The organism is Bacillus sp. KICET-1 (assembly GCF_027721405.1).
Lineage (GTDB): Bacteria > Bacillota > Bacilli > Bacillales > Bacillaceae > Bacillus > Bacillus velezensis.
Genome location: NZ_CP113515.1, coordinates 2,821,301 through 2,878,437, shown reverse-complemented (window position 1 = coordinate 2,878,437; position 57,137 = coordinate 2,821,301). Strand labels below are relative to the sequence as shown.

At 45.1% G+C, this 57,137-nt stretch carries 58 protein-coding genes, 1 other RNA gene, 1 riboswitch and 2 other annotated features (1 of these 62 cut by a window edge); of the genes, 20 read left to right on the top strand and 39 right to left on the bottom strand.

Features of this window, described 5'->3' with window-relative positions; genetic code table 11:
- The first annotated feature begins 182 nt into the window (after nt 1-182).
- Complete coding sequence (ggt, locus tag OVA33_RS14830) at nt 183-1,958, top strand: gamma-glutamyltransferase (protein ID WP_017417935.1); 1,776 nt, start codon at nt 183-185, stop codon at nt 1,956-1,958.
- On the opposite strand, the gene OVA33_RS14825 is transcribed toward ggt, so the two are convergent.
- The 4 genes from OVA33_RS14825 to OVA33_RS14810 form a co-directional block, all read right to left on the bottom strand.
- A complete protein-coding gene (locus OVA33_RS14825; RefSeq protein ID WP_017417936.1) occupies nt 1,888-3,180 on the bottom strand; it encodes an MFS transporter in 1,293 nt (430 codons plus the stop codon). The genes ggt and OVA33_RS14825 overlap by 71 nt on opposite strands.
- A gap of 143 nt (nt 3,181-3,323) precedes the next feature.
- Nucleotides 3,324-3,626: an ArsR/SmtB family transcription factor gene (locus OVA33_RS14820; protein ID WP_007407355.1), complete on the bottom strand. Its 303-nt coding sequence runs from the start codon at nt 3,624-3,626 to the stop codon at nt 3,324-3,326.
- A gap of 31 nt (nt 3,627-3,657) precedes the next feature.
- Nucleotides 3,658-5,592: a threonine--tRNA ligase gene (gene thrS, locus OVA33_RS14815; protein ID WP_025650406.1), complete on the bottom strand. Its 1,935-nt coding sequence runs from the start codon at nt 5,590-5,592 to the stop codon at nt 3,658-3,660.
- 52 nt (nt 5,593-5,644) lie between these two features.
- Nucleotides 5,645-5,870: a binding site (T-box leader), on the bottom strand.
- Between the two features lie 33 nt (nt 5,871-5,903).
- Nucleotides 5,904-6,128 (bottom strand) — a binding site (T-box leader).
- 107 nt (nt 6,129-6,235) lie between these two features.
- Nucleotides 6,236-7,102 (bottom strand): LysR family transcriptional regulator, encoded by an 867-nt coding sequence (locus OVA33_RS14810; RefSeq protein WP_014418081.1) that lies wholly within the window; start codon nt 7,100-7,102, stop codon nt 6,236-6,238.
- 118 nt (nt 7,103-7,220) lie between these two features.
- Here OVA33_RS14810 and OVA33_RS14805 point away from each other — a divergent pair, with 118 nt between their 5' ends.
- Nucleotides 7,221-8,201 (top strand): zinc-binding dehydrogenase, encoded by a 981-nt coding sequence (locus tag OVA33_RS14805; protein ID WP_017417938.1) that lies wholly within the window; start codon nt 7,221-7,223, stop codon nt 8,199-8,201.
- 27 nt (nt 8,202-8,228) lie between these two features.
- Here the strand turns inward: OVA33_RS14805 and OVA33_RS14800 are convergent, their stop codons facing one another.
- The 3 genes from OVA33_RS14800 to gltB all read right to left on the bottom strand — a co-directional run bounded on the left by OVA33_RS14800 (nt 8,229) and on the right by gltB (nt 15,114).
- Nucleotides 8,229-8,777, bottom strand: coding sequence for a hypothetical protein (locus tag OVA33_RS14800; RefSeq protein ID WP_017417939.1), 549 nt, complete (start codon nt 8,775-8,777; stop codon nt 8,229-8,231).
- Between the two features lie 279 nt (nt 8,778-9,056).
- Nucleotides 9,057-10,538, bottom strand: coding sequence for a glutamate synthase small subunit (gene gltD / locus OVA33_RS14795; protein ID WP_017417941.1), 1,482 nt, complete (start codon nt 10,536-10,538; stop codon nt 9,057-9,059).
- Between the two features lie 16 nt (nt 10,539-10,554).
- The gene (gltB, locus tag OVA33_RS14790) at nt 10,555-15,114 is read right to left on the bottom strand and encodes a glutamate synthase large subunit (RefSeq protein WP_063636657.1); all 4,560 of its coding nucleotides are present in this window, start codon (nt 15,112-15,114) and stop codon (nt 10,555-10,557) included.
- A 145-nt stretch (nt 15,115-15,259) separates the two neighbouring features.
- Between gltB and OVA33_RS14785 the strand changes: the two genes are divergently transcribed.
- Nucleotides 15,260-16,162, top strand: a complete 903-nt coding sequence (locus OVA33_RS14785; protein ID WP_014418086.1) for a glutamate biosynthesis transcriptional regulator GltC — start codon at nt 15,260-15,262, stop codon at nt 16,160-16,162.
- 60 nt (nt 16,163-16,222) lie between these two features.
- Here OVA33_RS14785 and proB read toward each other — a convergent pair whose 3' ends face one another.
- The 4 genes from proB to OVA33_RS14765 form a co-directional block, all read right to left on the bottom strand.
- Nucleotides 16,223-17,341, bottom strand: a complete 1,119-nt coding sequence (gene proB, locus OVA33_RS14780; protein WP_017417943.1) for a glutamate 5-kinase — start codon at nt 17,339-17,341, stop codon at nt 16,223-16,225.
- Nucleotides 17,342-17,365: 24 nt separating this feature from the next.
- Nucleotides 17,366-18,214, bottom strand: a complete 849-nt coding sequence (gene proC / locus OVA33_RS14775) for a pyrroline-5-carboxylate reductase (protein WP_063636658.1) — start codon at nt 18,212-18,214, stop codon at nt 17,366-17,368.
- A 185-nt stretch (nt 18,215-18,399) separates the two neighbouring features.
- Nucleotides 18,400-18,768 carry a replication termination protein gene (rtp, locus tag OVA33_RS14770; protein WP_003153833.1) on the bottom strand — a complete coding sequence of 123 codons (369 nt, stop codon included), beginning with the start codon at nt 18,766-18,768 and terminating at the stop codon, nt 18,400-18,402.
- A 288-nt stretch (nt 18,769-19,056) separates the two neighbouring features.
- Nucleotides 19,057-19,773 (bottom strand): 3-ketoacyl-ACP reductase, encoded by a 717-nt coding sequence (locus OVA33_RS14765; protein ID WP_007407344.1) that lies wholly within the window; start codon nt 19,771-19,773, stop codon nt 19,057-19,059.
- A 129-nt stretch (nt 19,774-19,902) separates the two neighbouring features.
- Here OVA33_RS14765 and OVA33_RS14760 point away from each other — a divergent pair, with 129 nt between their 5' ends.
- Together OVA33_RS14760 and OVA33_RS14755 are read left to right on the top strand one after the other, a co-directional pair.
- A complete protein-coding gene (locus OVA33_RS14760; protein WP_017417945.1) occupies nt 19,903-20,208 on the top strand; it encodes a hypothetical protein in 306 nt (101 codons plus the stop codon).
- Nucleotides 20,209-20,273: 65 nt separating this feature from the next.
- Nucleotides 20,274-21,035: a hypothetical protein gene (locus OVA33_RS14755; protein WP_017417946.1), complete on the top strand. Its 762-nt coding sequence runs from the start codon at nt 20,274-20,276 to the stop codon at nt 21,033-21,035.
- Nucleotides 21,036-21,065: 30 nt separating this feature from the next.
- Here the strand turns inward: OVA33_RS14755 and OVA33_RS14750 are convergent, their stop codons facing one another.
- The 3 genes from OVA33_RS14750 to OVA33_RS14740 are packed head-to-tail and all read right to left on the bottom strand — an operon-like array spanning nt 21,066 to nt 24,836.
- Nucleotides 21,066-22,313: an RbtT/DalT/CsbX family MFS transporter gene (locus tag OVA33_RS14750; protein WP_007407341.1), complete on the bottom strand. Its 1,248-nt coding sequence runs from the start codon at nt 22,311-22,313 to the stop codon at nt 21,066-21,068.
- A gap of 47 nt (nt 22,314-22,360) precedes the next feature.
- Entirely contained in the window at nt 22,361-23,827 is a 1,467-nt protein-coding gene (locus tag OVA33_RS14745; protein WP_017417947.1) for an FGGY-family carbohydrate kinase, read from the bottom strand.
- Nucleotides 23,820-24,836, bottom strand: a complete 1,017-nt coding sequence (locus OVA33_RS14740) for a 2-hydroxyacid dehydrogenase (protein ID WP_017417948.1) — start codon at nt 24,834-24,836, stop codon at nt 23,820-23,822. Before OVA33_RS14740 ends, OVA33_RS14745 begins: the two co-directional genes overlap by 8 nt.
- A gap of 121 nt (nt 24,837-24,957) precedes the next feature.
- Nucleotides 24,958-25,050, bottom strand: a riboswitch (SAM riboswitch).
- Nucleotides 25,051-25,196: 146 nt separating this feature from the next.
- Between OVA33_RS14740 and OVA33_RS14735 the strand changes: the two genes are divergently transcribed.
- Entirely contained in the window at nt 25,197-27,260 is a 2,064-nt protein-coding gene (locus tag OVA33_RS14735; RefSeq protein WP_017417949.1) for a molybdopterin oxidoreductase family protein, read from the top strand.
- Nucleotides 27,261-27,345: 85 nt separating this feature from the next.
- Nucleotides 27,346-27,630, top strand: coding sequence for a hypothetical protein (locus OVA33_RS14730; RefSeq protein WP_014418096.1), 285 nt, complete (start codon nt 27,346-27,348; stop codon nt 27,628-27,630).
- Between the two features lie 43 nt (nt 27,631-27,673).
- Here OVA33_RS14730 and OVA33_RS14725 read toward each other — a convergent pair whose 3' ends face one another.
- A complete protein-coding gene (locus tag OVA33_RS14725; RefSeq protein ID WP_026092256.1) occupies nt 27,674-27,898 on the bottom strand; it encodes a hypothetical protein in 225 nt (74 codons plus the stop codon).
- A 195-nt stretch (nt 27,899-28,093) separates the two neighbouring features.
- Here OVA33_RS14725 and OVA33_RS14720 point away from each other — a divergent pair, with 195 nt between their 5' ends.
- On the top strand, nt 28,094-28,672 hold the full coding sequence (locus tag OVA33_RS14720) for a MarR family winged helix-turn-helix transcriptional regulator (RefSeq protein ID WP_017417951.1): 579 nt from the start codon (nt 28,094-28,096) through the stop codon (nt 28,670-28,672).
- Nucleotides 28,665-28,946 carry a hypothetical protein gene (locus OVA33_RS14715; RefSeq protein ID WP_017417952.1) on the top strand — a complete coding sequence of 94 codons (282 nt, stop codon included), beginning with the start codon at nt 28,665-28,667 and terminating at the stop codon, nt 28,944-28,946. The genes OVA33_RS14720 and OVA33_RS14715 overlap by 8 nt, the downstream gene beginning before the upstream one ends.
- Before the next feature lie 39 nt (nt 28,947-28,985).
- On the opposite strand, the gene OVA33_RS14710 is transcribed toward OVA33_RS14715, so the two are convergent.
- The 6 genes from OVA33_RS14710 to OVA33_RS14685 form a co-directional block, all read right to left on the bottom strand.
- Nucleotides 28,986-29,444 carry an SMI1/KNR4 family protein gene (locus OVA33_RS14710; protein ID WP_014418100.1) on the bottom strand — a complete coding sequence of 153 codons (459 nt, stop codon included), beginning with the start codon at nt 29,442-29,444 and terminating at the stop codon, nt 28,986-28,988.
- 14 nt (nt 29,445-29,458) lie between these two features.
- On the bottom strand, nt 29,459-31,261 hold the full coding sequence (locus tag OVA33_RS14705; protein WP_063636659.1) for a T7SS effector LXG polymorphic toxin: 1,803 nt from the start codon (nt 31,259-31,261) through the stop codon (nt 29,459-29,461).
- Nucleotides 31,262-31,591: 330 nt separating this feature from the next.
- Nucleotides 31,592-31,924 carry a chaperone CsaA gene (gene csaA / locus OVA33_RS14700; protein ID WP_007611940.1) on the bottom strand — a complete coding sequence of 111 codons (333 nt, stop codon included), beginning with the start codon at nt 31,922-31,924 and terminating at the stop codon, nt 31,592-31,594.
- 68 nt (nt 31,925-31,992) lie between these two features.
- On the bottom strand, nt 31,993-32,703 hold the full coding sequence (locus tag OVA33_RS14695; RefSeq protein ID WP_017417954.1) for an AraC family transcriptional regulator: 711 nt from the start codon (nt 32,701-32,703) through the stop codon (nt 31,993-31,995).
- 52 nt (nt 32,704-32,755) lie between these two features.
- Nucleotides 32,756-33,322 (bottom strand): TetR/AcrR family transcriptional regulator, encoded by a 567-nt coding sequence (locus OVA33_RS14690; RefSeq protein ID WP_017417955.1) that lies wholly within the window; start codon nt 33,320-33,322, stop codon nt 32,756-32,758.
- The gene (locus tag OVA33_RS14685) at nt 33,322-34,041 is read right to left on the bottom strand and encodes an MBL fold metallo-hydrolase (protein WP_270777504.1); all 720 of its coding nucleotides are present in this window, start codon (nt 34,039-34,041) and stop codon (nt 33,322-33,324) included. Before OVA33_RS14685 ends, OVA33_RS14690 begins: the two co-directional genes overlap by 1 nt.
- 224 nt (nt 34,042-34,265) lie before the next feature.
- On the opposite strand from OVA33_RS14685, the gene OVA33_RS14680 reads away from it, so the two are divergent.
- Nucleotides 34,266-34,787 (top strand): CcdC protein domain-containing protein, encoded by a 522-nt coding sequence (locus tag OVA33_RS14680; protein ID WP_007407994.1) that lies wholly within the window; start codon nt 34,266-34,268, stop codon nt 34,785-34,787.
- 29 nt (nt 34,788-34,816) lie between these two features.
- Here the strand turns inward: OVA33_RS14680 and czrA are convergent, their stop codons facing one another.
- Complete coding sequence (czrA, locus tag OVA33_RS14675) at nt 34,817-35,149, bottom strand: Zn(II)-responsive metalloregulatory transcriptional repressor CzrA (RefSeq protein WP_007407993.1); 333 nt, start codon at nt 35,147-35,149, stop codon at nt 34,817-34,819.
- A gap of 191 nt (nt 35,150-35,340) precedes the next feature.
- Between czrA and OVA33_RS14670 the strand changes: the two genes are divergently transcribed.
- Nucleotides 35,341-36,006 (top strand): lysozyme family protein, encoded by a 666-nt coding sequence (locus OVA33_RS14670; RefSeq protein WP_017417956.1) that lies wholly within the window; start codon nt 35,341-35,343, stop codon nt 36,004-36,006.
- Between the two features lie 64 nt (nt 36,007-36,070).
- Here the strand turns inward: OVA33_RS14670 and OVA33_RS14665 are convergent, their stop codons facing one another.
- Both OVA33_RS14665 and OVA33_RS14660 read right to left on the bottom strand, forming a co-directional pair.
- Nucleotides 36,071-36,607: a DUF420 domain-containing protein gene (locus OVA33_RS14665; protein WP_007611945.1), complete on the bottom strand. Its 537-nt coding sequence runs from the start codon at nt 36,605-36,607 to the stop codon at nt 36,071-36,073.
- 144 nt (nt 36,608-36,751) lie between these two features.
- On the bottom strand, nt 36,752-37,534 hold the full coding sequence (locus tag OVA33_RS14660) for a VLRF1 family aeRF1-type release factor (protein ID WP_017417957.1): 783 nt from the start codon (nt 37,532-37,534) through the stop codon (nt 36,752-36,754).
- Nucleotides 37,535-37,722: 188 nt separating this feature from the next.
- Here OVA33_RS14660 and OVA33_RS14655 point away from each other — a divergent pair, with 188 nt between their 5' ends.
- On the top strand, nt 37,723-38,226 hold the full coding sequence (locus OVA33_RS14655) for an N-acetyltransferase (protein ID WP_014305189.1): 504 nt from the start codon (nt 37,723-37,725) through the stop codon (nt 38,224-38,226).
- A 65-nt stretch (nt 38,227-38,291) separates the two neighbouring features.
- The gene (locus tag OVA33_RS14650) at nt 38,292-39,269 is read left to right on the top strand and encodes a S66 family peptidase (protein WP_014418108.1); all 978 of its coding nucleotides are present in this window, start codon (nt 38,292-38,294) and stop codon (nt 39,267-39,269) included.
- A gap of 31 nt (nt 39,270-39,300) precedes the next feature.
- On the opposite strand, the gene OVA33_RS14645 is transcribed toward OVA33_RS14650, so the two are convergent.
- The 7 genes from OVA33_RS14645 to gerPC form a co-directional block, all read right to left on the bottom strand.
- Complete coding sequence (locus tag OVA33_RS14645) at nt 39,301-39,693, bottom strand: hypothetical protein (RefSeq protein WP_017417958.1); 393 nt, start codon at nt 39,691-39,693, stop codon at nt 39,301-39,303.
- A gap of 168 nt (nt 39,694-39,861) precedes the next feature.
- Entirely contained in the window at nt 39,862-40,731 is an 870-nt protein-coding gene (locus OVA33_RS14640; RefSeq protein ID WP_007407985.1) for a 3D domain-containing protein, read from the bottom strand.
- Nucleotides 40,732-40,966: 235 nt separating this feature from the next.
- On the bottom strand, nt 40,967-42,745 hold the full coding sequence (recQ, locus tag OVA33_RS14635; protein WP_017417959.1) for a DNA helicase RecQ: 1,779 nt from the start codon (nt 42,743-42,745) through the stop codon (nt 40,967-40,969).
- A gap of 107 nt (nt 42,746-42,852) precedes the next feature.
- Nucleotides 42,853-43,038, bottom strand: a non-coding RNA gene (gene ssrS / locus OVA33_RS14630) — 6S RNA.
- A 215-nt stretch (nt 43,039-43,253) separates the two neighbouring features.
- Complete coding sequence (locus OVA33_RS14625) at nt 43,254-43,880, bottom strand: FMN-dependent NADH-azoreductase (RefSeq protein WP_003153791.1); 627 nt, start codon at nt 43,878-43,880, stop codon at nt 43,254-43,256.
- A 144-nt stretch (nt 43,881-44,024) separates the two neighbouring features.
- Nucleotides 44,025-44,516: a TraR/DksA family transcriptional regulator gene (locus OVA33_RS14620; protein ID WP_003153790.1), complete on the bottom strand. Its 492-nt coding sequence runs from the start codon at nt 44,514-44,516 to the stop codon at nt 44,025-44,027.
- A gap of 82 nt (nt 44,517-44,598) precedes the next feature.
- On the bottom strand, nt 44,599-44,979 hold the full coding sequence (gerPC, locus tag OVA33_RS14615; RefSeq protein WP_014418112.1) for a spore germination protein GerPC: 381 nt from the start codon (nt 44,977-44,979) through the stop codon (nt 44,599-44,601).
- Nucleotides 44,980-45,071: 92 nt separating this feature from the next.
- On the opposite strand from gerPC, the gene OVA33_RS14610 reads away from it, so the two are divergent.
- Nucleotides 45,072-45,305, top strand: a complete 234-nt coding sequence (locus OVA33_RS14610; RefSeq protein ID WP_014418113.1) for a hypothetical protein — start codon at nt 45,072-45,074, stop codon at nt 45,303-45,305.
- Here OVA33_RS14610 and OVA33_RS14605 read toward each other — a convergent pair.
- Entirely contained in the window at nt 45,292-45,774 is a 483-nt protein-coding gene (locus tag OVA33_RS14605; RefSeq protein WP_003153787.1) for an Hsp20/alpha crystallin family protein, read from the bottom strand. The two genes, OVA33_RS14610 and OVA33_RS14605, sit on opposite strands and share 14 nt — an antisense overlap.
- 70 nt (nt 45,775-45,844) lie before the next feature.
- Between OVA33_RS14605 and OVA33_RS14600 the strand changes: the two genes are divergently transcribed.
- Together OVA33_RS14600 and OVA33_RS14595 are read left to right on the top strand one after the other, a co-directional pair.
- On the top strand, nt 45,845-46,117 hold the full coding sequence (locus tag OVA33_RS14600; RefSeq protein WP_014418114.1) for a hypothetical protein: 273 nt from the start codon (nt 45,845-45,847) through the stop codon (nt 46,115-46,117).
- A complete protein-coding gene (locus OVA33_RS14595; RefSeq protein WP_003153785.1) occupies nt 46,114-46,347 on the top strand; it encodes a hypothetical protein in 234 nt (77 codons plus the stop codon). The genes OVA33_RS14600 and OVA33_RS14595 overlap by 4 nt, the downstream gene beginning before the upstream one ends.
- Nucleotides 46,348-46,391: 44 nt before the next feature.
- Here the strand turns inward: OVA33_RS14595 and OVA33_RS14590 are convergent, their stop codons facing one another.
- From OVA33_RS14590 to OVA33_RS14580, 3 genes are all read right to left on the bottom strand, one after another.
- Entirely contained in the window at nt 46,392-46,736 is a 345-nt protein-coding gene (locus tag OVA33_RS14590) for a PH domain-containing protein (RefSeq protein ID WP_003153783.1), read from the bottom strand.
- Nucleotides 46,737-47,029: 293 nt separating this feature from the next.
- On the bottom strand, nt 47,030-47,170 hold the full coding sequence (locus OVA33_RS14585) for a DUF4025 domain-containing protein (RefSeq protein ID WP_003153781.1): 141 nt from the start codon (nt 47,168-47,170) through the stop codon (nt 47,030-47,032).
- 65 nt (nt 47,171-47,235) lie between these two features.
- A complete protein-coding gene (locus OVA33_RS14580; RefSeq protein ID WP_003153779.1) occupies nt 47,236-47,439 on the bottom strand; it encodes a DUF6501 family protein in 204 nt (67 codons plus the stop codon).
- Between the two features lie 182 nt (nt 47,440-47,621).
- Here OVA33_RS14580 and OVA33_RS14575 point away from each other — a divergent pair, with 182 nt between their 5' ends.
- The 3 genes from OVA33_RS14575 (at nt 47,622) to OVA33_RS14565 (ending at nt 51,931) form a co-directional block, all read left to right on the top strand.
- Nucleotides 47,622-49,109 carry an aldehyde dehydrogenase family protein gene (locus tag OVA33_RS14575; protein WP_063636660.1) on the top strand — a complete coding sequence of 496 codons (1,488 nt, stop codon included), beginning with the start codon at nt 47,622-47,624 and terminating at the stop codon, nt 49,107-49,109.
- A 96-nt stretch (nt 49,110-49,205) separates the two neighbouring features.
- Nucleotides 49,206-51,089, top strand: coding sequence for a terpene cyclase/mutase family protein (locus OVA33_RS14570; RefSeq protein ID WP_063636661.1), 1,884 nt, complete (start codon nt 49,206-49,208; stop codon nt 51,087-51,089).
- Nucleotides 51,086-51,931, top strand: a complete 846-nt coding sequence (locus OVA33_RS14565; RefSeq protein ID WP_007611962.1) for a superoxide dismutase — start codon at nt 51,086-51,088, stop codon at nt 51,929-51,931. The genes OVA33_RS14570 and OVA33_RS14565 overlap by 4 nt, the downstream gene beginning before the upstream one ends.
- Nucleotides 51,932-51,970: 39 nt before the next feature.
- Here the strand turns inward: OVA33_RS14565 and OVA33_RS14560 are convergent, their stop codons facing one another.
- Complete coding sequence (locus tag OVA33_RS14560) at nt 51,971-53,308, bottom strand: sodium-dependent transporter (RefSeq protein ID WP_007407975.1); 1,338 nt, start codon at nt 53,306-53,308, stop codon at nt 51,971-51,973.
- A gap of 203 nt (nt 53,309-53,511) precedes the next feature.
- Between OVA33_RS14560 and OVA33_RS14555 the strand changes: the two genes are divergently transcribed.
- The gene (locus OVA33_RS14555; protein WP_017417964.1) at nt 53,512-54,483 is read left to right on the top strand and encodes a bile acid:sodium symporter family transporter; all 972 of its coding nucleotides are present in this window, start codon (nt 53,512-53,514) and stop codon (nt 54,481-54,483) included.
- 30 nt (nt 54,484-54,513) lie between these two features.
- Here the strand turns inward: OVA33_RS14555 and OVA33_RS14550 are convergent, their stop codons facing one another.
- The 3 genes from OVA33_RS14550 to sucA all read right to left on the bottom strand — a co-directional run.
- On the bottom strand, nt 54,514-55,260 hold the full coding sequence (locus tag OVA33_RS14550) for an MBL fold metallo-hydrolase (protein WP_025649770.1): 747 nt from the start codon (nt 55,258-55,260) through the stop codon (nt 54,514-54,516).
- Between the two features lie 73 nt (nt 55,261-55,333).
- Nucleotides 55,334-56,581: a 2-oxoglutarate dehydrogenase complex dihydrolipoyllysine-residue succinyltransferase gene (gene odhB, locus OVA33_RS14545; RefSeq protein ID WP_014418119.1), complete on the bottom strand. Its 1,248-nt coding sequence runs from the start codon at nt 56,579-56,581 to the stop codon at nt 55,334-55,336.
- A gap of 15 nt (nt 56,582-56,596) precedes the next feature.
- Nucleotides 56,597-57,137 carry the final stretch of a 2-oxoglutarate dehydrogenase E1 component gene (gene sucA, locus OVA33_RS14540; RefSeq protein ID WP_017417966.1) on the bottom strand. Its footprint extends 2,294 nt past the window's final position, so the window shows 541 of its 2,835 coding nt (coding positions 2,295-2,835); the start codon falls outside the window, past its right edge; its stop codon occupies nt 56,597-56,599.

The window sequence follows — 57,137 nt, the reverse complement described above, 5'->3', positions numbered from 1 at the left end:
TTTGTCTTTATGCTTGTTTCACAGCTTTTTCAGTCCGGTTTCCCATTTAGCCTATTTGCGACTGATTACATTCACACAGAAACCCCAACTTTTTGCACACCGGACTATTCCGTTTGTCACTTGTGAAAACAGCACATTTTACTTACTCTATAATTGTAAGCGGAAAACAAAGGAGGCAGACTATGAAAAAGAAAAAGTTTATGAATCTCTGTTTTATCGTTCTGCTCAGTACTTTGCTCGCGGCCGGAAGCATCCCTTATCACGCTCAGGCTAAGAAACACCCGTTTTCCTATGACGACTACAAACAGGTAGATGTCGGCAAAGACGGCATGGTTGCCACCGCCCATCCTCTCGCTTCACAAATCGGTGCCGACGTGCTGAAAAAAGGCGGCAATGCAATTGACGCCGCGGTTGCCATTCAATTCGCATTAAACGTAACTGAACCTATGATGTCTGGAATCGGCGGCGGCGGATTTATGATGGTTTATGATGCGAAGACGAAAGACACCACCATTATCGACAGCAGGGAACGCGCACCGGCAGGCGCAACACCGGATATGTTCCTTGACGAAAACGGCAAAGCCATTCCTTTCTCCGAACGCGTTACGAAAGGGACTGCAGTCGGTGTTCCGGGAACATTAAAAGGACTTGAAAAAGCGCTAGACAAATGGGGCACACGCTCCATGAAACAACTCATCACCCCTTCCATTAAACTTGCCTCAAAAGGCTTTCCGATCGATTCGGTTTTAGCTGATGCCATCTCAGATTATAAAGACAAATTATCACACACTGCTGCAAAAGACGTGTTTCTTCCGGACGGAGAACCTCTGAAAGAAGGAGACACACTCATCCAAAAAGACTTAGCCAAAACATTTACAGCTATTAAGTACAAAGGCACAAAAGCATTCTATGACGGTGCATTCTCCAAAAAGCTTGCAGAAACAGTGCAGGAATTCGGCGGCTCAATGACAGAAAAAGACATTAAAAACTTCAATGTGACGATTGACGAACCGATCTGGGGAGATTACCAGGGCTATCATATCGCAACTGCTCCTCCTCCAAGCTCGGGCGGTGTTTTCCTGTTGCAAATGCTGAACCTCCTGGATGATTTTAAGCTTTCTCAATATGATATCCGTTCTTGGCAAAAATATCAGCTTCTCGCAGAAACGATGCATTTGGCTTATGCTGACCGCGCCGCATTTGCCGGGGACCCAGAATTCGTCAACGTCCCTCTCAAAGGTCTCTTGAATCCAGATTATATCAATGCCCGCAGACAGCTGATAGATATTGATAAAGTCAATAAAAAACCGAAAGCCGGCGATCCTTGGTCCTATCAGGAAGGTTCTGCAAACTATAAACAAGTGGAGCAGCCGACTGACAAACAGGAAGGTCAAACGACTCACTTCACGGTAACCGACCGCTTCGGCAATGTCGTATCTTATACGACAACAATTGAACAGCTGTTCGGTTCCGGCATTATGGTTCCCGGATACGGCGTTGTGCTGAATAATGAGTTAACAGACTTCGATGCGGTGCCTGGCGGCGCAAATGAAGTGCAGCCGAATAAACGTCCGCTCAGCAGCATGACTCCGACTATTTTATTCAAAAATAACGAACCAGTCCTGACTGTCGGCTCCCCCGGCGGAGCAACGATCATTTCTTCCGTCCTGCAAACGATCCTGAACAAAGTTGAGTACGGCATGGATCTGAAAGCGGCGGTCGAAGAGCCGAGAATTTACACAAACAGCATGACATCCTATCGATATGAAAAAGGAGTGCCGGAAGAAGCCCGCACAAAACTGAACGAAATGGGGCATAAATTCGGCAGCAGCCCGGTTGATATCGGTAATGTGCAAAGCATCCTGATCGACCGTGAAAACGGCACCTTCACCGGAGTTGCCGACTCAAGCCGAAACGGAGCCGCAATCGGCGTAAACTTGAAAAATTATAAAAAATAACAAGATAAAAAGCCTCGTTTCTCAAGCTGAGAAATGAGGCTTTTGTTTCTTCTGCACTGTATTCAGATGAGGGTTTTTCAGACGTTAATGATGCAAGCGAAAGCACGCCGCACATCGCGATGACAACACCCGCTGATCCGATCCATGTCACTGACGCAAGAGACAGATGAGTGACAACAATGCCCCCGATGCCCGCCCCGGCTGCCATAGCCAGCTGCATCACAGACTGGTTGAGGCCAAGTAATACACCCGATGATTCAGGCTCCATCGTTGCCAAATGATACTGCTGAGCAGGCCCAGATGACCAGGCGGCGAAGGACCAAAATATAAGCACTGCCGCCGCTCCGAAAGCAGAATATGTGACAAACGGCAATAACATGAGCATGATAGCATGAAGCGCCATTCCGCCGATTAATGTCATACGCGCCCCCCATTTGTCTGCGCTGAAACCGCCTGCTTTAGAACCGGCAAGACTTGCAACACCGAAAATAAGCAGCAATGTACTCAGTATTCCGCTGCCGATATGAGTGACGTTCAGTAAATACGGAGAAAGGTACGTATACGCAACCGAATAGCCTCCGAGCCAAAAAAACGTAATGGCCAGCCCGACAGCCACCTTTCGTTTCTTCAAAAGAGAAAATTGCTGAATGAGCGGCACCGGTTTATCTCCTTTTATCTCAGGCAGCGCGAAACGTATAATAAGCATGGCAATGATTCCGATTGCCGCAATTCCGGCGAAAACCACCTTCCAGCCGAAAGCTTCAGACACGGTTCTTCCGATCGGAACACCGATAATGAGCGCCGCCGTAAACCCCATAATGACGGTTGCGAGAGAACTTGCCTGTTTTCCCGGGGGAGCGATTTTTGCTGCGATCGTAAGCGCGGTGACCACCACAGTTCCTGCTCCAAGCGCCATGATCACCCGTGCTCCCGCAAATAAGCCGAATCCCTGCACAAGGAAAGAAATGATATTCCCGATAACAAACAGCCCCAGAGCATAGATCATGAGCTTCCTTCTGTCCAGTTTTGCTGTAAGGGCCATCATGACAGGCGTTCCGATTGCATAAACAAGTGAAAAAATCGTAATCAGCTGCCCTGCCGCTGCCACAGTAACTCCCAAGGAACCTGCAATTTTATCAAGCATCCCGGATATCACATATTCAGACGTCCCCACTAAAAAACTGATAATTGCCAAAATGTAAATCTTCCAGGTATTTTGCACCTGACACACTCCTTCATTGATGATTTATATAAAGATATATTGTGATATATCGATATAAAGAGTTGAACAAACAGAAACAAATCGCAATATGTCGATGTGTAGTCGGAAAAAGAAACTGAATCCCTCTTCTAAAGGATTCAGCCCTACATTTCGCGCTGAAAATAATCGGCCATCGCCTTTATCGCTTCTTCATCTCTTTTATAATAGGTGTATTTGCCAATCCGTTTTGTTTGGATAAGGCCCGCCCGCTGAAGAATGGAAAGATATTGAGACGCCGTTGACTGTGTCATCTGAAGCTTATCGGTGATCTGGCTGACACATACTCCGATCTCATTCATATCAATGCCATCATGCGGGGCGAAGTGACGGTCCGGCTCTTTCAGCCATTGTAAAATCTCAAGCCGTGACTCATTAGACAACGCTTTAAAAACATCAATAGGTTTCATACGCTTTATTATATCGTGATTTTACGATATGTCAATGTTGTTTTTCTTCAATCTCTATTTTTTGTTTTGCCTCTCTTATGATCCGGGACATAAAATCACTCACATTCTCTTCAAATGTGTCTTCCCGCCCGTATTGCCGTACATGTACAGATTGATGGCGGCACTCTTGATCCCCCACAACCGCAATATACGGTATTTTTTTCATTTGTGCTTCTCTGATTTTATAGCCGAGTTTTTCATCGCGCTGATCGAGCTCAGCCCGGATACCCGCTTTCTTCATTTGCAAGTGCACCTGTTCTGCGCAGTCCAGGTGTGCGGTGTTTGATACTGGGATGATTTTTGCCTGTACCGGTGCAAGCCATAAAGGGAACGCTCCCCCGAAATGTTCTGTAATGATTCCGAGAAATCTGTCGAGAGATCCGAATACCGCCCGGTGGATGACAACAGGACGGACTTTTTGGTTTTTTTCATCAATATATGTTAAATCAAATTTCTCCGGCATTTGAAAATCCAGTTGGACAGTGGCACATTGATGGCTCCGGTTCAGCGCATCTTTTATATGAATATCAATTTTCGGTCCGTAAAATGCGCCATCTCCCCGATTAAACCGAAAACGATATCCCTGTTCTTTTAATACTTTTTCTAATGCGCTCTCAGCCCTGTTCCACAAGCGTTCGCTTCCCATGTAATCTTCCGGTCTTGTTGACAGCTCAATATCATAGGAAAAACCAAATGCGGTGTACACCTCGTGAATCAGCTGCAGCGCCGAAGCGATTTCACTCTCGATCTGATCCTGCGTTACAAAAATGTGTGCGTCATCCTGGCAAAAAGATCTGACGCGGAGCAGGCCATTAAGCGCCCCGCTGAATTCGTGACGGTGCACCTGACCGAACTCAGCCATCCGAATCGGAAGATCACGATAAGAACGAAGCTTTTCTTTAAATATGAGCATGTGGCCGGGGCAGTTCATCGGCTTTAACGCAAAGCGCTGATGATCGGCTTCTGAGAAATACATATTCTCTTTATAATGATCCCAGTGGCCGGATTGCTCCCAAAGACGCTGGTTCATCATCATAGGGGTACGCACTTCCTGATAATGATAGGCATCCTGCTTTGAACGCAGAAATGATTCAAGCGTGTTTCGGATAAACTGACCGTTCGGCAGATAAAAAGGCATACCCGGCGCCTCTTCCGAAAACATAAAAAGTTGTAACTCCGCTCCCAATTTCCGATGATTTCTCATCTCCGCCTCTTTCAACAGCTGAAAATGTCTGTTCAGCTCCTTTTCTGAGGAAAATGCTTTCCCATAGATGCGCTGGAGCATTTTTTGGTTGCTGTCGCCGCGCCAATAAGCCCCTGATACATGAGTGAGCGAAAAAGCTTTTATCTGTCCGGCAGACGCCAAGTGCGGACCCCGGCATAAATCAATGAATTCGCTCTGGCGGTATATACTGATTGTATCAGTCTGCGGAATACCCGCTAAGAGCTCAAGCTTCAGCGGTTCATGAGCAAACAGCTGCTCTGCCTCTTCTCTGGGGATTTCTTCTCTGATAATTTCCGGATTTTCCGAAATGATTCGGTTCATCTCTTTTTCAATGACGGCCAGGTCTTTTTCAGTAATCGTTTCATCCATATCAAAGTCATAATAAAAGCCATTGTCAATAACGGGTCCGATCCCTAAACAAACCTTCGGATACAGACGTTTTACCGCTTGCGCCAATACGTGTGCTGCTGTGTGTCTCATCACTTCCAGTCCTGCTTCAGACTGAAAACTGCACAGTTCAATCGCCGCATCCTTATGAATGCTTCTTCTAAAGTCATATAACGATCCGTTTACCTTTCCGGCGGCAGACGCCTTTTTCAGACTCGGACTGATTGATTGAGCGATCTCTTCTAACGTAACGCCTTTCCGGTATTTTTTTTGTTTTCCATCAGGAAAAGTAATCACAATGTGTGGCTTCTTCACGGTCTGATCTCTCCTTTATTTTTAATAAAATAAAAAACACACTCATCCCAAAGAAAGGGACGAGTGTGTGTCAGACCCGCGGTTCCACCCAAATTCCCGCCACTTTAAGTGACGGCTCATTTTTGCCGTAACGCAGCTATACGGTATCGGCTGCTTTCGTTCACCGATACAGCTCAAAAGGCGGTAAGCTCATTCTTCGTGCCGGGAAGGTCTCAGCCGCGCCTCCCCTCTCTGTATGGCCGGTTAAAATGTCTCATGTCCTTTATCATTGCCATTTTTCTTATATAAACATAAAAACACACTCATCCCAAAAAAGGGACGAGTGTGTGTCAGACCCGCGGTTCCACCCAAATTCCCGCCACTTCAAGTGACGGCTCATTTTTGCCGTAACGCGGCTATACGGTATCGGCTGCTTTCGTTCACCGATACAGCTCAAAAGGCGGTAAGCTCATTCTTCGTGCCGGGAAGGTCTCAGCCGCGCCCTCCCTCTCTGTATGGCCGGTTAAAATGTCTCATGTCCTTATCATTGCAGATACTTTATCCGAAAAACTTTCTTTTATTATACATAAATTTTCCGAAAAAGAAAGTTTTTTTAAGAAAAACCAGAACGAAAAAAATTGGCGTACACAGCTGTCCTGTTTTCTCATCTTCCGTTCGGTAATGCTTTTAATCCATTCAGCAGTTCTTCAAACGCCGATGTCAAAAATAAATCACTCCGGTAGATGAATGATATATTCATATTCCGAAAATGTTCAGGGAGCTCATGAAGAAAAAGATTTTTCCTGTTTTGAAAATAACGGACGGCTGATGCAGGCAGAAAGGAAACCCCCATCCCCGCCTGCACCGCCCCAATAATGGCTTCCAACGTACCGAATTCAATGATTTTATATGCGGGCACTGCCTCTTCTTTCAGTATGTTTTTTATTTTGCGGCGGTGCGAACAGCCCGCGGCAAAATACAGAATCGGATCTCGCAACAAGTCTTGCAAACTGCCTTCCCGCTTATTTGAGACCAAGACCAATTCTTCTTGAAATACAGCGACTTGCTCAAGATCTTCGTATTCGACCGGTCCATAAACAAAAGCGCCGTCCAGCTCATAGTGTAAGACGCGCTGCACTAAGGTATGTGTATCACCGGTTGACAGAGACAGCTGTACTTTCGGGTAGCGGCTGCAATACTCTGTGAAAAATTGAGGGAGATGGACGGCTGCCGCCGTTTCAAGAGAACCGATTCGAAGCGGGCCGTTCGGATCGCCTGCCTCTTGCGCCGTTTTTTGCGCCTCATGCAGCAATTGAAGGATTCTGTCTGCGTCTTTCAATAAGTTTTCACCTGCGGGCGTCAGCGTCATCCCCCGATTTGTGCGGTAAAAAAGCTGTGTTTGTAATAGCCGTTCCAGCTGCTGAATCCGGTTTGTCACATTTGATTGAACATAATGCAGGCTTTCTGCCGCCTTTGAAATACTTCCTTTGCGGGCGACAGCCTGAAAAATCTTTAAGTCTCCGCTTTCCATGTAAGGACACCTTCTTGCTATGATTTTTATTGATAGCCGGCTATCAATTTTCATTTATTTACTGCAGCTGATACAGCCTGTAAAATCTTTCTCATCAATTATAAAGGAGAGAAGAATGATGAATGCCCTTATCATACACGAAAATGGCTTTGATTTCAGGCAGGCACCTGACAAACGGCCGGGAAACGGCGAAGTAAAAATAAAGCTGAAAACAGCCGGATTAAACCATCGCGATTTGTTTTTAATGAAAAACCACAAAACCGGAAACCATGAATTTACTCTCGGTTCAGACGGCGCGGGAATCGTAACCGAAATAGGACACGGCGTCCGGTCTCATTTACTGCATGCAGAAGTCATCATCAACCCGGTGCTGAATTGGAAGACTGTTGAGGACGTACCAGCCGTCCCTGATATTTTAGGTGGTCCGAGCGACGGAACATTTTCACCTTATGTCATCGTTCCTGAGGAAAATGCCGTTTTAAAACCCGAACACCTGACTTGGGAGGAAGCGGGCGTGCTGCCGTTATCAGCATTAACCGCTTATCGCGCCTTATTTACAAAAGGACAATTAAAAAAAGGCGAACACCTTATCCTTCCGGGCATCGGAAGCGGCGTGGCAACATATGCCTTATTAATGGCAAAAGCTATCGGAGCGACAGTCAGCGTCACTTCCCGCAGCGAAAACAAAAAACAAACCGCACTGTCATACGGTGCAGACCGGGCGATTGACAGCTACGGTGACTGGAATGAGGCGCTGAATGGCGAAAAAGCAGATATCATACTTGACGGTGTAGGCCCCGCCTTGTTTCAACACTATCTTGACATTATGAAACCGAATGGCCGGATCGTAACATTTGGCGCCAGTTCAGGCGATCAGCTCGGATTTCCTATTCGCTCGCTGTTTTTTCCGCAGATTCATATTCTCGGTACATCAATGGGAAGCAATAAGGAATTCGCGGATATGCTGGAATTGATAAACCGCTGCGGCATCCGTCCCATTATCGACCGTATGTATTCTCTCAGAGAAGCAGCTGCCGCTTTTAACAGAATGCGGGAAGGACGGCAGTTTGGCAATATCGGCTTTCGTTTGGATGTCTAAAAAAGAGGAGCGGACCCGTCCGTTTCCTTATGTGTTTATAAGCGTTTCCGCTCTGACATACTCTTGATAGGCTTCTTTCAAATAAACAAAAAAGTGTTTACCCCCGGCTTTTAAAACTTTTCGATGATAGAGCCACACGACGGGTAAAGTGCCCGTCAATAAAATAAAGCGGGAAAACACAGCACACGTATTGGTGATCTTTAAGCGGCGCCGGCCGAACTTGTGCAGTGCTTCCGCTTGAAATTCAATATGTTTTTCTTCATCAATTAAAATCTGCCCGCAAATTGATCGCAGACACACAGAGCCCGTCACGTTTTTTAAGGCGTCATAATAAACGGCGGCGATGATTTCCGCCGTCAGCAGCACCGTGATCGACTGCTCAAGGCTTGCAAATCGTCTCAGTCTGCGGAAGACTTGATCAACCCAATGCTTTTCCAGCTTTGGGATATTGTGCCGGTTCATGAATATTTCCAATTCACCCGCATGCCTTTGTTCATCCTGAATAAATAAAATCAGCGCTTCCAGATAACTTTTGTCAGCACAATCCTTTAAGAAACGTTTTGCAGCAGCTATCAAAAACAGACCTTCTGAACTTTCGCCGATTTGAAACTGCTGAACTGAAGAACAAATAACGCGGCGCTCAGTTTCAGAAAGCTGATCATATTTACAGTTAGTTCCTTGACTGCTGATTGATTTCTACGAAAATAATCTCTCCACTCTGTAAAACAAAATTCCATTTGTTATCCTCCATTCCCATCACGTTACCCTTATATGACCAATACAGGAAGAAGGAGGTTTCATTTCAATACGAAAAACCGGCTGATCCCAGCCGGTTTTATAAATAAACCCCTTTATTTACGGTAAAACAGTGCTCCCCATTAAATAACTGTCGACTTCGCGCGCTGCTTCCCGGCCTTCATTAATCGCCCATACAATCAGGCTTTGGCCCCTTCTCGCATCCCCTGCGGCGAAAACACCGTCAACATTCGTTTTATAATCCCCATATGCTGCCTGAATTTTATGATTTGCCGAATCGACACCGAACTGTTTCAATAATGGCTGTTCTGTCCCTTCAAAACCGATGGCGATGAACACCAGCTGAGCAGGCCATACTTTTTCTGTCCCGGGCAGTTCATGAAATTCATACTTTCCGAATTCGTTTCTGACTTTTTCCATTTGAATGGTGTGAATCTCTTGTAAGCGGCCCTGCTTATCGGCCACCATTTTTGTCGTCTGAATTGAATATTCTCTCGGGTCTTTGCCGAACTTTGCCTGCGCTTCTTCATAAGCGTATTCAAGGGTAAAGACGTGCGGCTGTTCAGGCCACATATTGTCGTTCGTGCGCGTCTGAGGAAGTTTAGGATGTTTCCCGAACTGGTGCACGCTGCGCGCTTTTTGGCGCAGCGCGGTTGCCACGCAGTCAGCTCCTGTGTCTCCTCCGCCGATCACGATGACGTCTTTCCCTTTAGCGTCTATAAATTGTTTGTCTTTGAAGTTGGAATCTAAATAGCTTTTCGTCGCCAGTGTTAAATAGTCCATCGCATAATGGACGCCTTTTGCTTCCCGGCCTTCAATCAGCAGATTGCGCTGCTTTTGGGCGCCTGTGCACAAAATGACGGCATCAAATTGATCTTTCAGCTCATCTGCCGTTATGTCAACGCCGATTTCGGTATTTGTCACAAAATCTATACCTTCCTGCGTCAAAAGCTTAATACGGCGTTCAACGACATTTTTCTCAAGCTTCATGCTCGGAATGCCGTACATCAGCAGGCCGCCGGCTCTGTCGGCACGCTCATAGACTGTTACGGAATGACCGGCTTGATTCAGCTGATCAGCGCTTGCCAGACCTGCCGGGCCTGAACCGACGACAGCGACTTTTTTACCTGTGCGTTTCGCGGGAATTCTCGGCTGAATCCATCCGTTCTCAAAACCTTTGTCAATGATCGTCCGCTCGATGTTTTTAATTGAAACAGCCGGATCTGAAATGGCCAGCGTACAAGATCCTTCACAAGGAGCGGGACAGACCCGCCCTGTGAATTCAGGAAAGTTATTCGTTTTCAGAAGGCGCTCCAAGGCTTCTTTCCAGCGCCCCCGATAGACGAGGTCATTCCACTCCGGTATCAGATTATAAATCGGGCAGCCGGAGGTAAAACCGTTGATATCAGCGCCGATTTGGCAAAACGGTGTGCCGCAATCCATACACCGCGCCCCCTGCCGCTTTGACGCTTCATCTGAAAATGGAGCCGAATACTCTTTCCAATCCTTTAAGCGAGTGAGAGGGTCCCGCTCAGCCGGTTTTTCTCGTTTTTCTTCCATGAATCCAGTTGGTTTCCCCATGTTCCTCTCCCCTTTCTTACTGTACTACCGCTTGTTTTTGATCTTTCGCAGGCGTTTGGAGGACCTTTGTATTGGCTTCAAAAGCATACATAATTGCGTCTTCTTCTGATAAACCCGCCGCTTTTTGTTCTTCGATGCTGAGGAGCATTTGTTTATAGTTTTTCGGAATGACTTTGATAAAGGTTTCTGCGGCTTTTTCCCAATTGTCCAGGAGATCTGCGGCTTTTTTGCTGTTTGTCAGCGCCGCGTGCCGTTTGACCATTTCTTGCACTTCTTTGATCTCAGCCTCATCCGTCAGCTTTTCAAATGAAATCATTTCCATGTTGCATTTGCGTTTAAATGCTTTGGCATCATCACTCAGGACGTATGCGATACCGCCTGACATTCCCGCCCCGAAGTTTTTGCCGACTTCGCCGAGGACGACAACCCGGCCGCCTGTCATGTATTCACAGCCGTGGTCTCCGATACCTTCTACAACGACATTGACTCCGCTGTTACGGACTGCAAAACGTTCACCGGCGCGCCCGTTAATGTACGCTTCCCCGCTTGTTGCTCCGTAAAATGCGACGTTCCCGATAATAACGTTATCGTGTGTTTCACAATTGAAGGCATCAGGCGCTTTCACGATGATTTTTCCGCCTGAAAGCCCTTTGCCTACGTAGTCATTTGAATCCCCGTTCAAATGAAGCGTCATCCCCTTAGGGACAAATGCTCCGAAACTCTGTCCGGCTGATCCGGTAAAATGAAGTCTGATCGTATCATCCGGCAGGCCTTCCGCTCCGTAGCGTTTAGAAATTTCACTTCCCGTCACGGTTCCGGCTACGCGATTTGTATTATTGATCTTGATTTCAGCTTCCGCTTCCTGACCGGCTTCAATTGCAGCCTGAACCGCCGGAAGAATAACCGTCATATCAAGCGACTCGTCGATTTTATGGTTTTGCGCCGTACGGAAAGTACGTACGCCTTCAGGCTGGTACAGCAGTGTGGATAAATCAAGCTGGCCCGCTTTCCAATGCGCTTTTGCACGTTCACTGACATGAAGAACGTCTGTCCGTCCGATCATTTCATCAAGCGTCTTAAAGCCTAACTCTGCCATATATTCACGCACTTCTTCTGCGACAAACAGCATGTAATTTACGATATGGTCAGGATCGCCCATGAATTTCTTGCGGAGCTCCGGATTTTGCGTCGCGACACCTACAGGACATGTATCTAAATGGCAGGCGCGCATCATGACACAGCCGAGAACGACAAGCGGCGCTGTAGCAAAGCCGAATTCCTCCGCACCGAGCAAGGCGGCCATCACGACATCTCGGCCTGTCATCAGCTTACCGTCCGTTTCCAATACCACGCGATCCCGTAAACCGTTCAGCATCAGCGTTTGGTGAGCTTCTGCAAGACCAAGCTCCCACGGAAGACCCGTATGTTTAATACTTGTTTTCGGCGACGCGCCCGTTCCGCCATCGTAGCCGCTGATGACGATGACATCCGCAGTGCCTTTTGCCACACCGGCAGCAATCGTGCCGACACCGGCTTTTGACACGAGCTTGACGCTGATTCGCGCGCTTCGATTTGCATTTTTCAAATCATGAATCAGCTGCGCCAAATCTTCAATTGAATAAATATCATGGTGAGGAGGCGGTGAGATCAGCCCTACACCTGGTGTAGAACCGCGGACATCCGCGACCCAAGGATATACCTTGTTGCCCGGAAGCTGACCGCCTTCTCCCGGCTTCGCCCCTTGCGCCATTTTGATCTGCAATTCATCCGCATTGACGAGATAATGGCTCTTTACACCGAAACGGCCGGAAGCGATCTGTTTAATCGCACTTCTTCTGTCGTCGCCATTTTCATCCGGAACGAAACGTTTCGGGTCCTCGCCGCCTTCTCCGCTGTTGCTTTTTCCGCCAAGCCTGTTCATCGCTATCGCTAAAGCCTCATGGGCTTCCTTGCTTAATGAACCGAATGACATCGCTCCTGTTTTAAAACGTTTCACGATGGACGCAGCTGATTCAACTTCCTCTAATTTTAAAGGCTTGCGGTCTTCTTTGAAGGCGAACAGATTGCGTAAAAATCCGATTCGTTCTTCATCCGCTGCATGAGAATACTGCTTAAACAGGCTGTAATCATTTTTGCGGCAGGCCCATTGCAGCGTATGGATGGTTTTCGGATTGAAAGCGTGGTGCTCTCCCCCGTTTCGCCATTGGAATTCACTTCCCGGATCAAGAGTTTGGCTGTAATCATCCTTGTACGCCGCTTGGTGGCGCTTCTTCGCTTCTTGCGCAATCGTCTCGATATCGATTCCGCCAAGCTGAGATGCAGTACCGGTAAAGTATTTGGCGATAACGTCTTCACCGATGCCGACCGCTTCAAAAATTTGGGCGCCCCTGTAACTTTGCACAGTTGAAATTCCCATTTTTGACATCACTTTCACGACGCCTTCTGTTACGCTCTTTCCGTATTTGCTGACAGCTTCTTCATACGGAATATCAAGCCGGCCTTCATCGATTTCCTGCTTATACGTAGCGTAAGTCAAATACGGATTGACAGCATCGGCACCATATCCGATGAGAGCCGCAAAGTGATGAACTTCACGCGCTTCCCCGGATTCAACGATAATGCTTGCTTTTGTTCGCAGACCTTGGCGGATCAAATGCTGATGCAGCGCACTGACGGCCAAAAGCGGCGGAATCGGCGTCAACTCTTTACTCATTGCCCTGTCAGATAAAATTAACAGAGATACGCCTTCCTTGATCGCTTTTTCCGCCTGCTGAAACAAATCCTTCAGGCCTTTTTCTAGGTCATCGGAAAACAGCGTGCGGATGTTCTGGCTCTTAATGTCAGGGTGCACAAGTGTTTTCAGCGCATAAAACTGTTCGTTTGATAATACAGGAGTATACAATTTTATGCGGCGTGCATTTCTTTCACTCGGATGCAGCAGATCGCCTTCAGCTCCGAGCCATGTCACCGTGGAGGTCACAAGCTGCTCGCGGATCGCGTCAATCGGCGGGTTTGTGACTTGCGCAAACAGCTGTTTAAAGTAATGAAACAGTGATTGGGCGCGATCGGATAAAACGGCGAGCGGCGAATCATTTCCCATAGAGCCGAGCGGGTCCTTGCCTTCTTTAATAACAGGAATTAAATACTTCTGAATATCTTCATACGTATAGCCAAACGCTTTTTGACGGACGAGAAGATCATCGAATTGTTCCTCTTCCCGGATTTCCGGGTCAGGATTCACTTGAACCAATTCTTCTTCAAGCCATTTTTGATAAGGGAATTCATTGGCAATTTCTGTTTTCACTTCTTCATCTGAAATAATCCGGCCTTCCTCTAAGTCAATGAGCAGCATTTTTCCGGGCTCCAGACGTTTTTTATGAAGAATGTTCTCCTGCTCCACTTCAATAACGCCGACCTCAGATGAGAAAATAATATGGTCATCTTTTGTCACATAGTAACGTGCCGGACGCAGGCCGTTACGGTCAAGGATGGCGCCGATTTGTTTTCCGTCCGTAAACGAAATGGCGGTCGGCCCGTCCCACGGCTCCATTAAAGAGCTGTGATATTCATAAAAAGCCCGTTTCGCTTTAGACATGTGAGTGTTTTCCGTCCATGGTTCCGGAATCAGCATCATTGCCGTATGTGCCGGTTTCCGCCCCGCCATCACGAAAAATTCAAACGCATTATCAAGAATGGATGAGTCACTTCCCTCAGCATTTAAAATCGGCAGTACTTTGTGAAGATCGTCTCCGAAGCTTTCTGAAACGAACTGCTGCTCCCTCGCTCTCATCCAATTGATGTTGCCCCGGAGCGTATTGATTTCTCCGTTATGAATCAGATAGCGGTTCGGATGGGCACGTTCCCAAGTAGGAAAGGTATTTGTGCTGAATCTTGAATGCACGAGTGAAAATGCAGATACGAAGGTTTCATCCTGCAAATCCAAATAAAAAGCGTCAACCTGCTCAGGCGTTAACAATCCTTTATAAACAATAGTCTGGCTTGACAAGCTTGCGAAGTAAAAATCAAGCTGTTCTTGAATGCCCCAATTTTCCGCCTGCTTCCGGATGATATACAGTTTACGTTCAAAAGCAAGGCTGTCTTTCAAATCATTTGCGGAGCCGATGAATACTTGACGCACATACGGACAAGTGCTTTGTGCCACTGTTCCGATTTTTCCGACATTTACAGGGACGGTTCTCCAGCCGAGAACGATCTGTCCTTCCTGCTCAATGAATGCATTCACCTGTTTTTCGATCTTTTTTCTTTCCTCTTCATTTTGCGAGAAAAAGACCATTCCTACCCCGTAACGGCCTTTTTCCGGCAGCTTCATTTCTCCGCACTCTTTCTTAAAAAAAGCATCAGGGATCTGAACCATCAGGCCGGCGCCGTCACCCGTATTCGGATCACTGCCCTGTCCTCCTCTGTGATCCAGCTGGCAAAGCATCTTCAGTCCTTTTTTGACAATGTCATGTGAAGGTTTCCCTTTTAAATGGGCGTACAAGCCGATTCCGCATGCATCGTGCTCAAATTCCGGACGGTAGAGACCTTGTGCTTTCGGCATTTGATTGTAAGTCATAATTCCTCTCCCCCGATCAGTTTCCGTTAATTATCGGTCATAAAATCTGACAACTTTAAATTAATTGTAAGTTTTCAAAACAATATAAACAATATATAATTTAGATCAAATACATCTCAAAATGAGATAGATGGGTGTGAACGCAATGGAATTACGCCAGCTTCGGTATTTTATGGAGGTAGCAGAACGGGAACATGTGTCAGAAGCGGCTGATCATCTGCATGTCGCACAATCCGCCATCAGCAGGCAGATTGCAAATCTTGAAGAAGAGCTGAAAGTCACTTTATTTGAACGGGAAGGCAGAAATATTAAATTAACGCCGATCGGCAAGCAATTTTTAGAACATGTTAAAACGGCGATGAAAGCAATTGATTACGCGAAGGAACAAATTGATGAATATCTTGATCCGAATCGCGGAACCGTCAAAATAGGATTTCCGACGAGCCTTGCAAGCCAGCTTTTGCCGACGGTGATTTCGGCATTTAAAGAGGAATACCCGAACGTTGAGTTTTTGCTCCGTCAGGGGTCTTATAAGTTTTTAATTGAAGCCGTAAGAAACAGGGATATAGATGCGGCGCTGCTCGGCCCCGTTCCGACGGAATTCCCCGACATAACAGGCCATATCTTATTCACGGAAAAGATTTACGCGCTTGTTCCGCTGCATCATCCGCTTGCCAAACAGAAAAATATTCATTTAATTGATCTGCGCGGCGACCAATTCGTTTTATTTCCTGAAGGGTTTATTCTCCGAAACATGGCGATTGACGCTTGCAGACAGGCCGGCTTTGCGCCGCTTGTATCGACGGAGGGCGAGGATTTAGATGCCATTAAAGGATTAGTCTCCGCGGGGATGGGAGTGACTTTATTACCTGAAAGCACCTTTGCAGAAACCACACCCCGGTTTACGGTCAAAATTCCGATTGAATTTCCTCAAGTGAAGCGCACCGTAGGCATTATTAAACCAAAAGGAAGGGAACTGGCTCCGTCTGCAAATGATTTCTATCATTTTGTCATTCAATTTTTCTCCAAACTTGAACAATATCAATAAAAAACAAACCCGAGCTTCAAAACGAAGCCTCGGGCTTTTTCATATTTTTATAGATCTTTCTCAGCCGATCGGAATGGATAGTTCAACGTGACAGACAAATGCTTCCGGATCAATGACTGATTGATCGGCCTGTTTATGCGGCGTTTCTTTAAATGTCTTCAGCTGGGCTGAGGAATAGTTGACGATGCCGAGTCCGAGCTCTTCTCCCTGCTGATCAAGCAGCCTGACAACCGCTCCGCAGCTGAATCTGCCCTTAATCTGCTCGATGTCCTGCGGTGACAGCTCCATATTTCCGTTCGCGACATCACGGCTGCTTTCTTTTTCCATCACAATTTCACCTTCTGGACCGGAATTAAACGCAAGCCATTGTTCTTTGTGGTTTAACGGCAGGGTTCCTTCCGCTTCAAAATAAGTTCCTTCAGCAGCCTCATCTACCGCTTGAAGCAGAATGTCCGGAATGTTAGCCTGCCCGAGAAAGCCTTTAATACCCGAGGCCATCACAATTTTAAAAGCATCCAGTTTCGAACGCATTCCGCCTGTTCCCATCTCACTCCCGGCATCTCCCGCGCTCGCTTCTATTTCCGGGGTAATGTCACTTACATGTCTGATTCTTTTCGCCTTCGGGTTGCTGCGCGGATTATCATCATATAAACCGTCAATGTCTGATAAAATCACAAGCATGTCGGCATCAATTAAACCTGCCACCTTCGCTGCGAGTGTATCGTTATCTCCGAATTTCAGCCGGTTGACTGTGACCGTGTCATTTTCATTAATAATCGGAATAATTCCCCGTTCCAAAAGGACGTTCATCGTATTGCGGACATTATGGTAGCGGCATTCATCGGAAAAATCGCTTCTTGTAATTAATATTTGTGATGCGACATAACCGTGCGCTAAAAACAGCTTTGAATAAGCCTCCATTAATAATCCCTGCCCGATGGAAGCGGAAGCCTGTTTTTCAGGGAGGCTTTCCGGTTTCTGAATAAATCCGAGCTTTCGATAACCTGCCGCCACTGCGCCGGAAGATACTAAAATCACTTCATAGCCGCTGTCTTTCAGCTGTGCGATTTGATCCACCAATGCTTCCAGCTTTCTTCTGCTGATTTCCCCGTGCAGGCTCGTCAGTGAGCTGCTGCCGATTTTCACCGCGACTCTTTTGATCTTCGTCCGAGACGTCACTGTATCACTCCTGTTTTTTAACGATTATAGTGCTGCCGTTTTTTCAATTGTTTTGCTGATCTCAATAGAACGTTCGGTCGCGTGTTTAATGGCTTTGGCAATGGCTTCTCCGCCGCCTTCTGACCTGAGCGCATCGAGGCCGGCTTCCGTCGTGCCGTTTGGAGAGGTGATGTTTTCCCGAAGCACATCCGGTTTTTCACCCGTTTCCATCAGCATTTTAGCGGCGCCCAATAACGTTTGCGCGCCGATTTTGCGGGACAGCCGTTTGTCTAAGCCGGCTTCTTCACCTGCTTTTTCAATAAACTCCATTAAATAATAAAAGTACGCCGGTCCGCTGCCTGCGATGCCGGTGAAAATGTCCATCTGATCTTCCTTGATCACGTATACTTCCCCGAGGCATTCCATAAGGGATAGAGCGGTTTTTGCCGAACCGTAAGAAACATGGTCTCCGAAAGCCGCAGCTGTTGCCGATTCGCCGATCATGCTGGATGTGTTCGGCATCACTCTTACAACCGGCTGACGGTCATGTAATGATTGTTGTATAAATGAGGTTGTTATGCCTGCCAGAACAGACAGGATGATTTGATGAGGTTGAATACGCCGTTTCAGCGTAGCAAGAGCGATTTCAGCATCCTTCGGTTTCATGGCTAAAATAAAGACATCAATGTCTTCGGTTTTCATGCTGTCAAAAGCAATGCCTTGAATTCCGTATTGATGTTCCAATTCAGCGAGTCGCTCTGTATTGCGGCGGTTTGTCACGCAGATGTTTTGATTGGGAATTTTTTTTGCGCGGACCATGCCTGATATCATTCCTTCAGCCATTGATCCTGCTCCGATAAAAGCAATTTTCTTTTGATCTAAGATCGGTAACATCTCCCTTGTTCGTATTTTGTTCGTATTTTTCACACGTTTTTTATGTTACCACTTCAGGAGTCGATGTCAAGTTTGAAGGTTTTATTGATGTGTATTGTTCCGAGCCTGTTATTATGTATAATGAATCACAGAACAAACCTTACAAATCTTTTGAGCCCGGGAGGCCGGGTGCGTTCCGGCCGGATTTAAAAATTATCTGAAATGGCTTTTTCTATCAGCTTTTTGCAGCGGTCAAGCTCTGTCTTCAGCTGTTTTTTGTAAAGCTTCGCAGCTTCATAGTCTTTAAATTGATAGAGAACGACTTCCTGGAGTTTGGCTCCCTCTTTTTTCACTTTTACTTGCTTTAAAATCCCGTCATCCAAAAGTTCGTGAAGTGAACGGTACACCTCGGTATGATTCGGCTTAAAACCGATGGGTTTAAATTCCGAACGCAGCACCTCGAGAAGCTTCAGTCCGTAAAGCCGTTCCTGCTCTGTCATTGTAATCATGTAAAGCTTTAAAAAAGCTCTTTGTTTCACTAAAAAACCGGTTGAACTTCTTTTTTCTTCTTTCAATATGTGCACACCCTTCCTTCTAACAAATTATTCCATGTACTAAATATTCTCTTTATATCCCGTTTTTCCTTTTTATCGTTCGGACAGTTTGATTTGTATTGATTTGTTTTTTGGAGAGCGGGGAAAAATAATATTAATGAACATTTGGTACATAGTTTATTTAGTTTAATTATAACTGATATCGGTTTCTTTTTCACTCTTTTTTATGCAAAAACGGATCTTTATGCCTATTTATTCGGGTTGCGGAAACAAAAAAAAGACCCGTCACGAAGACAGGTCCCCTTTTGTTTAAGGATTAGTAGACCACAAACCGGCAGTTTTGATGAAAATGCGCGGATGTAATTTCAATTGAGCAACCATATATTCTGCAAGATCCTCAGGCTGCATGACTTTTTCCGGATTGCCGTCTGTCAGATTTAATTCAATAGACATGTCGCTGGCAACCGTGCTCGGCGTCATTGCGCTGACACGGATATTGTGTTTTCTGACTTCCTGCATGAGAGATTCAGTCAGACCGAGAACGGCAAATTTAGAAGCGCTGTACGCACTTGTCGCCGCGGCGCCTCTTTGGCCCGCCGTAGAAGAAATATTAATGATATCTCCTGATTTTCTCTCAATCATTTCAGGAAGAACGGCGCGTGTCACGTGGTATACACCCATTACATTAACTTGAATGATGTCTTCCCACTCTTCAGGCGTAAGATCCAAAAATCCGCCGAATTTGCTGATTCCGGCATTGTTAATCAAGATGTCAATCTCACCGAGTTCTTCTTTAATAGAGGAGACGGCTTGCTCAACCTCTTTTTGGTTTTTTACATCGGCAGCAGCGAATGATGCCTTTACACCAAGGGCTTTCACTTCTTCCGCAACCTTTTCGACATTTGCTTCTGTGCGGCCGATTAAACCGATATTGACTCCTTCTTTGGCTAAAGCGATAGCGGCGGCGCGGCCGATTCCTCTGCCCGCACCCGTGATAAGAGCCGTTTTGTTTTGTAAGCTTTCCACGTCTTTCACCCTTTCTGAATGTCCTTATGTACGATTTCACATTATAAGCAGAAAAAAAACAATTAGCAAATAAAATGATTCAACACGATCCGTAAAGGGTATCAACTGAAAAAAAGGAGTGAAAAGAAGATGATCATCATTTTGTATATCAGTGCTGCCGTTGCGGCTGCCGCATTAATTTATGCAGCCGTATCCGCCGTGCATTTTAAAAGAAACACAGCGCCTGATATAAAGAAAATTAACGCCGCGACAGCGTCCATGCAGACGGCCGTTGATGAAATCAAAACAGAAACCGATCTGTTATCGCAAAAGCAGAAAGAGCTGAAGGAAGATTTTCTCACTAAAAAAACAGCCGTGCAAACGACGGCGGCCGAAGTTAAAGGAACGTCTCATGTCCTGAAGATGCTCTGGAACGCCGGTAAAAGTGATGTATGAGCCTGCATGTCATCCGACGTTTTTGACGACACTAAGAGAAACCGGCGGATTCAAGGAGGCATAACATGATTTGCGATCGTGAGCGGCTTGCGCGTTTTTTGCAGCAGCTTAAATCACCATCTTCTTCGGGAGGGTTTACAAAATCGGATTTGCTGACTCCGGCTTTCCATTTAGCCAAGGACGGAGATCTGGATTTGTATTATTCGCCTCATAATGAATATATTAACCCTCATGCAGTCGTTGCCATTTCCGGAATCACACCCGGTTTTTTTCAAATGCAGCTGGCTTACAAAAAAGCGGCACAGCTTTTAAAAGATGGCGAAACTCTTGAAACGATAGCGTATGAAACAAAAAAAGCGGCCGGACTTTCCGGTTCAATGAGACAGAACATCATCGAAATGCTTAATGAATGCAGTCTGCCGGCCGCGCTTCACGTTGAGGATTCATCCCGGTTATTTGATTCAAAACGGGAGCTTCTTCATACAACGTCCGTTATCAAACACCCTGTTTTTTATAAACAGAAAAACTATACGGGACATCGGCCGGCAATCAGCAGATCAGCTCTTCTCAGCCGTTACGCGCTGAGATGTTTTCCGGATGAAATAGAAATGATGGAAAAGGACATTCTGCTTATCCCTCTCGGAAAAGCAGCAGAATCAGCCTGCCGCATGCTGAAGAAGAACGGCAGAATGAGGCAGGCGGTCATTCTGGAAGGCTTCCCGCATCCGTCCGGAGCAAACGGACATCGTTTCAAACAATTTCACGAAAACAAACAATCGTTACGTGAACAAATTCAGCGCTTTGCCGGGTTTCTTCAGCAGCTGTAAAAAACGCCCCGAATTTTCGGGGCGCTGCTGTTAAGAAGCGTATTCAGGCAATGCTTTATTGTGTTTTGCCGTTTTCTCTTCAGGTATTTTGATTTGATTTGTCAAGATTGCACTTACGAAATAGAGCGCTGCGAAAATCCATACAACGCCTTGTGCGCCGACAAGTCCGATGAACGCCCAGGCAAGCGCGGGGCCGACAAATGCCGACAGGCCCGCAGCCAGATTTAACACAGACATGGCAGCACCTTTATCGCTGCCGGCCGCCGTCGGCACGATAGCCCCGATCGGAACGAACCCGGCGAGGAGCCCTCCCCATATAAAACCGACAATGCTGACGAAAAGCAAGTTCCCATGTGATACAACAGGAGCATAATATAATAAAAGAGTAAAAATGCCGCAGCCCACTCCCCCGAACCACATGACAGTCTTTTTCCAGCCGAAGGCATCGCCGACTGCGCCGAAGATTAAGTTAAAGACGATATTTCCGAGAAAGATCGTTCCCCAAATTTGAAGCCATACATTTGTAGAAATGCCGTGCTGCGCCATATGCATCGGGAGGAATACCGGAAATCCGTATGTTCCGATGCTGTTAATGATCCGAATGATCCCCCCAGAGAGCACGCGCGGATTTTCAGCAAGGATGGTGATTCCCTTCATTAATTCCTGCGCCTTTTCCCGCTTATCTGCCTTTTTCTTTTCAAAGCGGTCCCTATTTAAAATCAAAGCAAAAAACGCGCCGAGGCAGACCCAGAAAATTGAACTCCACAGCGTGTTCAAATAGCCGAAGGATTTGATGGCCCAGCTTGAATACCAGGCACCGAATACAAACATCCCGCAGCAATATGCAATCCAGAACCAGCCGACCGCCGTACTGAGCCTGTTTTTCGGCGACCGGTAAATCACCCATGTCAAAAATGAATAGGCAAACAGCGGATAACCCAGCCCTTTAATAAAATACGTGACATACATCACCGGCAAATTAAGATTTTCAAATCCGTATGCGATAAACGCGGCTGTTCCGATCACGTAAAACAACAGCCCCATAAACATCGTCCGCTTTGCGCCGAAGGCTTCGAGGCAGACCCCTGAAAACCAAGACGCCACAGCGAGAGAAATACCGTAAACCGTAAACAGGGATGCTGATTGCTGTACCGTCAAGCCGTTTTCAACTAAAAACGGGCTGAGCCAGCCTTGTTCAAGGCCGTCCCCCATCATAAACAGCACGACCCCTAAAAATCCCCAGGCGAGCTGTTTCGGAATTCCTATTTTATTAAGCATTTTTGTTCCTCCTCAGCAATCTTTCATGTTGTCATCTCATCCCCAAGTCAGGCTTTCACCGCCGGCTGAAAATGAGTAAATAATTTTTGCGTATGTTTCCATTCTTCATATAGGAAGAGATCCGTCTGATCCGCTTCCGGCTCAATTACCTTTGTGCGGCTCGAAAGCTCTGCTTTCACACCGAGAGCTTCGTTGCAAATCATTGCCGCTCCCATTGCGGATGCCTGGCTGAACCCCTCTCTCTTATAGATTTTCTTTTGGAGAAGGTTAGCAAGAAACTGCGTCAAAGCATCACTTTGGAAACCGCCGCCGCACACCTTCACATAATCTTGTGAAAAGGAAGCCACCTCTGTTAACGCCTCATAGTTCCATTTGATTGAAAAAGCGATTTCCAGCAGTGCGGCTTTGACAAAATGGGCTCTGCTTAAGTTTTGAGACAGCGGAGCGTCAAAAATAAATCCGCCTTTTGCCAGTGCGTTTTTCTCTGGCGATAAATAGGAGCCTAACGCAGAAATACAAGCATGATCATGTTTCGGCAGACTTGCGATTTCCCGTTCCATGACGCCGTAGGATTCATTCGGATAAAAAATGGATTTTAATTTTTGATAATTGAGTCCTGTTACACCCGGATTCGTTTCAAGGAGCCATTGACCTTCTTCTGTATGGCAATTCAGCCATGCATTCTTTAAACTTTCAGTTCCGGTCTCAGCTGTTATCTTTATAATCGGCGTCGTCGTGCCGGATACGATGACGATATCTCCCGGCTTTGCATCTGCACTTTTGATGGCAAGCTGTGTGTCTCCCCCGCCTGCAATCACAGGCACTCTTTCAGAAAGACCGAGAACCGCCGTTTTCTTAAACGTTAACATTCCGACAACCGTCCCAGATCGGACGAGTGAAGGAAGAATGGCAGAAGGCACACCGAAGATGTTGCATAATGTCTCTGACCACGCCTTTTTCCTTACGTCAAACAGCAGTGTTTCAGCAGCCTGTGACGGTTCATAGCTTAAAATACCGCTCAGCTCAAATGTCACCCAGTCACTGATGCTTGTGATGTACTTCACTTCTTTCCATAAAGACGGCTGTCTAGCTTTTAATCCGACAAGTTTCATGGCGGAAAATAAAGCGCTCGGAAGACGTCCGGTTTGCTGATGCACTTCTTCTTTTGCATCAATCCCGTCTTCCCATTCACGGCCTCTGTTATCAATGTTGGGCAGACCGAGAAATGCCTTTTTATCTTTATTGATCAGAACAATTCCCTGCCTCTGGCTTGTTGAGGTGATTCCGATTAATGTAATATGAGGGCTTTTGGCAATAACCTTCCTTGCCATAGCGCTGATTTGCGTCCATAACCCTTCCGGTGAGAAATATCGTCCGTCCGGATAAAGCGGATCCGTCACATATTCAATGTCTTCCCTTTCAAGCGCGGTCACTTCGCCGCCGGCAGTCACGACCGCGACTCGCGCATTCCCCGTCCCGATGTCAAATACAAGGTAGCCTTTTTGTTCAGCCATTACAGCCTCCTCCTTCCGTTTCAAGTTCTCTTTTGTTATAAAGTTCACGTATTGAACAGGTTTGATCTTGTTTCCATTTGAAAAGCGCTTCATTTAAAATCTTCACATGATGATCCTCCACTTCAAACGTTGCGCCCGCTAAATGGGGAGTCGCTAACACATTCGGCAAAGAGATCAATTCATAATCAGAAGATTCAGGCGGTTCGTGATAAAACACGTCAAGGATCGCTCCCTTAATCCGCCGTTCTTTCAGCACCCGCAGCAGCTCTTCCCTGTCTGTAACCGCCGCTCTTGACGTATTGACAAAAACAGCTTCCTGTTTCATCAATTGAAAGTGCCGGGCGCCGATAAGGCCGATGGTTTCTTCTGTGCGCGGCAAGTGAACGGAAACAATATCACTTTCAGAAAATACCCGTTCAATCGTCGTTTTTTCATACTCCCGGTTTTCATGACGGACAAATGGGTCATAGTAAAGCACCTCGCAGTCAAAAGCGGCCAATAGCCGGGCGATTCTCTGTCCGACAGCTCCGAAACCGATAAGGCCGACTGTTTTCCCCGTCAGCTCATTTCCTCTGAATTTGACGTAAGCCTGCAAATAATCACCATTCCACTTCCCGTCCTTCAGCCACTGATGGGAAGAATACGTATGACGCAAAAATGAAATCACATTTCCGATAAACATTTCAGCAACAGCCTGGGCATTGCGGGCCGGTGTAAAGAAAACGGGGATTTTTCTTTTAGTCGCCGCCGTAATATTCACATTAGACGGCATTCCTCTGCAGACACCGATAAAAGCGGAATCAGGCAATATGTCAATAACACGCTCAGACACCTCATCAAGTTCAGTAATAAGCCCCGACGCGTTTGTCTCTTGAATCATTCGGATCAATTCATCTTCCCGATAGGCCCGGCCGTGCTTCTTCCACGGCCGGTGCACAGTCCGGCCGAACAGCTCAGTCAGCTCCTTCAGCCCCTCGTCGTGATATGGTGCGGTAATTAAAACCGTCATGGTGCAAAACATCCTTTTCACATAAATTTTTTCATAAAAAAATCTCTTTCCCCAAAGAAGGAAAGAGATTCATATACCGTCTTTATGCGCTTGAAGCGCACAAATATGTATAGATCATTCTTTCCTATCTTTCAAGCATACGCTTGCTGGAATTGGCACAATAAATGTTGCCGAGGTTTCATAGGGCCAGTCCCTCCACCTCTCTGGATAGAAAATAAAATGATGAAATTGTCAGGCTTTTTAAAAGAATAAACTCATCATAGAAAAGTCTTTCCGTGATGTCAACACTTTTTTCTGAATTGACGTTCGATTTTGAAATGTTATAATGCTTACAATATAAACAAAGAGGAGAAATGGGCTATGAATTCTGCTGCAACACAGCCGAACGGGGTCTTTAAGTCGGTATGCTCACTAGACTGTCCCGATCAATGCGGCTTGCTTGTGACAAAAAAAGACGGAAAAATCGTTAACATTCAGGGAGACCCCGACCACCCGGTCACATCAGGGAATATTTGCAACAAAGTCAGACACATGGCTGAGCGTATTTATGATGAGAAGCGTGTAACCGTTCCGTTAAAACGGATCGGTAAAAAAGGTGAAGCCGCGTTTGCGCCTATTTCCTGGGAGGAAGCGATCAATACGATCAGTGCGCGCTGGAAAGAGCTTATTGCCGAAGAAGGAGCAGAAAGCATTCTTCCGTACAGCTTTTACGGCAATATGGGAAAACTGGCGGCAGAGGGAATGGACCGCCGTTTTTTCCATCGTCTCGGAGCGAGTCATCTCGAACGGACGATCTGCAGCAAAGCCGGATCTGAAGGCTATAACTATACAATGGGTGAAGGAGCGGGTACTGATCCGGAGGAGACCATACATGCAAAGCTCTTTATTTTTTGGGGGATCAATGCCGTCAGTACGAATATGCATCAAGTCATGATTGCTCAAAAAGCCCGGAAAAAAGGGGCTAAAATTGTCGTTATCGATGTACATAAGAACCAAACCGGCCGGCTTGCCGATTGGTTTATTCCCATTCGCCCCGGCACAGATGCCGCACTCGCCCTCGGTATCATGCATGTCTTATTCGACGAAAACCTTCACGATGAAGCATTTCTCACAGAATACACCGAAGGCAGTGACGAATTAAAAGCGCATGTTAAACACTATGATCCGGAAACAGTTTCTGCTATTACAGGCGTTAAGGCCGACGATATCAGACGTCTTGCGAGAATGTACGGGGAAACCTCCCCTTCCCTTATCAGGATCGGAAACGGCATTCAGCACCATGACAATGGCGGAATGATCGTCCGCACCGTCGCCTGCCTTCCGGCTGTTACAGGACAGTGGCTCAACACAGGAGGAGGCGCAATCAAGCACAACAGCGCGGTATTAAACTATAACAGACAAGCGCTCCAGCGGCCTGATCTGCTTTACGGCAGGAAGCCGCGATCATTTAATATGAACAGGCTCGGAAGCGTTCTTTTAGAAACAAAACCGCCCGTGCGCTCCCTGTTTATTTACGGCACGAATCCCGCAGTGGTTGCGCCGGAAGCGAATAAAGTCAGAAAAGGCCTGCTGCGGGAGGATTTATTTACAGTCGTTCACGATCTGTTTTTAACGGAAACCGCCAAATATGCGGATATCGTGCTCCCTGCTGCATCCGCATTTGAAAACACAGATTTTTACACGTCTTACTGGCATCATTTTATTCAGCTGCAAAAACCGGTGATCGAACCCTACGGAGACAGCAAATCGAATACAGAAGTGTTCCGTTTGCTTGCCGGAGCAATGGGATTTACCGAGCAGGAGCTTCAGGATTCCGATGAAGAGTTGATCAGACAGGCGCTGGACTTTCCCGACAATCCGTATATCGAGGATATTGATTACGAAGCGCTCTCACGCCATTCCTTCATGAAAGCCAAACGGAAAAAACCGCTTTTTCCGGGAAAGCTCAAGACACCGAGCGGAAGAATTGAATTATATTCGGAAAAGATGAAACAGGACGGTTATCCGGCGCTGCCGACACACATCCCTCTTGAGAGCGATGATGATTTTCCGCTTTTATTTGTCCCGGGACCGAATCATAATTTTTTAAATTCAACATTTTCGAATAATGAAAAACACGTAAAATTAGAAAAAGCGCCAAAGCTTTTTATTCATACAGAGGATGCTGTACGCCGGAACATAGAAGACGGGGAAACCGTTAGAGTTTGGAATCACCGCGGCGAGTGTGAATTAACAGCTTCGGTCGGCGAACAGGTGCTTCCCGGCGTTGCAGTCAGCCAAGGTCTTTGGGCCGATATGGATGATAAAAAACAGCTTGTCAACTCGCTCACGCCCGATCGGCTGGCGGATATGGGCGGAGGCGCTGTTTTCTTCTCCGGAAAGGTGCAGGTGGAAAAGCTCAGCAATCAAAACCGCCCGCAATAAACGCCGGGCGGTTTTGATGAAGGCTGAATCCTTTCAGCCGGCTTCACCGTATAAAAAGTGATAACGTTTATTGGAGGTTTGCTGTATGGATATCATTACCGGCATCGGAATCGCTTTAGCCGGATATTTCATCGGAGACGGATTGAAAAACTTTAAATCACCTGATCCTCATGAACACACTGACCACATTCTCATTAAAGAAAAAGATCTGCACTTCTATATTGGTTATTATTTAGGAGTTACGAAGGAAGAAGCAAAACAAATCGTGCCCGACACCTCTGACATTCCGCATATCACGAGAAACGGAAAGCGGTATGTGCAGAAGAATACATTAAGAGAATGGCTGACTTCTATGCTGGAAAAAGAATAACAGCTGCCATGAAAAGCGGGAAGAGTTTTTCTCTTCCCGTTCATCAAGATACGCCGCCCTGCCTCTCTTCAACCCCAAACATACGACAGATATCGTTCTTACTTAACGAAACATCCCCTTCTTTAGATTTCAAATAAAACCCTTTCTTATATAACCGTATGACTTCCTCATATGTAAGCTCATGACGAAGGAGCGCCATTAAACGCCCGTCTTTTTTATCCTGTTTATTGAACCATTCATACTGTTCTGACCAGTTCACTTTCTGCATGTCAAACACCTTCTCACTTTGGATTAATGCCCTTTTCGCATTTATTATACTTATTTCCCCTTTTGTAAACACTCCGACTGCCTGTGACATTTTTGCATCCGCACCCACTACTATTAGTCACCATGTTGACTTATTTCCCATTTCGATGTATATTGTAATTGTCAACATGGTGACAATTCAGATAGGAGATACCTTATGGATATTAATTTACTAATGAAGGAACTGCATGTTATGCAACAAAGTTACGCATCATTATTTTCGGTTGTCAATAAAGTGCAGGCTCGGGGGGACGAATACTTAGAACTGTTGACTTCCCGACAGCACATGACTCTTATTGCTATTGCCCATTTACCGACGGAAGATACCACACTTATGAATATCGCTAAAAAGCTGGGCACAACAAAACAAACCGCTAACAAATTAATTTCAAGCCTCGCGAAAAAAGGATATGTTCACACTGTGCCAAGCAAACTGGATAAACGTGCAATCAATATTGAGATTACCGCTGAAGGAAAAAAAGCGTTAATTTCCTGTTCAGAAAAATCCACCTATTTTTTAGCGGATATGTTTCAAGACTTCACAACTGATGAAATTGAAACATTCTGGAGGCTATTGCAAAAACTTTATCGTTTTGATGGTGAAGAACAGGATGGTTTTGAAGAAAAAGCACATTTAAAAGTTGAAGATCAGGCACAATTCATCTCAGATGACTATGAAGAAAAAATCATGGCTGAATTTTCAAAACGGCGATATGGGGGTGCAGACGATGAATAATATGCTTTATCGAAAAGTAAAAGAAACAGAGGATAAGATGAAGGAAAAATGCTATGAGCTGAAAGATAAAATTGATCAATTTATTTCTCATGCTAAATATAAAATTCATTGCAAACGTAAACTGGACCGAGCCGGCAATTATATATCAATTGCCATCGGACTCTTTATCCTAACTGCCTCATGGCTGACCGCAACACAATGGCTGCTTTGGATAGGCGCGGCGAGTATTTTGAGTAATGCCTGTTTGCTCATTATAAAGCCTGTTAAAAATTGAAAATCTGAAAAAAGCTCTCTAAAAGAGAGCTTTCTTTTATTAATCGTCCCAGTCTTCATCTTCTTCCCAGTCATCTTTCGCTTCCTGAATCTTATTATAAAAAAATTCGATAAAGCTTTCTGCAGCGATATCTTGATAGCCAATTATCCTATCCCATTCCACTACAGGGCATTCTCCGTCTTTCATTTTATTCGTATCTAGACAGTAAGCAAAAAAATCAACATCTTCTATGACAACAAGACCATCAGCAAGTCCATAATGTTGTTTATATTCTTTAGTTTTATCTGCAACTGACGCATGATCGAAGTTATAGCCTAAAACTAAAACCCCGAATAAACCACCAGCACCGTATTTTTCTAAGAACCATTTATAGCTAATAGGAAGTTCGCATTGGAGGATTTCTTCAATGCGAGTTATGTTTTCATGGCTTGCACCCTCTGTGAATATAGCATTTTGCTTGTTTTCATTAATAAAGTTTTCAACCTTTGAATAAATCATTTAATTTAAACACCTCAATTCTCATTCTCAAATTGTTTCGCTCTCCACTTCCAATATCTCTTTCGAAAGCTTTCATATTGTGCTTTTAAAACCTTATCATTTCTAAAACTTTCACCATCAGTCTTAAGCTTATGAATAACATCACTATATTTTGTATGTAAACTGTTTGGGATTTCAAGCATTGGGCCAGGTTCTTCTTGAATCAAGTGATGTAAATTAATCTGTGTGCCATCTTTTGCATAAGGAGCATTACCGTTTTTCATAAGCTGAAGATTTGTTACGCCAAATTCTGTTTTTTGGTTCATATCAATATCTTTCATAGTATACACTCTGCGGCTTATGTCTTTAACTTTTCCCTTTGCTTTTACCTTGCCCTTAACCTCAAAGGCACCATACTTTTCTTTATTTAACCAAGGAAGGTTTATTTCTTGACCAGTAAACGGCTTTCTCGTTCCATCCGGGATTTTCTTTGCATTGGTCAAAAGTTCATTTTTAAGGTTTTGGCTGTCAACCACATTGTATGGTACGTTATCGGCCAGAGCAAGATCATATTTTGAGTTATAAGGGAGCAGTTCTGGAAGTTTAACGTCTTTAATTTTCTTCCCTGCCTGTCCTGCCTTGTTTATGACCTTCCCCGCCGCATCAGCTTTGTTAACGGCTCCTGCGCCTTTTGTTCCGACGACAGCCACAGCCACTGAACCGACCGCATATGTCACCCATCTTGATCTGGAGTAAGCATCTCCGTTCACCATATCCTTTTGATACGACTCTTCAATTGCCGCTTTAACAGCATCATATGTTTTAACAGGATGAAGTACTGCATTCCCCAGTGCTGACAGCGTTTCCCCCGGATCGGTTATGAAGTCCCATAGACCGGTCACCGTGTCTTTCCCGACATCATATAAACCAACGCCGGCTCCTTTTAAAATATCCCAAGTCACTTCTCCGGCTTCTTCCATCTGTTTTGCTTGTTCAAGCTGAATGACATATTGCTGTTGGGAAGGTTCAAGGTTTTCATAGCCGATCTTCTTCGCAATTTCCAAATATTCATCCGGATCGATCACACCGTCAGCCAGCTTTTTCTTCAGATCCTTGATTTCACGTTCTTTCGCTTCTTCCTTCTTAATCGTCAAATAAGCATCCGAGTGTCTTGCAATCTCGCCTTTTTTCTTATGTATGTCGCTTTCTCTGTACGTCTTTGCGTTATAGTGAAGTGGTGTTGCATTTTTCCCTTTACCCGTGGCATTTTGGAGCTGTTGAAAGTCAGCCTGAATGAAATGTTCATTTGCCTCGGTTTCTGCGTATTCTTTCGTTAGATCATGATCGAGCTTTCCGAGCGTGTGTATGGTATTGTCCCGTTTCTTGTCTGCTGATTCCAGCTTTTGATCGACATCTTCTGTAGAGAAAACATCAAGATGGACAATATCGCTTATCTCGTTAAGAATATCCCTCATTTCATTTCGTTGCTCCTGCATGATAGCTTTTGATTTATTCTTCGCATGAATCAGCTCGTGTTCTAAAAATGACTCTTCCACAAACGAATCGGCTAATCCGGCATCAGCTACTTTTCCTGAAATACTGTTGAGAAACGCAATCTTCATATCGATCAGATCAAGCCAGCTGTCCGTGACGCTGGCGTGGTCCTGGAAAAAGGCTTTGATATTGTCGGCGCCTTTGCCTGAAAACTCACTGTCGTCTAAGTCAGCCATCCCCTGAAAAGCTTTCCTGAGATTGATAAATTGTTCTCTAATCTGATCATATTGTTTAGCCCGCTTTTCTGCGGCTGAAATGAACGAGGCTGCTTCAAATACTTTCATTTACGTCTCCTTTCCGCTTCTTTCTGTCTAAATTTCACCATAGGATATAAGATTAGATGAATCTCTTGCATTTGTCGAACTGCTTTATTTAAGATCATAAAATTTCAAACAAAACCTTACACGAAGGAATCTGGGATCGGCAAAACAAAGCCAAATATAACATATGTTGAAAAATCTCTTGCATTTCCACACCCGCCATGCTATATTGATATAGCGATGAGCTGAATTGTGTAAGCCGATGCACATGCCCTTGCGGCACACACGAATGTGGCGTGTGGTGTATCGCCTCAATACGCAAAAGACGTTTGCTTCTGCAAACGTCTTTTTTTATTATCCGATTTTCGTTCCGTTCGGTACTGTCTGCTCTGGCGTAAGCAGGACAACATCTCCTTTTTCCGGGATGCCGCCGAGAACGAGAACTTCTGACTTAAATCCGGCGATCCGCCGCGGCGGAAAGTTGACAATAGCGGTAACCTGTCTGCCCGTCAGATCACCCGGTTCGTACCGTTTTGTAATCTGGGCGCTTGATTGTTTCATGCCGATCTCTTCGCCGAAATCTATTGTCATCTTAATGGCCGGCACCTTTGCTTCCGGGAATACTTCCGCTTTTACGACCGTTCCTATTCTAAGATCAAGCTTGATAAAATCTTCGATGACTGCCATATCAAAAACTCCTTTTTTACAATCATGATACCAAAAAAAGAAGCAGTTTATTTAACCGATTTTCAGGATTATTTATCAGATTGAAAGGTGTTTCGGAAGACGCGCGGCGTTATTCCCTTATGTCTGACAAACCATCTGGTGAAGGAAGACAAATTTTGAAAGCCGACCTCCTGACTGATGTCTGTCAGCCGGCATTTTGTTTCAATAAGCATTTGTTCCGCTTTCTTCATACGGAGCTCAGCAATATAAGCTTGCGGGCTTTTTCCCGTCTGCTTTTTAAACCAGTCGGAATAATACGCCGGGTGGTAATGTTCCATTGCGGCGAGCTCTTTAATTGTAAAAGTCTTTGAGAGATTTCGGCGGATATACGCAATTGAATTATTCGTACGGTTTTCTTGTATCTTTCCAGCAATATATTCTGCAAGCAGACTCAATGAATGAGCCGACTGCTGCTTTGTCTCTTCTGTCAGCAGAAACCGAATCGATGTCCAAAAAGGATCAAGCTTATTCAGAACGCCGGGGTCAAAGGAACCTTTGAAAAAAAATGCCGGTATGTCGAGAACGAGACATTCATTTCGCTCCAAAGAACGGAACCGATGTTCATACCCGGGCGGAATATACAGCATTTGATCAGGTTTTAATCTGATTTCACGTCTTTCTGTCTCCAGGTCCAGCTGTCCTTCGAGCGGAAAAAGCATTTGGCAGTATGTGTGTGCATGAGAATCAAAAATATGTGAATAGGTGCGCCGCTCACAAATGATATGTTGTAATGAATCCATTTGTCCCTCCTTTTTATATGATGCGTCTTTTTATTTAGTTTACATAATAATATTATTGTTCACTCGACTGCAAACCTCTTAAGAAAGCAACAACTGCAAACTTCCGGCTTTCCTTAATTGATTCGGTTAATTCAAATGCACTCTGTTTTCTCAACACGGCAAATCCGTGAAGAAGGCTCCTCAGTCCTCTCGCAGCATGAATCGCAGTGTCAGACTGTGCATAACCGTTCGCTGTCAGCTGCCTGACAACAAGCTCTACAAGCAGGCTTGACAGATTCTCAATCCGGCCGTCTTTTATCTTTTGAAATGTTGCGTCATATAATCCGGGATTGGCTTCGGCGAAATTGATATAGGCATCGGCAAGAGCAAGCAAAGCCGTTTCACCCGTCAGTCCTTCTGCAGAGGCCGCCATTCTTTCATATAACATAGTTAAACCGGAGATAGCCAGCTCTGTTTTAATTCCTTGAAGGCCATTGACAAAATTGTAAAGGGAAGGCGGTTTTACGTTTAAGGACTTTGCAACAGCCGCAAGCGTCACTTCGTTCAGCCCTTTTTCGTCAGCGATGCCTGCTGCGGCTCTCAATATCATGTCAAGGCTCATTCCGACTCTCGGTGACATTATGATCGGCCTCCCGGCAGGCTTCGTTCGGCTTCCTCAACAGCCTCAGCCATCATTTCAACGGGATTGCAGAGAACATTTCCATGTCCGGCGGCCAGACTGCTTGGTTGATGAGCGATAAGCGTTCTTGCTGTTTTTACAGCTTCTTCTTTATTCCACGTAGCAAAAGCCGGAAACGGAAATTTCCATTTCAGCTTCCCAGAAACAGCAAGGCCGCCCCGTACTTGAAAGGCATCTCCGACGATCAGCATATCATTTCTCATATCTTTAAAAGCGAGGCTTCCCGGCGTATGACCGGGAGCGGGAATGACAAGTAAAGATCCGATCCGCTCGCCGCCTTTCAGCAGGCGATCAGGTTCGATCTGAACATTTTTCGGCACTCCCCCCTTTATCGGCGTTTGTGCTTCATGCTCAAATAAAGAAGTGTCACCTTTCAGCAAGAAAGAATCCCGCTCAGAAATACAGACGGAAGCATCCGGAAATTCCGCAGCTAATGAGTCAAGCGAACCGATGTGATCCCCGTGCGCGTGGGTGAGTAATATGTCATTCAGCGGCTTCCCAAGCTGCCGCAATGCTTGCTTGATTCCTTTATGACTGTTAGGCAGTCCGGCGTCAATCAGGGTTACTCCTTCTTCTTCTTCAACCAAATAACAATTCACCGGGAAAAGCGCTGGAAAAAAAGTCAGCTGCCAAACACTTCCGTATTGTAAGATTCTCATCAACATCCCCCTAAAACTAATATCATTAGTTTTATTATAACTAATACTGTTAGTTTATCAAGAGTTTTCTGTTTAAATCCTGAAAAAGGCGCGGGCGCTTCTCTTATGCAAAAAAAAGAAACGCGCATACTGTGATAAAAGATGCTTTCAGCCTGCGAATAAATCAGACTACTAAAACTAGCCGGATAAGCATACACTACTCAACGGAGGGGGAGTTCCACACCATGCATATCACACTTCAAAGCATCTGCCCTGTCTTAATGATTGCCTTTTTCCTGTATAAAAAGGTGAAACGGTCCGTCGGCTTTCAGCCTTTGAAACCCCGCTGGCTTTATACCAGAATGATTTTGTTTTCATTGCTGGCCGCAGCTCTGGCGTTTTTCAGCATCACACACCCGGCTTTATACGGCCATCTTATATTCGGCACTTTTTGCGGCTGGCTTCTGGTCCTGTTTGCCAAACGGAACATTTCTTTTGAAGAACGCCGCGGAAAAATGTATTTTCGCACTCACCTGTGGATTGAACTTATTCTATTAACGTTATTCCTATCGAGATTTGTTTATCGCGTTATTGAAATTTACCGGGTCACAGCGGACTTTACCCATCCGGAGGCATACAGCCAAACGGTCGGGGCCGATCCGCTGACCATCAGTATCTTTTATTTCATCGCAGTGTATTACAGCGGCTTCTCTTTTTATGTTTTAAAAACGAGCAGAGACCAAACCAATAACAGTCAGTACGGCTGACATCTCTGTCTAAAAAGCAGGGATGTTTTTTAATCGTGCCGCGTATGGTGAATCATTTGCTGAAGCACATCTAACACATGTTCATCCTCAGGAGAATAATAGATGGATGTTCCTTCTCTGCGTGATTTGACGAGGCGCAGATTTTTAAGAAAACGCAGCTGATGAGAAACGGTAGACTGCAGCAAATTCAGCTTTTCTGCGATATCATTTACCGCGTGCTCACCCTGTGACAGCAAATGGAGAATTCTGATTCTGGTCGGATCAGACAGCGCCTTAAAAGTCTGGGCAACCAAAAATAAAGTTTCCTCATCTAAATCGACAGCGGGGTCATTCGTGTTTCCGGATTCGTGAAATTCAGTCATATACCTCACCCTTCTTTTCTCAAGTAGCCCAATTATACCAAATGTCAATTGATGCAGATACATCCTGCGCCTGACAAAAGAACCGTTATTTTAAATTTATGTTTCAAATACGGGTTTCCGCTTGGTTTCGCGCATTCATCTGTGTCATAATGAAAAAGTCATAATGCTCCTGAAATTGAGGGTGAAACACAGTGGAGAAAAAGAAAAAAGGCTGTTTCGCTGCCGCGGGTCTTATGATGATATGTGTTTTTGTCATGGTTTCCTTCTTCCTCATTCTGTTATTTTCAAATAATGAATTGCTCAAAAGTCTTCCGTTTGATGTCAAACCGATCGTCCTTGAACGGCTGACAGATTACAAACCGCTTGTTGAAGACGAGCTGGATGAAAAAGGACTCACCAAATATACATCGCTTGTACTCGGCATGATATATCAGGAGTCAAAAGGAAGAGGAAATGATCCCATGCAGTCTTCAGAATCTCTGGGTTTAAAGCGAAATGAGATTAAAAACCCTCAAACCAGTATCAAACAGGGAATCAAACAATTCACTCTCATGTACCAAACAGGCAAGAAAAAAGGCGTAGACTTGGATACGATTATACAAAGCTACAACATGGGAGCCGGCTATATTGATTTTGTGGCTGAACATGGAGGATCGCATACTGAGGAACTGGCAAAACAATACTCCGAGCAGCAGGTCAAAAAGAATCCGAAACTTTACACTTGCGGAGGGAACAAAGACAATTTCCGTTATCCCTACTGCTATGGTGATTACACGTACGCAGAAAAAGTAAAAGCAAAAACAAAAACCGTTGAACAATCCTTAAATGTAACAACACTTGAAACGCTTGAAGAGTAAAAGGCGCCCTGATGAGGCGCCTTTTTCAATCAATAGAAAAAAGCCGCGCAGAGCACGGCTTTTTTTAATAATACGGTGAGATCATTAAGTATACAATGACGCCCGTCAGACTGACATACAGCCAGAGCGGCATCGTCCATCTGGCGATTTTTTTGTGGCGCTCCACCTGCATACTGAATCCTCTGATCAGCGTAAACAGCGCAAGCGGCACGATGATGAAGGAAAGGCAAATATGCGTAATTAAAATAAAGAAGTAAATCCCGCGCATGATGCCGTGGCCGCCGAATAAAGTATTCTCAGCTATCGAGTGGTACACGACATAGCAGATCAAAAACAGCAAAGTCGTCGTAAACGCCGCTAAAATAAAACGTTTATGCGCTTGAATGTTTTTTTGCTTAATCATAAAGAGCGCTGCCAGCAAAAAGATAAACGTGAAGCTGTTAAAAATGGCATTTAACATCGGCAGAATATGAATATTGGCAATGCTGACCTGTCCCGATTTCGGCATAAAAAACAGCACCGCAATTAACCCGTTGATCAGAACGGTCAATGTCAGCACGATACCGGTATAACTTTTAGGTTTGTTTTCTGTCTGATTCATCTTATGACCTCTCTCAATTTTACTGACTATCCAAATGGTATGAGAATTCAGCTTTGATGTCAACGGTTTCGTCCGCTTCGTCAGAAATTAGACAAACTTAAGCCCTAAAAAGACCGGGTGTTTGAGACCCGGCCTTTCGTCATATTATGCTTCCTTCAACAGTTCTTCTATCACCTTATGCTCGTTTTCATTCAACAGATTTTTTGGAATGATCCGATCTATCGGTTTATTCATATGCTGATCGAGAATATCGGCTGTTTCTTTGTCCCCTGCGATTACGAGACGCTCCCATTGGTGTGAAGCGGCCTTTTGATCAAGATTTGAAGCCAATCGTTTATACAGCCTGTTTTGGTTTTCTTCGACGTGGGCTTTGGCGGCGTCTTCGTCCATTGAGGCGGAGCTTCCGCTTACATCCTGCGGTTTCCACGATTCATTGATGACGTCGTATTGATAATGCTCCACCCCTTCAATTTTTCCGAGTACGGTTTCTATGATCTTCACTTCATTCTGCTGGGTGAGAATAAAAGCCGTGCTCGGAAATTGTTCACGGAGAAGTTCTAATTGATCAAGGACAGCCGTTTCTTCCCAATAAAATCGTGTTTCGACAGGCACCTGCAATTCAATCGTCTCCCAAATACCGCCTTCTCCCGATGCAAAAAATACGAGACTTCGCGGCATCTCTTTACCAAGCCCATCGATATATTGATAGACACGTTCCATGATGCGGACGAGAGATTTTTCTTCTTCCGGATCACTGGCAGACAGATACTCTTTTAATCTCCGAAAACCGGTTTTCAAGGCGATTTTCCACTCTCCCCCCTGCTGATCCGGATTTCTCATATCCGTATTTACATATAAGGAAAGCATTTTATCAGGAGATTCCGTCATTACGTACTTCAATTTGCCGATGAGTGAGTCAATTGCCATTATAGATTCCTCCTTTTTCCGCTGCTCACTGTTCCTTTCCCTATCCGCACCGCCTTAAAAACGTCAATCCACATATAAACGGCAGACTTTTCTAAAAAAGTTTTTGCAAAACCCATTTACAAACCAAGACATCATTTACTACAATGGATACTTGTGTTTAACTAAGACTTTTACGCTGTGAAAGGAGTATGATTTTGTTTACTGCAGAAGAAAGAGATCAGAAAGAGCTGGAAAAAGAGCTTCATAAACTTGAATTTCAGATTTTCAGAATGCGGGAAAATCTGATAGATGTATCAAAAGACGCGCGAGTGCTTGGTATTGATCAATCGAACAATGACGATTGGATCATTGTTTCCTCGATTGATGATGGCCAAACATGTAAGATTATGCTGACTGATTGTGAATCAGCCTACCGGGGAAGAGGCTGTTTTTCACTGATCGCCTCTTATTATGACAATGCCATTCATATCGGAGACATTAAAGGCCCGCCGAACCACGGCTACGGCTCGATCTGCATGAAATTTTTAAAACATATCGCCAGAGAGCAGAATATCCCGAAAGTGACGGGCGACATCGCTAAGCGTGATTGGGATCATGTCGACAGACTCGTTCATTTTTATGAAAAGCATCAATTTGATGTCTGGATTGACAATGATACGCAATCAGGCGGCATTAAATGGGTCGACTTGTAAAAAAATAATAGAGAAACCCTCTTTTATATGGTGTAATAGATTAAACCATATAAGGAGGGTTTTTTTTGTATCCGGAAAAATTGAAAAAAGGTGACGGCATTCGTATTGTGTCTCCGGCCACAAGCATGTCCGTTATGTCAGATGAAAATATAAATGCCGCAAAGTCAAAATTGGAGGAGCTCGGCTTTCGTGTCTCTTTTTCAGAGCATGCGAAAGAAATAAATGAATTTGATTCATCATCCATTGAATCGCGTGTACAGGATCTGCACGAAGCTTTCGCTGATCCTGACATCAAAGCGATTTTGACGACACTCGGCGGGTTCCAATCAAATCAGCTGCTTCGCTATCTTGATTATGAAAACATCAAGCGGCATCCGAAAATCCTTTGCGGCTATTCAGATATTACCGCTCTCGGTCATGCCATATATCAAAAAACCGGCCTTATTACATATTCCGGTCCCCATTTTTCTTCATTTGCCATGAAAAAAGGGCTGGACTATACGATTAACTCTTTCTTGGCCTGCTGTGCTTCTGACAACCCGTATGAGATAAAGCCTTCATCCGAGTGGAGTGATGATAAATGGTATTTGAACCAGGAGGACAGACGTTTTTATCGGAATCCGGGACCGCTCGTTATTCAACCCGGATATGCGGAAGGAACACTGATCGGAGGAAATCTATGCACGCTGAATCTTCTGCAGGGCACCGAATACTTTCCGGAGATGGAACAAGTGATTCTGTTTATAGAAGATGATCATATGTCGGACATTCATATGTTTGACCGGGATTTGCAGTCACTCATCCACCTTCCCGCTTTTTCAGCTGTGAAGGGAATTGTCATCGGACGTTTCCAGCATGCTTCAAATGTGTCTGAGGAGGCTCTGCGTGCCGTCATCCGTACAAAAGAAGAACTGTCATCCATGCCTGTTATCGCAAATGCTGATTTCGGCCATACCTCCCCTTTGATGACATTCCCGATCGGAGGAACATGCAGAATAGAAGCCGGCTCAGAAGGCGTAAGGATATGGATCGATCGGCATTAATACATAAAGACGGGAAAACCGCCCCGTCTTTTTATTTTGATGCCTTATGCCGCGGCGTGCGCGGAGCGATCATAATTCGTCCGCCAGCCGCTGCCGTCACCCATACGGAAGCTCCTTCATAAAAACGGCTGATCTCTTCATTATATACGGCATGTGTCAGTTCACGTTTATCATGCGTTCCGTCTTGGTTTTTTACGTTTAAAATAAGCACAAGCTCGTGCCTGCCATTCTTCATCACACCAGTACGTCTCACCTTTTCAATAACGGCTGGCCTTCCTCTCCCTCTGTCAAGCGCCTGAAACAGCCTGACAGCCGGCATAGACAGTCCGATAACGATCACAATGGCCAAAGCGGTACAGATACATGCTTGAAACACCGGTGATTCTGTGAAGGCATTCCATAAACATATAAATTCCGGCTCCATCAGATTCATACACCCCTTCAGATTCCGTTTTCACATCCATTCCTTCTATATAATATATTAGAGAAACGCTTTTTCTTTTTCCGCATATAACGATTATATACAGTCAAAAAAGGGAAGAAAAAAAGAACACAAAGCATTTCGCCTTGTGTTCTTCATCTCTATATGAAACTAGTCTAATACTTTAACATTTACTGTTCTGACGCCCCAGTTGTTAGCGTCACTTTTCTTTGCAACAAATACGTCAATTTTATTTCCTTTAATTGCGCCGCCTGTATCTGCTGCTGTTGCCACTCCGTAACCTTCAACATAAACCTTAGAGCCAAGCGGAATGACACTAGGGTCTACCGCGATGACTTTTGCATCAGGGTTTTTGTTTAAGTCAACACCGGTTGCCGTTACACCGGAAATGCCGCCGTCGTTAGCAGAGTAAGCAGTTGCAGTCATTGTCAGCTGCTTTTTAGGCTCTTGTTGGTTTGTATTTGATTGAACAGGCTGCTGTTTTGCTTCGACAGCCTTCGCTTCTTGTTTAGGTTGTTGTTCTTGAACAGGTTCTTGTTTAGGCTGCTCGTTTTTGACAGCTTCTTGTTTCGGCTGTTCTGTCTCGGCAGCTGGTTTTTGTTCAGTTTGCGGCTGGCTGGCTTCTTGAGCCGGCTGTGCAGCCTGAGCCTGACCTTTCACATTTAACGTTGTGCCTGCGTAAATTATATCTGATTGCAAGTTATTCAAGCTTTTCAGATTGCCGACTGATGTTCCGAATTTCTGAGCAATTTTCCAGAGGCTGTCGCCCTGCTTCACTGTGTACTGCCCAGATGTGGTTGTTTCTACTGAAGAAATAGTCAGTTTCTCTCCTTCAATGATTAAATCAGAAGATAACTGATTCCATTCTTTTAAGTCCTTTAGGTTCACTCCGTTTTTTTGCGAGATCCCCCAGAGCGTGTCACCCTTTTGCACCGTGATTTCTTTAGCAGAAGCGTGAGCTCCGAATGCAGTTGTTGAAATTGCTGCAACTGCGACAAAGGACATAATCGTCTTCTTCATAAGTAAATCCTCCCTTGTTAGCTTTTTATTGGCGGCTAACAGGTGATATCGTAACATATGAAAATGTCAGTTCAATAACAAAACGATTTGAATTAGATTACAGTTCCTTTACATGAAACATTTCTCTCGCTTGGTAAGTCTTGCTGAAACCTTGATACAGCAAGGGTTTTCAAGCTTATGATTTTTCCGGCGCCAATGAAAAACACAATGTGCAAATTTCTAAAAAAACTTTTTTTCACTCTGTTTCTCTTACATAATTTCGGATTTCTTCTAAAAAAACCGCTCCGTATTTCAATCTTTTTTGTTCCCCGACCCCTTTTACGGAAAGAAGATCCTGATCTGTTTTCGGAAGTTTCGCTGACATTTCTTTTAACGTCTGATCTGAGAACACGACAAATGGAGGCACACCCTGTTCAGCTGCAATCTCTTTGCGGAGACGCCGGAGAAGCTCAAATAATTCATCATTTTCAGTTACGGCAGCGGCCTGTAAGGCTTCTTTTCTCGAGACTGCGCTTTTTCCAAGCAGAACGTCCCTGCCTTTTTGGGTGACCATAAGCGTCGGAAATGTGCCGTCCGCCATTCTGATATATTCATCTGAAATAAGGAATTCGATAAAATCACTGATTTCCGCTGCGGATTGATGCTTCATAATGCCGTAAGTGGACAGGCTGCTGAAGCCGTTTTCCAGCACTTTTTTATTTTTTGAGCCGCTAAGCACCTGCGCCACCATCGTTTTTCCGAAGCGCTCATTCATTCTGATGATGCATGATAATACCATCTGCGCTTCTTTTGTGACATCATGGGCGGTCCTTGTATCAGTGCAATTGCCGCATGCTTCGCAAGCTTCCGCCTCATTCTCGCCGAAATACTTCAGAATAAACCGCTGCAGGCAATCTTCCGTATGACAGTAATCCACCATCTGTCTCAGTTTTTTGAGATCCTGCTTTTGTTTTTCTTCTCCGGCGGCCGATTGGTCTATTAAAAAACGCTGCACCATAATATCCTGCGGCGAAAATAAGAGCACACACTCGCTGTTAAGACCATCGCGCCCGGCCCGTCCGGCTTCCTGGTAATAGCTCTCCATATCTTTCGGAATCTGCGCGTGCAAAACGAACCTGATGTTGCTCTTATCGATTCCCATTCCGAAAGCGGACGTAGCTACCATCACTTGTATCTGATCGTTAAGAAACCGCTCCTGCTGGTCTTTTCTGTCATCATCCGCCATTCCGCCGTGATAACGGCCGGCATTGATGCCGCTGCGTTTTAATTTATCATATAAACGGTCGGTTTCTTTTCTTGTCGCTGTATATATAATGCCGGCTTCGTGTTTATTTTTTTCCAGATACCGCTCGATAAACCGATCTTTGTTTTCGCCCTTTACTACTTTAAACGTTAAATTCTCTCTGGCAAAACCGGTATATACAGTTTGTTCTTTCTTAATATGAAGCTGCTTGCAGATGTCATCATGAACCTCAGGTGTAGCCGTCGCCGTTAATGCGATGATGACGGGCGGTTCTTTTAATTCATTAAAAAGGATTTCGATATTCCGGTAACTCGGCCTGAAATCATGTCCCCATTGCGATATACAGTGAGCTTCGTCAATGGCGACAAGAGGAACCGTAATATTCTGCAGGATGTGAATGAATTCAGAAGAAGTCAAACGCTCCGGTGTGATGTAAAAGAGCCGGTAAGCCCCTTGTTTCAAACCGGTCAGGCGCTCATGAATGTCACGGCTTGTCTGGGTGCTGTTAATATAAGCTGCCGCGATACCCGCTTCTTCAAGCGCGTCGACTTGATCTTTCATTAAGGAAATAAGAGGGGAAATAACGATTGTGGTCCCTTCAAACAGCAGTGCGGGAATCTGATAGCAGATTGATTTTCCGCCCCCCGTCGGCATAATGCAGACCGTGTTTTTTCTCTCCTCTGTAACTGATTGTATCGCCTGCTTTTGGCCCGCGCGAAGACTGTCGTAGCCAAAATAATGCGCCAGAAGGGATTGGGCTTTATCCAGCATAAGTTGTAAAACCTCACTTTGTCTTTGATTCTTTCATTTTATCATACAGATAAAGTACGCCGCTCAAGGGCAATTCAAAATAAAAAGCCATCTCCGCAAGGGAAATGGCTTTCGCTACGTATGCCGTACGCAAGTAAGAAAGTTTTAAACCACCACTCCTCAAAGTGGGTGTTTGCAGAAGCGTTCCTGTCGTCCTCTGCAATGGAGGCATGACATTCCGGCTTCGATATAAAACTCCCTATTACAGCTTAAAGGTTAAAACTTAATTAACAATACGAACAATGTAGCTTCTCTTATATCCTACACCATCAGTCGTATTTTGGCAAGAGGGTTAATTCTTTTACAGAAAACCTTTTTTCTTTGTGAGAACTGCTTTATTCTACATAAAAATTGTTTTTTCGACAAAACATCAATATATCAATATAAGATCTGATCGAAAGCTGCCGCCAGTTTCTTCTATAATATAAAAAACTCTCACACCCTGTATGGGCGCAAGAGTTAATGGAAATTAGAATTTTGCAGCCAGATCTTTCGCTTCTTGCAGTCCTTTTTCAATGATCGCTTGAGCGTTATCCGGTGCAGCATTATGGCCTTCAACGACAACAGTGTGAAGATCTTGGACACCCCAGAAACCGAGAACGGTTTTCATGAAGTTTAATGACATTTCAAGAGATGCCATCGGTCCTTCAGAATATACGCCGCCGCGTGCGTTTAAGAGCGCTACTTTTTTATCTCCCATCAGACCTTTTGGTCCTTCAGGCGTGTATGTGAAAGTAACTCCTGCGCGAGACAGGTAATCAACATAAGTATGAAGCACAGCAGGCACTGTGAAGTTCCAAAGCGGGAATGCAAACACGACTTTGTCAGCTTTGACGAATTGATTTAAGTAAATGTCAGCAGTTGACGCTTGTTTTTTCTCTTCGTCTGTCATTTCAATTCCTTTTGAAGCTTTGAATGTTCCGTTAATCATATCTCTTCCGAGGTAAGGAAGGTTTTCTTTATGAAGATCAAGTTCGATCACTTCATCATTCGGATTGTTTTCTTTATAAGCAGCCAGAAACGCTTCGTATAATTTTACGGATACGCCTTCTTCAGCCGTACGGTCACTTGATTTTACAAATAATACTTGAGACATTCTAAATTCCTCCCGGTAATCTTTTAATATTTACTTACAAATAGTATGTTACTTTCTTTTTTATATAAAGTCAATGATTTTATTTCGATTCTGAGATTTTTTATGGAATAAAAAAACAGGTACATATGAATGTACCTGCTGCTATTATTGTGAATCCTGCTCGCGATCCAGGATTTCGTAAGTTTGTGAGCTTTTTTGATCAACGGTTTCTTTATTTGAGAGGTCTTTCACCTGCTCGTGAAATTCCCTTTCATATGACGGAGCGTCTGTTTTCACATCCCCTTCTGTTTCCCGCTGCGCTTCGACGGTCATTCTGGCGTACGGCACGGCTTCAAGTCTTTCATAAGGAATTTCTTTTCCCGTTTTCTCGCAAATCCCGTATGTTCCTTTATCCATTCGTTCAAGCGCGGCGTTCACCTCATCTAAAAGATTCTGATCGACACCGTCCAGCGTCTGATTCGTGACCCTGTCCAAATAAATGCTTCCGTGATCAGCTAAGTGATTATCTACTCCGTTCGACAGTTCTCCTGTGTCTTCGCTCATTGAATGATTTTCTTTTGATTCTCCCTGAAGACTTTCCTTTAAATCGATTAATTTATGATAAAGGCTGTCCTGCTGTTCTTTTGATAATGACATATTCATCATCTCCTTTTTCGTCTGTATTCTTCGCTGCATCTGGTAATACATACCCTCGAAAAAGGAGGCTGAAACAACGGGGTCAATGCTTTCTCCCCCTGATGGTGACATTGGGTGTCTGCTGCTTTGTCTGGCTTTTTTCTTTCGCAGCATCATTTTGCGGGTTGTCCCGACATTCTTCAGCGCAGGCTTGTTTGAGCCTGTGCACCGGTGTATGGTAAGTGGCGCCGATATTCAGCATACCGCTCAGCTCTTCTATACTCAGCTTTTCAAAATCAATATTGTATTCAACCTTGTCCACTTTGACATGCTCAATATGGACATATGTTTTTTCCCCTTCAACCGTTTGCGGCTCAAAATGACACTTATCCTGAAGCTCATCAAGCTGTTGTTCCACTTTCTTAAGCCGGTCTAATTCTTCTTCACACACTTTTTTGAAAATCTCTTTCATTATTTTTTTCAAAGAAAATCACTTCTTTCCCCGTCACTCTTGGAAAGTTCTATGCGTCCCGCATTGCGAATATATAAACATGATATACAAAAAGGAGGCGAATCATGATGTTTTTTCCATCCGTTATCAACTTTGAGTATATAAAAATGAACGGAATCAGCGGCGGAGCAGCTTTTAACACCGGCTCTTCCGTTATGGTGAGAAACACAGCAGCCAATAAAAGAAATGAAGGGTACGGTGAACAAAACGGGGATTGCACCGTTGTCGTCATCCCTATCATGAGTATCGATGATTCAGATCTGATAGATGGCACAGCAAACAAGATCAGCCTTCGATAATGATCTGGCTTGCATCCCCCAGATGTTTAGCAATCGATATATATAAAATCCCGTCTTTGAACACCGCCTGCATTCCCTTCGTTCCCTGAGCGGAATGCGGAAGGTCGAGTTTTTTTTCAAAATCGCCGTATTTTCCGGTCTTCTGTTTAAAATCCTGTTCATTAAAAAAGGATTTTCTCGTGCCTTTTACGACGATATATTCTCCGTAGGACAGCAGCTGAACATCTTGTTTGCGGTAGCCGGGCAGATACAGCAAAAATTGGAGCTCATCATGGGTTTCCACAATATCTATAAGAGGAAAAGCATCCTCATTTCTTCTCATTTGCCCATCTCCCTGTTGAAAGGGAAAATGAGAATGGCCGTTTTGAAATGATTTCAGTTGTTCATCATCAAAAACGTTTTTCCAAAAGTCGCCGCCGGACATGTTTTGCGCCATTTCCATCCACTGCTTCATCTTATCGAAATCCATTTTTATCGCCCCCTGTCTAAGCATACGGTCATAACAGCCGGCATACACCTGTATTAAAGGAGGTTTGCCTGTGGTTCAACCAACTCCATATATCAATATTAATATTTTCATGTTGAAAATTAATTCCTTTGAAAATGCTTCAGCGGTGAATGTCGGACAAAATTTACTGGCGGAATGGCAGAATTCTGATAAAAAGAATCAGGGATACGGACAGAACTTCGGAGATGCAAGCGGCTTCATCGGCACGAACGGCAAAGTGGATGACCGGGATCAAATTGATTCTCCATCTGCCTTTGAGTCTGCATGCGATAAAATCCCTGCCGGAAAAGGAGGCCCATTATGATGTTTTCGCCAGTTTTGGTAAATGTAGGGGGCTTTAAAGTAAATGCGGTCGACCGCGGTTCTTCCATTACGATCGGCCCGTATCAGCAAATCGATTATTTTTTATCCAATAAGATCAACTACGGATTCGGTGAAGAAAATGGTGATTTGGCGCCGATTTATATCCCCATCAGTTCTATTGCTGATCCGGATCTCATTGATTCGAACTCCGGAAAAACAAGCATTATATAATAAAAAGGCCATCCGCATGCATTCGGATGGCTTTTATGTGATATTTAACTGCATAAGTATTTTGTTAAGATGGCTTGAACCTCAGTCAAGTCCGTTTCTTTTGCAAATTCCAATTCGAAAGTTTTTCCCCTTGTCATTAATACAAGCCCGGTATCGGGATCAAACATCCCTGCTTCTTGAATGGCGAAGCTTTCAATTGTTTTATATGGAAGAAATACGCGCACTTTCTTTTTGGAGAACATTTTATTATCAAAGAAAATCACTCGTTTATTCGTAAAGCATATTTGGTCAACCCGCAGTTTATAAATCGTTTCGATCCGTTCTCCCTCAACGAGCAAAGCCTCCAGCTTTTTTGTGTCGGTTGATCTGCTGACAGAAAAAATTCCCAATGAAGAACCCCACTTTCTGCTTCTATACTATTGTTTTATTACAATCATAAAAAAATAAGTTCTTTATCCCTATATAAGAATACGACATAGACGGCATTTAAACCATTACGAACAGATTACATTTTTAGAACGTTCATCAAAAAAGCCCTTTGCGAAAGGTGCCGCTGTTATGAAGTAATACGGTTCAGCGGAAGAAAAGGTTTCAAGAAAACGGTATTTTTTTCGAAAAGTCAGTTTTTTATTTTCGCCATAAAAAACCGCGGCTTCTCCAATGCCGCGGTTTCAACAAAACATCAACGATCCGTATCTTCAATTGTTCCTTCTTTATAGGTATCTGAAATTTGTTCCATCGTCGTGTCGGTGCCTTCTTCAGGTTGCACTTGCTGAAGCTGATCTGATGTTTTATTTTGTTTGTCTTGCTCTGTTTTTTTCATTTTGCAGCCACCCTTTATATGTAGTCTTTTTTAGTATGGCTCAGGCAAAATGAATTCATTCAGCCTTAAACTTCTTCAAAATACTCTTTGTAGAAGCCTCCGACTTTGTTTGTATTGTCTGCAACAAAAATGAATTCTTCTGTTTCATTTTTGACTTCATACTCTTTACCCGGCGTCAGCACATTTTTGACAATGTATTTTTTCGCATCTGTATGTACGCATTTGACCTTTTTGACGCTTTCTTTTGTCTGCCAATTATTATGAATCATTATAAAACTCCTTTTCTTAATCGATAAGCTTATTGTAGCCGTTTTTTCTTGTGAATTGCAATAACGGTTATCGATTGATTTTACCGGAGGTGTTATTATAGAATGACTGTATGCGCTTACTTTGCGCGGACATCAAGATGCTCAAAACAGACCATAAAAAAATTTCGGGAGGTTTGTTACGAATGAGTTCTTTAACGATGCAGATCACAAAAAGGCTGGAAACATTTTTACAGGGCACGAAGAAACTTTATATTGACGGAAAATTTGTTCCGAGCGCTTCAGGATCAACATTTGTCACACCGAATCCGGCAACCGGGGAAACGCTGATGACGCTTTACGAGGCACAGTCAGAAGACATTGACAGTGCAGTGAAAGCGGCACGCAAAGCCTTTGATCACGGCGAATGGCGCACTATGCCGGCCGCTTCCAGAAGCAGGCTGATGTATAAGCTTGCCGATTTAATGGAAGAGCACAAAACGGAACTCGCGCAGCTTGAAACACTTGATAACGGAAAACCGATTAATGAAACGACGAATGGGGATATCCCGCTCGCAATTGAGCATATGCGTTATTATGCCGGGTGGTCTACAAAGATAACCGGACAAACAATTCCGGTCGCCGGCTCATATTTTAATTACACCCGCCATGAGCCTGTCGGCGTCGTGGGGCAGATCATCCCTTGGAACTTCCCGCTCCTTATGGCGATGTGGAAAATGGGCGCCGCCCTTGCCACAGGCTGCACAATCGTTTTGAAACCGGCGGAGCAGACACCGCTGACCGCCCTCTATTTAGCGGAATTAATAGATCAGGCGGGCTTCCCTGACGGCGTCATCAATATTGTCCCAGGGTTCGGCGAAACGGCCGGGGAAGCGCTGACCAACCATGACGATGTCGATAAACTCGCTTTTACCGGTTCTACACAAATCGGCAAAAAAATCATGGAAAAAGCCGCAAAAAAAATTAAACGCGTGACACTGGAGCTTGGCGGAAAGTCACCTAACATCATTTTGCCTGACGCCAATTTGAAGAAAGCCATTCCCGGCGCTTTAAACGGGGTCATGTTTAATCAGGGGCAGGTATGCTGCGCAGGCTCCCGTGTCTTCATTCACAAAGACAAATATGATGAGGTCGTCAGCGAAATGGTTTCATATGCGAAATCGCTTCAGCAAGGCGCCGGCCTTCACCAGGATACACAAATCGGCCCGCTCGTCAGTCAGGAACAGCATGAGCGCGTGCTTTCATATATTGAAAAAGGAAAAGCGGAAGGAGCCAAAGCTGTCGCGGGCGGCAGCTGCCCGTTTGAAGAAGGGTATTTTGTCTCCCCGACTGTATTTGCGGATGTGGATGACAGCATGACCATCGCAAAAGAAGAAATTTTCGGCCCGGTCTTAGCCGCCATTCCGTATGATACGGTTGATGAAGTCATTGAGCGGGCGAACCGCTCGGAATACGGCCTTGCAGCCGGACTTTGGACTGAAAATGTAAAAAACGCCCATTACATTGCTGACCGTCTCCAAGCCGGCACCGTTTGGGTCAACTGCTACAATGTTTTCGATGCGGCATCTCCTTTCGGCGGCTATAAGCAATCCGGCCTCGGGCGGGAAATGGGCTCTTACGCGCTGAATAATTATACAGAAGTGAAAAGCGTCTGGATCAACCTGGAAGATTAAATCAAACAAGAAACTGCTGCCTGTCAGCAGTTTCTTTCTTTTGTCATGCCGCCTTTTACATATGAATATATATGCTTCTGAAGGAGTTGAGCGAGTGTGAGCACAATTCATGAAAACGTCAGAAGCCGCCAAAAGAAAACCATCTCCCTATTAAGAGAAACGCAAAATGCGGACGGCTCATGGTCATTTTGTTTTGAAGGTCCGATTTTGACAAACGCCTTTCTGATCCTCCTTCTCACTTCTCTTGAAGACAATGATAAAGAACTGATCGCTGAGCTTGCAGAAGGTATTCGCGCCAAACAGCGACCGGACGGAACTTTTGCCAACTATCCTGATGACCGGAAAGGAAATGTGACCGCTACTGTACAGGGCTATGCCGGCTTGCTGGCTTCCGGTTTATATAGCCGTTCTGAGGCGCATATGATTCAGGCCGAACGCTTTATCATCTCAAATGGCGGCTTGCGCAACGTACACTTCATGACAAAGTGGATGCTTGCGGCAAACGGCCTTTATCCATGGCCCGCGCTGCATCTGCCATTATCTTTCTTAGTCATTCCCCCATCCTTCCCGCTGCATTTTTACCAGTTCAGTACATACGCCCGTATTCATTTTGTACCGATGGCCGTGACACTTAACAAAAGATTTTCGCTGAAAAATCCCAACGTTCCGTCTCTCGCGCATTTAGATCGGCATATGACTAAAAATCCGTTTACATGGCTTCGTTCCGATCAGGATGAGAACAGAGACCTCTCTTCTCTTTTCGCGCACTGGAAGCGGCTTTTGCAGATTCCTGCCGCTTTTCACCAGCTCGGTCTGCGTACGGCCAAAACGTATATGCTTGACCGGATTGAAGAAGACGGCACATTATACAGCTATGCGAGCGCCACTATTTTTATGGTGTACGGCCTGCTCGCTCTCGGTGTATCGCGCCACTCCCCCGTTATCAGAAAAGCGCTTGCCGGCACGAAAGCTCTGCTCACGTCTTGCGGCAATATACCGTACCTGGAAAATTCAACGTCGACCGTTTGGGATACGGCGCTTCTCAGCTATGCGCTTATGAAAAGCGGCATCCCAGATAACGATCAGATGATAACCAGCGCCGCCCGGTTTCTGCGTGAACGGCAGCAGACGAAAGTCGCTGATTGGGCCGTTCACAACCCGCATGCTGAACCGGGAGGATGGGGTTTTTCAAACATTAATACAAATAATCCTGATTGTGATGACACAGCCGCAGTGCTCAAAGCCATTCCGCGAAAACTTTATCCCGCCTCATGGGAACGCGGACTGAGCTGGCTTTTGTCCATGCAAAACAGTGACGGCGGCTTCTCTGCTTTTGAGAAAAATGTCAATCATCCGCTGGTCCGCCTGCTGCCGCTGGAATCGGCTGAGGAAGCTGCCATCGATCCTTCAACAAGCGACTTAACCGGACGGGTGCTGCACTGTTTAGGAGAAGCGGGGCTTTCTTCTGATCACCCTCAGATTGAAAAAGCCGTCCAATGGCTGATCCGCCATCAAGAAGAGGACGGATCGTGGTACGGCAGATGGGGTGTCTGCTATATTTACGGCACATGGGCGGCGCTGACAGGGATGAAGGCTTGCGGCGTGAGCCAAAACCACCCGGCCGTAAAAAAAGCGATCCGCTGGCTGAAGTCCATTCAAAACGAGGACGGAAGCTGGGGGGAATCCTGTAAAAGTGCAGAAGAGAAAACCTATGTTCCGCTTTCTTACGGGACGCTTATACAGACGGCTTGGGCGGCCGAAGCTTTGCTGCAATACGAAAAACCTCATCATCAAGCCGTCACAAAAGGCATATCTTTTCTTATTGAAAACCGGCATTACGAAGGCGCCGCTTTCAGCTATCCGACTGGAATCGGCCTGCCGAAACAGTTTTACATCAGATATCACAGCTACCCGTATGTGTTTTCTTTGCTTGCGCTCAGCACTTTTATGAAAATGAGTGAAAAGGAGGAAGAAAAATGAAAAGGCACGCTTATCAAACCGAGATGCTGAATTGGTGTGAAACCTTGAAGGAACAAGTCATTCAACAAGGTCGGTTCGATCGCTTCGCGGCACAAATCGACCGGATTTTTCACACCCTTCAGGATGATGGATTAACGGAGGCGGAATGGTACGAACAGGCATCAGCACTTTACCGGGACATTACTGAACCCGAAGAGCCGGATGAGCGCAGAGCCTATGTGCCGATCGGCAAGCATGTCCTCCCTAAACTGCCTTACAGTTATTCCGCACTGGAACCGTATATTTCAAGAGAGATTATGAAACTCCACCATACCAAACACCATCAGAGCTATGTTGACGGTCTGAATAAAGCAGAACTGGAGCTCAAAAAAGCGAGACAGACGAAACAGTACGACTTAGTGGCACATTGGGAGCGGCAATTGGCGTTTCACGGCGCGGGCCATTATTTGCACAGTATTTTCTGGTTTTCGATGAATCCAAACGGAAAAAGACGGCCGACGGGTGCACTCTTTCAAATGATTGATGTGTCATTCGGAAGCTATTCCGCTTTTAAAGAGCAATTTTCTCAAGCGGCGAAAAAAGTCGAAGGAGTCGGCTGGGCTATCCTAGTCTGGGCGCCGCGCGCCGGGCGGCTGGAGATTTTGGCCGCTGAGAAGCATCAGCTCTACAGCCAGTGGGACGTCATTCCTTTGCTTCCGCTGGATGTGTGGGAACACGCTTATTATTTACAATATAAAAACGACCGCGCGGCTTACGTGGATCAATGGTGGAATGTCGTTGATTGGCGGGAGGCGGAGAAACGGTTCGAGCAAGCGCACCGCGTGATATGGCCGCTTTATTAAAAAAGCCCCCGTCTTGAACGGGGGCGTGCTTCTTTTGGTTTAAAAAATACCAAGCACGTGCAGAAAAACGATAATAATGGCTACAGGAGCCACATAACGGATTAATAGGAGCCAGACTGCAAACCATTTTCGTTTTATACCGGAACCGCTTTTCAGTTCGTCAAACAACATCTGTTTCGGAATTTTCAGCGGTACGAAAACGGCAATTAAAAGCGCGCCCAGCGGCATTAAGACATTGCTGACCAGAAAATCCGCAGCGTCAAAAATACTGCGGTGAAAAATAGAAACATCACTCAAAATTCCGTACGACAGCGCCGAAGGGACCCCGACAATAAATATAGCAAGTCCCCCGATCCATGCATACCGCTTCCGTTTTGCCGAATCGCCTTTTGACAAAACAGCAACTAAAATTTCAAGCATTGAAAAAGCCGATGTCAGCGTCGCAAATAAAAACAGCAGCAAAAAGGCGAGTAAAAACACGATGCCCAACGGCATTTGGTTAAAGACAGTCGGCAGCACGTTAAATAAAAGCTGCGGGCCTTGATCCGGCTTGAGGCCGAATGCAAACACCGCCGGAAAAATCGCCACTCCCGCCATCACAGCAACAAGGACATTTAATACCGTCACCGATACGGCGGATTGAACAATATTTTCTTCTTTTTCTAAATATGCGCTGTATGTAACCATTACGGACACTCCGACGCTTAACGAGAAAAATGATTGTCCCATCGCATATAAAATGGTATTGGCATCCATCGCGCCAAAATCAGGCATGAAGAAGAATTTTAATCCCTTCGCTGCATCATGCAGCGTAACGGAGCGGATCATTAAAAGAATAAACAGAATAAACAGAGCCGGCATCAGCACCTGGCTTACCTTTTCGATGCCGCTGCTCACCCCTTTTGCCACAACTAAAATCGTCAGCACGATAAACAGCAGCTGGCCGAAAACGGCTGCATAAGGGTTTGAAATGGTATCGATAAATAACGTATCAAATCCCGAAGAAAGCGATAAGCCGCCTGTAAAGCCTTTTATAATGTAGATTAATATCCATCCCCCCACTACGCTGTAGAAGGATAATAGAATAAAACACGTAATGATTCCGAGATATCCGATCCAGTGCCACTTTTTCCCCGGCGCGAGCGCCTTATAGGATTCAACGGCATTTTTTTGTGTTTTTCTGCCGATAATAAATTCAGCAAGCAAAAGCGGCAGTCCGATTAAAACAGTAAATAAAATAAAAACAAGCAGAAAAGCGCCGCCTCCGCTGGTTCCCGCTACGTAAGGGAACTTCCATATTGCGCCGAGCCCGATTGCAGAGCCGGCCGTAGCTAAAATAAATCCCAGCTTAGATGACCATTGATTAGCTTCTTTCACTTCAGCACTCCCAATTCATTTCAGTATAAAAATCAATTGTAAGAATATATGTCTGAATAGTCAAGAAGATGTTAGTTTACATAATAATTTTATTGAAAACTTATATTAAATATTGAATTATTCAGAAAATTATTTATAATGGAATACAGAAAAGTCAGTCATATTTTCTGACTGATTGATTGAATGTAAAAGGAGCTGTGTTTATGGAATGGCTGAAAAAAATAAGCGGGTTTGCGGGCCAAACCTTTGGCTTGTGGGTTATCGTCTTTGCCGGTTTAGGATTCGCCTGCCCTGATTTGTTTTCTTGGATCAGTTCTTATATGACGATTTTCCTTGGTATTATTATGTTTGGGATGGGGCTTACTCTTCAAGCAGACGATTTTAAAGAATTAATCAGAAAGCCTTGGCATGTCGTGATCGGAGTCGCTGCCCAGTTTACGATTATGCCGCTTACGGCTTTCTGTTTATCAATCGGGCTCCGCCTCCCCGCAGAAATCGCCGCGGGCGTCATTCTGGTCGGATGCTGTCCGGGCGGTACGGCATCAAACGTCATGACATTTTTGGCGAAAGGCAATACGGCGCTTTCTGTTGCGGTCACCACGATCTCAACATTGCTTGCTCCTATTGTAACGCCGGCACTTATTATGCTGTTTGCGAAAGAGTGGCTCCCCGTTTCTTTCGGTTCACTGTTTGTTTCCATTATGCAAGCCGTGCTTTTGCCGATCGTCCTCGGGGTGATTGTGAAGCTGTTCTTCAAAAAACAGGTCGGACAAGCCGTGCACGCGCTTCCTCTCGTGTCGGTAATCGGCATTGTAGCGATTGTATCCTCTGTTGTCAGCGTAAATCGTGAGCATCTGCTTCAATCAGGACTGCTGATTGTGTCTGTCGTCATCTTACATAACGGAATCGGATATTTGTTAGGATTCCTGACTGCAAAGCTGTTCAAAATGGATTATGCTTCACAAAAAGCGATTGCGATCGAAGTCGGAATGCAAAACTCCGGACTGGGCGCAGCGCTTGCGACAGCGCATTTCTCCCCTTTGTCAGCAGTGCCGAGCGCAATTTTCAGCATATGGCACAATCTGTCGGGGTCTGTTCTTGCCACCTACTGGTCTAAGAAAAAAGAGAAAAACAGCGCCGAAGTAGAAGAAACGGCAAAGATTCCGTTTTCATAACTGAACAAGGATAGGATAGACTGGCCGCTCCTATCCTTTTTTATTCTGGAGATCATGAAACAGACGCAAAAGCGCTTTTTTTACATCCCCCTGAAATAAACCTCCATGATAACAAATCAATTGGCGGATATCGTAATCGAGCAGCCGCTGCACAGAACGGACCGCATCATCCATATGTAACGTATAGCTAGGATTAGCAAGGTTCAGCTTTCCGTCTTCAATGACGACCGCATCACCTGTGACCATAGTTTTTTCGGCAGGCAGATAAAGACTGATATGGCCGGGTGTATGACCCGGCGTGGCTACAACGCGAATGCCTCCGCACCAAGGCAGCAGCTCGCCGTCAGTAACTGTCCGGTGAACTGGAGCCGATTCGACTGATTGAAGCGAGCGGATGAACTGTTTTGCATAAGGCTTTGCATCCTCTGGCAATGAACAAAACGTTGATTCAGCCTGCTCAAGCCGTAAAGATTTTTTAGAGCCGTCAATATACGGCGCTTCACGCTCATGTGCTGTCACGCTGACATCCGGATGCAAACGGTGTAATGCAGCGAGTGAGCCGATATGGTCTATGTCGTGATGCGTTACAATAATTTTTGTCAATGAATGAAGCGACATTCCATGCCGGACGGCAGCATGTTGAAGATGGTTTGTAAAACCGGGATATCCGCAGTCTATTAATATCGTGTCATGTTCGTCTTGCAGAAGAACCGGAGTGATAGAATGCAATTCTTCATTATATTCAAATTCGATCTCAAGCGGATAACAGCTTTTCATATAAATTCTCCCCTTCTCTCAATAAAAAAAGTACACTGCTTGTAAGGGCAGTGTACTTTTTGTCTGTCTCAAATTATCCTTCCAGCAACAGCTGTTCCGGATCTTCAAGCAGGTTTTTAATGGTGACAAGGAATCCGACCGCTTCTTTACCATCTACAATTCTGTGATCATATGATAAAGCGATGTACATCATCGGACGGTTTTCAGAGCGCTCCGCATCAATCGCTACTGGGCGCAGCTGAATTTTGTGCATACCTAAGATCCCAACCTGAGGGCTGTTTAGGATTGGTGTTGACATAAGCGATCCGAATGTACCTCCGTTTGTGATCGTGAAGGAGCCTCCTTGCAGCTCACCTAATGTTAATTTATTGTTTCGCGCTTTTTTCGCAAGTTCGCCGATCTCTCTTTCAATGCCGGCAAACGTCAGGCGGTCAGCGTCACGCACGACTGGGACGACAAGCCCTTCTTCAGCCGCGACAGCGATACCGATGTCATAGAATTTTTTCACGATCAGCTCATCGCCTTGAATTTCAGCGTTAAGGAGCGGGAATTTTTTCAATGCAGCCACGACGGCTTTTGTAAAGAACGACATGAAACCGAGTTTTACATCGTTTTGCTCAAGGAATTGGTCTTTACGGCGTTTTCTTAGATTCATAACGGCCGTCATGTCAACTTCGTTAAATGTAGTCAGCATCGCAGAAGTCTGCTGCACTTCAACCAATCGTTTCGCGATCGTCTGTCTGCGGCGGGACATTTTTTGCACTTCGACAGGTTTGTCAAAGCTTTGCTGTGTTTTTTGAGCCTGCTGTTTCGGCTGTGCCGCAGGTTTTGAAGCCGGTTTTTCATAAGCTTCCACATCTTGTTTGCGCACGCGGCCGAGCGGGTCCCCCGTCGGAATTTGTGATAGATCAATCCCTTTTTCCCTTGCCAGCTTGCGTGCAGCCGGAGACGCTATCGTTCTGGATTTCGCTTCTGATTGTGCTTCCTGGCTGACTTCTTGTGCAGCAGGTTCAGCTTTTGCTTCCTCTTTCGTTTGTTCATTGGCTGGAGCACTTTCTGAAGGGGCGGGTGCAGAACTTTCGCCAGCGCCTTCTGTAATGGTACCGATAATTTCTCCTACTTGGACGGTATCACCCGAATCTTTCAATACCTCTTTTAGAACACCCGATTCTTCTGCTGTCAATTCAACATTTACTTTGTCCGTCTCCAGTTCAAGCAAGTACTCACCCTGTTCTACATAATCACCGGGCTGCTTTAACCATTGGGCTATCGTTCCTTCTGAGATTGATTCTGCTAATTCAGGTACCTTAATTTCCGCCATTTTTTCATTTCCCCCTTAGTTTTTGCGAGTCAAGCTATCAGATACAATGCGTTCCTGTTCTTTTTTGTGGACTGTCGGATCTCCTTCTGCGGGACTGGATCGTCTTCTTCGGCCGATGTATTGGACATTTACTCCTTTTGGCGCGATTTCCGTCAGATACGGGCTGATATAACTCCATGCCCCCATGTTCTGCGGCTCTTCCTGAACCCAAACGATCTCTTGCAGGTTCGGCAGTTTGGCGAAAAGCTCCTTCGTATCTTTTGCCGGGAACGGATACAGCTGTTCGATTCTGGCAATATGAAGCCAATCCTTATCGCCTTCCATTTTGTTGAAGTGATCGCTGATATCAATTGACACTTTTCCGCTTGATAATACGACGCGAGTCACTTTTTCGTAAGCATGGGAAAGTCCGGACTGCTCATAGACAGGCTTGAATCGGCTTTCGCTCAGTTCCTGCACTTCAGATACCGTATTCGGGTTACGCAGCAGGCTCTTCGGCGTCATGATCACAAGCGGGCGGATTTCCTCACGAAGCAGCATTTTCGCTTGTCTTCTT

Excerpts from the sequence above, each read along its gene's own strand:
- ggt (WP_017417935.1), top strand. The coding sequence starts at position 183 with ATGAAAAAGAAAAAGTTTATGAATCTCTGTTTTATCGTTCTGCTCAGT.
- OVA33_RS14820 (WP_007407355.1), bottom strand. The coding sequence starts at position 3,626 with ATGAAACCTATTGATGTTTTTAAAGCGTTGTCTAATGAGTCACGGCTT.
- OVA33_RS14810 (WP_014418081.1), bottom strand. The coding sequence starts at position 7,102 with ATGGAAAGCGGAGACTTAAAGATTTTTCAGGCTGTCGCCCGCAAAGGA.
- OVA33_RS14805 (WP_017417938.1), top strand. The coding sequence starts at position 7,221 with ATGAATGCCCTTATCATACACGAAAATGGCTTTGATTTCAGGCAGGCA.
- gltD (WP_017417941.1), bottom strand. The coding sequence starts at position 10,538 with ATGGGGAAACCAACTGGATTCATGGAAGAAAAACGAGAAAAACCGGCT.
- gltB (WP_063636657.1), bottom strand. The coding sequence starts at position 15,114 with ATGACTTACAATCAAATGCCGAAAGCACAAGGTCTCTACCGTCCGGAA.
- OVA33_RS14785 (WP_014418086.1), top strand. The coding sequence starts at position 15,260 with ATGGAATTACGCCAGCTTCGGTATTTTATGGAGGTAGCAGAACGGGAA.
- proC (WP_063636658.1), bottom strand. The coding sequence starts at position 18,214 with ATGTTACCGATCTTAGATCAAAAGAAAATTGCTTTTATCGGAGCAGGA.
- OVA33_RS14760 (WP_017417945.1), top strand. The coding sequence starts at position 19,903 with ATGATCATCATTTTGTATATCAGTGCTGCCGTTGCGGCTGCCGCATTA.
- OVA33_RS14755 (WP_017417946.1), top strand. The coding sequence starts at position 20,274 with ATGATTTGCGATCGTGAGCGGCTTGCGCGTTTTTTGCAGCAGCTTAAA.
- OVA33_RS14750 (WP_007407341.1), bottom strand. The coding sequence starts at position 22,313 with ATGCTTAATAAAATAGGAATTCCGAAACAGCTCGCCTGGGGATTTTTA.
- OVA33_RS14745 (WP_017417947.1), bottom strand. The coding sequence starts at position 23,827 with ATGGCTGAACAAAAAGGCTACCTTGTATTTGACATCGGGACGGGGAAT.
- OVA33_RS14740 (WP_017417948.1), bottom strand. The coding sequence starts at position 24,836 with ATGACGGTTTTAATTACCGCACCATATCACGACGAGGGGCTGAAGGAG.
- OVA33_RS14735 (WP_017417949.1), top strand. The coding sequence starts at position 25,197 with ATGAATTCTGCTGCAACACAGCCGAACGGGGTCTTTAAGTCGGTATGC.
- OVA33_RS14730 (WP_014418096.1), top strand. The coding sequence starts at position 27,346 with ATGGATATCATTACCGGCATCGGAATCGCTTTAGCCGGATATTTCATC.
- OVA33_RS14725 (WP_026092256.1), bottom strand. The coding sequence starts at position 27,898 with ATGCAGAAAGTGAACTGGTCAGAACAGTATGAATGGTTCAATAAACAG.
- OVA33_RS14720 (WP_017417951.1), top strand. The coding sequence starts at position 28,094 with ATGGATATTAATTTACTAATGAAGGAACTGCATGTTATGCAACAAAGT.
- OVA33_RS14715 (WP_017417952.1), top strand. The coding sequence starts at position 28,665 with ATGAATAATATGCTTTATCGAAAAGTAAAAGAAACAGAGGATAAGATG.
- OVA33_RS14710 (WP_014418100.1), bottom strand. The coding sequence starts at position 29,444 with ATGATTTATTCAAAGGTTGAAAACTTTATTAATGAAAACAAGCAAAAT.
- OVA33_RS14705 (WP_063636659.1), bottom strand. The coding sequence starts at position 31,261 with ATGAAAGTATTTGAAGCAGCCTCGTTCATTTCAGCCGCAGAAAAGCGG.
- csaA (WP_007611940.1), bottom strand. The coding sequence starts at position 31,924 with ATGGCAGTCATCGAAGATTTTATCAAGCTTGATCTTAGAATAGGAACG.
- OVA33_RS14695 (WP_017417954.1), bottom strand. The coding sequence starts at position 32,703 with ATGGATTCATTACAACATATCATTTGTGAGCGGCGCACCTATTCACAT.
- OVA33_RS14690 (WP_017417955.1), bottom strand. The coding sequence starts at position 33,322 with ATGTCACCGAGAGTCGGAATGAGCCTTGACATGATATTGAGAGCCGCA.
- OVA33_RS14685 (WP_270777504.1), bottom strand. The coding sequence starts at position 34,041 with ATGAGAATCTTACAATACGGAAGTGTTTGGCAGCTGACTTTTTTTCCA.
- OVA33_RS14680 (WP_007407994.1), top strand. The coding sequence starts at position 34,266 with ATGCATATCACACTTCAAAGCATCTGCCCTGTCTTAATGATTGCCTTT.
- czrA (WP_007407993.1), bottom strand. The coding sequence starts at position 35,149 with ATGACTGAATTTCACGAATCCGGAAACACGAATGACCCCGCTGTCGAT.
- OVA33_RS14665 (WP_007611945.1), bottom strand. The coding sequence starts at position 36,607 with ATGAATCAGACAGAAAACAAACCTAAAAGTTATACCGGTATCGTGCTG.
- OVA33_RS14660 (WP_017417957.1), bottom strand. The coding sequence starts at position 37,534 with ATGGCAATTGACTCACTCATCGGCAAATTGAAGTACGTAATGACGGAA.
- OVA33_RS14655 (WP_014305189.1), top strand. The coding sequence starts at position 37,723 with ATGATTTTGTTTACTGCAGAAGAAAGAGATCAGAAAGAGCTGGAAAAA.
- OVA33_RS14645 (WP_017417958.1), bottom strand. The coding sequence starts at position 39,693 with ATGGAGCCGGAATTTATATGTTTATGGAATGCCTTCACAGAATCACCG.
- OVA33_RS14640 (WP_007407985.1), bottom strand. The coding sequence starts at position 40,731 with ATGAAGAAGACGATTATGTCCTTTGTCGCAGTTGCAGCAATTTCAACA.
- recQ (WP_017417959.1), bottom strand. The coding sequence starts at position 42,745 with ATGCTGGATAAAGCCCAATCCCTTCTGGCGCATTATTTTGGCTACGAC.
- OVA33_RS14625 (WP_003153791.1), bottom strand. The coding sequence starts at position 43,880 with ATGTCTCAAGTATTATTTGTAAAATCAAGTGACCGTACGGCTGAAGAA.
- OVA33_RS14620 (WP_003153790.1), bottom strand. The coding sequence starts at position 44,516 with ATGTCATTATCAAAAGAACAGCAGGACAGCCTTTATCATAAATTAATC.
- OVA33_RS14610 (WP_014418113.1), top strand. The coding sequence starts at position 45,072 with ATGATGTTTTTTCCATCCGTTATCAACTTTGAGTATATAAAAATGAAC.
- OVA33_RS14605 (WP_003153787.1), bottom strand. The coding sequence starts at position 45,774 with ATGGATTTCGATAAGATGAAGCAGTGGATGGAAATGGCGCAAAACATG.
- OVA33_RS14595 (WP_003153785.1), top strand. The coding sequence starts at position 46,114 with ATGATGTTTTCGCCAGTTTTGGTAAATGTAGGGGGCTTTAAAGTAAAT.
- OVA33_RS14585 (WP_003153781.1), bottom strand. The coding sequence starts at position 47,170 with ATGAAAAAAACAGAGCAAGACAAACAAAATAAAACATCAGATCAGCTT.
- OVA33_RS14580 (WP_003153779.1), bottom strand. The coding sequence starts at position 47,439 with ATGATTCATAATAATTGGCAGACAAAAGAAAGCGTCAAAAAGGTCAAA.
- OVA33_RS14575 (WP_063636660.1), top strand. The coding sequence starts at position 47,622 with ATGAGTTCTTTAACGATGCAGATCACAAAAAGGCTGGAAACATTTTTA.
- OVA33_RS14565 (WP_007611962.1), top strand. The coding sequence starts at position 51,086 with ATGAAAAGGCACGCTTATCAAACCGAGATGCTGAATTGGTGTGAAACC.
- OVA33_RS14555 (WP_017417964.1), top strand. The coding sequence starts at position 53,512 with ATGGAATGGCTGAAAAAAATAAGCGGGTTTGCGGGCCAAACCTTTGGC.
- OVA33_RS14550 (WP_025649770.1), bottom strand. The coding sequence starts at position 55,260 with ATGAAAAGCTGTTATCCGCTTGAGATCGAATTTGAATATAATGAAGAA.
- odhB (WP_014418119.1), bottom strand. The coding sequence starts at position 56,581 with ATGGCGGAAATTAAGGTACCTGAATTAGCAGAATCAATCTCAGAAGGA.